This is a genomic window from Nostoc sp. LEGE 12447, from assembly GCF_015206985.1.
In the GTDB taxonomy this organism is placed as follows: domain Bacteria; phylum Cyanobacteriota; class Cyanobacteriia; order Cyanobacteriales; family Nostocaceae; genus Nostoc.
This window is the reverse complement of sequence record NZ_JADEXT010000001.1, coordinates 346,029-403,699: the sequence shown is the minus strand read 5'-3', so window position 1 is coordinate 403,699 and position 57,671 is coordinate 346,029. Positions and strand designations below refer to the sequence as shown.

The window sequence follows — 57,671 nt, the reverse complement described above, 5'->3', positions numbered from 1 at the left end:
AAGAGTATGGGCTGAATCTTCGTTATATTTCTATCGCAACCGTGTCAGATTTAGCGACTGGCAAGCAGTGATAATTTACCCGTCGCGCAGTATCGAACAAAGCGATATTCATCCTCATCGTTCATTACTGAACGGTGAACAAATACATCGGGTATACTTAGATGAGTTAGGTGATATTCGTCAATTACCTATATGGGTAGCGTTGATGGTATTAACTACAGTGGATGAAGAACAAGCGCCAGAAGAAGCAAGGTATTTGTTAACAAGAACCAATCAAGAAGCGCTATTACCATCGAGTCGCGCCATAATTGAATTAATTACGACGATCATGGTGTACAGATTTGAACAATTAACCCAAGCGGAGGTAGAGTCTATGCTAGGAATCACGCTTAAGGAAACGCGAGTTTACCGAGAAATTAAGGAAGAAGGACGTGAGGAAGGACGTGAAGAAGGACGTGAGGAAGCAACAGCTAATCTCATTCTCCGACAATTAACTAAGCGATTTGGGGAACTTTCTGAGGAAATACGCTCCTCCATTTCTGGTTTACCTTTGCCTGTTCTGGAAGATTTGAGTGAAGCACTGTTAGATTTTACTAGTTTGGCCGATTTACAGGTTTGGCTAGAAGCGCGATGAAAAAATGGCCCTAAGCCAAGCCCAACGGTAAACGCAATTACCCTCTAGATACATCTGCAATCAAATTATTACTAGCACTGCAATTGGTGAATAGATTTAAGTTCTATATTTTGTGTAAGGTTTTTTTAGATATCATTCAGTCTAAATACGAGCCAAAGTCACAATTTCTTGCTGATCCTGATATTTTCCCTGGCGTGCTTCGTAACTAATAGCGCAGGGTTCACCTTCTAAAAATAGTAATTGCACCACGCCTTCATTAGCGTAAATGCGACAGTCAGCACTAGAAGAATTAGAAAATTCTAAAGTTAAATGACCTCGCCATGCAGCTTCAGCAGGCGTTAAATTTGCAATTATGCCACATCTTGCATAAGTTGATTTACCTATGCAAATTACTGTAATATTCTCAGGAACCTCCAGCTTTTCTAGAGCAACCCCAAGTCCATAGGAATGAGCAGGTAAAATAAAGTAACTGCCACTAGTATCAGTATGCAATGCTGTTGGCTCTAAATTATCGGGATTAAAGTTTTTGGGATCAACTACAGTTCCGGGAATGTGTCGAAAAATGCGGAACTCTGCCGGGGAAAGGCGTATATCGTAACCATAAGAAGACAAACCGTAGCTAATTACAGGCTGAACCGCTACAGACTCATCTTTTTGCACTTTTCGGATTAGGCTTGGCTCAAAGGGCGAAATCAAGCCCTGTTGAGCCATTTCAGTAATCCAGATATCGTTCTTAATCACAAGTTCGTTGCTAACGTTAATTCAAACAGACTCGATATATTAGCACGAACTGAGTACTTTGTTTAGGGTCGATAACTTCGACGGATTTCTGTAATTTGATCTGCTACATCCAAGAGAGATTTGGGCATTTCTGGCCCTGTGAGAATAATATCCACGTGGGGAGGGCGTTTTGCCAGAAACGCTAAAACTTCGGTTTCAGGAATTAAACCAAAGTTAATCGCCAAACTTAACTCATCTAAGACCACGAGAGAATACTTGCTCTCACATACTACTTGTTGTGTATATTGCCACAGCTTTTGTAAGGCTTGATTTTCCGTATCGTCTAAATGTGGTGTATCGATACAACGAGGCAAATCGCAGCGAATCCAATCTAAATTTTGCCCTAATTGTATGGGTCGATCGTGTCCTTGACGAATGCCTCCTTTGAGGAACTGCACGATTAATACTGACGTTCCTTGTCCAGCTATTCTAAGTGATTGAGCTATAACGCTCGTGAAAAAATTACGATGTGAGCTAGTGAAAACTTGCACTAGTCCTTCAACTGGATATGGCAAGGTAAGGGTTGAATTGATGCTTTGAGTTTCTAGCTGGGCAACCATAGGGTTAAGTTCAAAAAGATACAATAATTAAGTTTCTTTGCTGTCAGTAATTAGTACAAATCTGCCTGTATAATCAATCTGTTTTCACAGGTGTGGTGGATTTGACAAATTGCATTATTAGTCAAACACTACGTTTGTGTGTAAGTCAAGAGTTGTTTTTATTTAAATTTACGTCTTTTCACTGTAAATATTTGTAGAAATTAGAACATAAAAGTTACAGTTACAATTATTTAAAAAGGCTGAGAATAACGTCTGAAAATCCCTAGATGTTAGATTTTTCGGTTGTTTGGGCAAAACAGACTTAGCAAGTAGTAAATTTGACAGCATGAGGAGTGAATTGTTGTGAGATTGGTGATTCTGGGAGGTTCAGGATCGGGGAAAAGCACTCAAGCACAAAGGCTTGGCAGATACTTTGATATTCCTCTGATTTCTACAGGTGAGATTTTACGGGAAGCAATATCTGGCAATCAGCCCCTGCCGGAATTGCGATGGTCAGAAGCCGATCCCCGGACTTCTCTTTCGGTTTACGCTAGTCTAAATGAACTAGGTTATCATGCACTGCCCTACATACAAAAAGGGGAGTTAGTTCCAGACGAAATGATCGTTGATTTGATCAGACTTCGCCTCAGACAACCAGATATAAACTGCGATTGGGTCTTAGAGGGTTATCCTCGTACTGCCTTCCAAGCTGAGGAATTAGATTTTTTATTGGACGATTTAGGGCAAAAGCTAGATTGGGCAATTTATCTCCAAGTTCCAGAAGCAGTAATGGTTAGTCGATCCTTGGGGCGATCGCTACCAGATGACCAACCCGAAATCGTGCAGCGCCGTGTAGAATTATTCTACGATCGCACCATTCCAATCCTAGAATATTACGACCGTCGCCGCTGCCTATTGACCATCAACGGCGACCAATCACCAGAGATGGTGCAGCAAAATATTTTGACTCTACTTTCAGTTCCTTGATGAGTACTTCGTGCTGAGTACTGAGCCCTGAGTGCTGAGTCCTGAGTGGGGAATCTCACTTCTTTACTCAGCACGGGCTAAACCTTAGCTATCCGCTAACGGAACTGTTTTGCCCAATGCCCAAAAAGATGATTTACAACACTAAGGTAATCTTAAGGCAGTATTGTAAAACTTGAGGCAATTCTAATGGCTTGGCAGCGTCCTGATGGTCGGATTCCCTACGAACTACGTCCGATTAGCTTTCACCCCAGTTTCACCCGCTTTGCCCCCGGTTCTGTTCTTGCAAGATGCGGTGATACGCAAGTACTTTGTACCGTTAGCGTTAATAAGGGAGTCCCGAAGTTTCTCGAAGGAAGTGGTAAAGGCTGGTTAACTGCTGAGTACCGAATGTTACCATCTGCCACTCAAAAACGCCAAGAAAGGGAATTATTGAAATTATCTGGACGGACGCAAGAAATTCAACGTTTAATTGGGCGCAGCTTACGTGCAGCAGTGGATTTTGAGGCACTGGGAGAACGCACGCTAACTGTGGATGCTGATGTCTTGCAAGCAGATGCTGGAACTAGAACAACAGCGATTACAGGCTCCTTTGTGGCGTTGGCTCATGCGATTTCTAAATTGTTGCAGGAAGGCGTGTTAGAGCGATCGCCTCTGTGTGGACAGGTAGCAGCAGTTTCCGTAGGATTACTGGAGGGAGAGCCATTTTTGGATCTTAATTACATCGAAGATGTGGCTGCAACAGTAGACTTTAACGTGGTGATGAATCAACACCTGGGAATCATTGAAGTCCAAGGAACAGCCGAAGAAGGCAGCTTTAGCCGCACTCAGTTGGATCATCTGCTAGATGTTGCCCAAAAAGGAATTCAGGAATTGTTAATTGCCCAGCGTGAAGCGATCGCTGATTGGGAAGCATTGTTTGTGATTAATTAGTTTTATTAATTTTTAATAAGAATTAATAAATGTATCCTCTGTGGTGTAAATCAACAAAGTATCAAGTAACTGGGTGTAAATAAAAATAATTATGAGAGTAGTTAGTAGTTAGTACGACTGACTACTGACAACTTACCATTGAAGGTGATAAGGTGGTCAACGTTTTTCAAGCCTACTTAATCCATGATGTTAAATGTTTCAAAAGTTAAAAAGGAGGATTGTAATAAGTTCGGTATGGTATTGCTGGAAGCCAGCAATATGATGATGAAGCCATGAGCAAAACCGTTGAAGTTCTACCGGATCAGCCGGCGCTGGTTGCACGAGCGCTAGAATTAATTCTGTCTAAGTTAGAAACTGCTATTGAGAAGCGAGGGCGGTTTACCATCGCCTTATCTGGCGGCAGTACACCTAAACCGTTATACGAAGCGATCGCTACTCAAAAACTGCCTTGGGATAAAATTCATGTATTCTGGGGAGATGAACGTTACGTACCACCAGATCACCCCGATAGCAATGAACTGATGACGCGTCGTGCATGGCTAGATCGTGTTGATATCCCAGCAGCTAACATTCACCCCGTACCAACTTTAGAAGCCAATCCAGAACTCGCGGCTGCAAAGTATGAACAACATCTCAAAGAATTTTTCAATTCTTCTGGGGTAGAGTTTCCCGCCTTGGATGTAGTATTACTAGGAATGGGTGATGATGCACATACTGCATCTTTGTTTCCCCACACAGAGGCTCTCAAAGTACGCGATCGCCTGGTGACTGTAGGTAACAAAGACGGAAACCCCAGAATAAGTTTCACATACCCCTTCATCAACTCTGCTCTCAATGTGATTTTTCTGGTTGCTGGTGCTAATAAACGCCCAGCTTTGGCACAAGTCTTTGCACCTGTCGCCGATGACTTCGCTTACCCATCCCGCTTAATTCGGCCCCAAGGTGAACTTTGGTGGCTGCTGGATGCGGCAGCAGGTTCGGAACTTCAACATTAAACTTGGGGATTGGGGAATGGGGAATGGGGAATGGGGAATAGGAAATGGGGACAAGGGGAAAGACTTGTTGTAAGTTCTAAACTTTTGTCACCTTGTCCTTTTGTCCTCTTGTCCCTCTGCCCCCTTCCCCCTTCCCTGTGTCCACTCCTCCCTTCCCCGTATCAAATCGGCAGTAATTGCTAGAATCTAAAGCTAGGGCCGCCCTCTGCTTGCCAGTCCTACCTATATTTATGATGATCTTGAACAAAGGCTAAATATCGATGATCGTCTGCCCTAATTGCAATCATCCCAACCCTGATGGTGCTGTCCAATGCGAAGCTTGCTATACACCGTTGCCCGCGACTACTAACTGTCCTAGTTGTGGGGCAAGTGTGCAGGCAGATGCTGCATTCTGTGGACAGTGTGGCTGTAACCTTCACTCCGCAGGAGTTCCACATGTTCATAGTTCGGTAGCTACAACAGTTACTCCCGATGTTCCTGTGGAAGTACCACCGTTAGTTCCACCCGATCCTCTGTTAGAACTTTTACAACCAGATGCTTTGGGAATGAGCGGTTCTACTAACTCTCATCCTCCCAGTTCATCTTTACCAGCAACAGAGGTAGCAGCTCCCCCAGTAGCTCCCCCAGAGGCAGCTGTTATAGAAAACAGCCCCCCAGAAGCAGAGCCAAGCGTCGCAGTACCCATAGTTTCTGGACAAAGTATTCCTACTCCACCACCGTTGGAACCATCGCCACCCTCTGAAGCGGAACTACCTCCTCCAGCTGCACCAGCACCAACTGCAACCGTTGCCAGAACGCAATTGCAGCAGGTTATAGCGCGGTTAATCCACGTTCAAACCGATCGACTAATTGAATTGCCGCAAAATCTCTCTGTGATTCATATCGGCAAGCCCAATGACCGGATTCCTCCAGATATAGACGTTTCAGGATTTCCAAATTCAGAAGTTGTCTCGCGGATTCATGCAGATATTCGTGTTGAGGGAGACGCTCACTATGTAGAAGATGTGGGAAGTTCTAATGGCACTTACATTAATAACTTGCCCCTTTTACCAGGGAATCGTCATCGATTGCGACCAGGCGATCGCATCAGTTTGGGTAAAGGAGATTTAATGACATTTCTGTTTCAACTTGCTTAACTGATTTTCCATCAACTGTGACATCAGTCTAAGCATTTTCGGCCATCCTCCGGCCTGCTTTTTGGAGGAGAAACAAATGCACCGCATTAGACGAGCGACGGATAACTATGTTGTTTTTAGTAGCGCCATAGTTTATAGCCGTCGCTTCGATGTGCGAATTGTTGCATTGTCCAGCAACTCCACTACCTCAATAATTACACTAGGATAGATAAAATACACTGCCAATTTTAAATTTTGAATTTTCCAGAAAATCTAAAATCCAAAATAGAGTGACCTATGAGGGAACCAAGTAAAAATTCTGAACCCTTGCTCACCCAAGAAGCCCCGTCAGTTGTTGAGCGTATGGGGCTAACCTGGCTAATTGCAGCAGCGATCGCAACTGCTTTACTGTGGCAAGTACCAGGAGGTGATTATATCTTATACCCATTTACAATTCTGGCAACCTGGTTCCATGAAATGGGTCACGGCTTAATGGCACTCCTATTAGGGGGACAGTTTCAAAAATTACAGATTTTTAGCAATGGTTCCGGTGTTGCAACTTATGGCATCCGGTCGTCATTGGGGCCAATTGGCCCGGCAATGGTCGCCGCCGCCGGCCCAATGGGGCCGCCTCTTGCGGGTGCAGCTTTGATTCTGGCTTCCCGTAGTTTTAAAGCAGCTTCCCTAAGTTTAAAAATATTAGGGAGTTTTTTGCTACTTTCCACATTAATTTGGATACGTTCCTGGTTTGGATTGGTGGCAATTCCCTTATTGGGTTTAATAATCTTGGGTATCGCCCTGAAAGCACCTCGCTGGGCACAGGGGTTTGCCATTCAATTTCTGGGTGTACAAGCTTGTGTAAGTACGTACCATCAACTTGATTATTTATTTAGTAGTTCTGCTGGCCCCCTTGGACTCTCTGATACAGCGCAAATGCAGCGATATTTGTTTTTACCTTACTGGTTTTGGGGCGGGTTGATGGCGATCGCATCTCTGGTGATTTTAGTCCAAAGTCTCCGCGTTGCCTATCGTTCGGAGTAATGAGTAAGAAGCACCATCAAAAGGCAATTAAATCTTTAACTCAAAGAATTACTGAACATCAAGAAAAGATTAGACTGGAATCAGAGAAGAGTTTTCCTGACGAAGGTTTAATTAAGCATTGGGAAAAAGAGATTCGTGCTTTTGACAAGGCAATGCAACAAGCGCGTAAAAGATTGGGACAATAAATATGCAGATTAGCGATCGCCCTCTTGCAGTCACGAATTCAACCCTTAGTAACTTGATTGCTGAATTAGGTACAGAGTGCCTGAAAGTACAAGCATTAGTTAACCAGTTACAGTTAACTAGTTTAACTGCTAACCAACAAGCTGAAATTCTCGCAGAACTCTTAGCTGCTGCGGTTCATCTACATAGTCATTGTGACGAAGATTTTCAAACGCTAATTGCTGAAGAAATGGAGAATTTACCAGATCATGAGGATCTCAAAGATGATTAAGGACTGTAAGTGAGACTGAAGTGCAAGCCATCGTCCTGAAGACTACCGCTTGGCTTTTCTATATCTACAAAGGGAATGCCATAATCAATTCGGATGTTAAAATTCCGCATTGGCTGCCATAGCAATCCTAAACCTGCACTAGCCAAAAATAGATTGTTAACATTACCCGTTTTATTCCAGACTTGGCCTAAATCAACAAAAGGGGCAAGTTGCAAAATAGGGACTCTTTCACCATTACGTAATATAGGAATTCGACCTTCTACTGATAGCCGATATCCATTGTCTCCAGAACGAGCATTTTGACGGTAGCCTCGAAGCGATTGACCACCACCAATAAAAAATTCATAGAATGGCGGTACATCATCTGGTGTCAGTTGTACATCTGCTTGGACTATCAATAAATTGTCATTACCCAATTGTTGAACCCGTTGCACCTGACCTAACCAACTGAAAAAGCTTCCATTCTGATTTGGTTCAGAACTAACTGTAGCATCGAAGATATCTAAGCCAAAGCTAAATTGAGATTGTATCGCCCAAGCTCCTTGAGTGTCACGACGAGTATAATCTTGACCAAACTTCAGAACACGGGTGCGGCTAGGTTCAGTATTCACGCCAATGCCATCAAAGGTAAAAGATCCATTGCTCCCCTGAAAGGCAAAGGCTGTAGACAAAGCAAACTCTTCTTTTAGCGATCGCACTAACGGCTGACGATAACTGATTTCATAGAAATCCAAGCTACCTTTTATATCAGAAAATGGCTGTATGGGAGCAGGATTGACCAACTTGTTGTTGTTTGGTGCTGCACGAAATTGTACAGTCCCATTCATTGGATTGAGCGGTACGCGATAGGTGAAATCATATACGTTAGATGCAGCCCGATCAAAATCGTCAAAGTTCAGTCCAAAGTTGTAAGAGGCAGTAATTTCATCGCCAATTCCGGTTAAGTTGCGGTAACGCAGAAAAACCCCAGCCCTTTCTGGAGCAATGCTAGGTGGCGAGTAATTATCTACACTAAAAACACTTTCAAAGGACTTTGCCTCATCTACTCGGATGGTGAGAATACTCTCACCTAAGTTAGAACCAGCGCTTAAGCTAGCATCTATATTGTCAAATAGAGGATCGATGCGGAGTAGTCTTAGTTGTTCTTCTAACTTATTTGAATTCAGGGGTTTTCCGATTCCTAAACGCACGCGGCTACTTACATAGTCACGATTCAATCGCCTGGTTCCCTCAATCCGAATTTTCTCTAAACGACCTTCAATAACTCGGATTTGAACTACTCCATCAGTAATCACCTGATTGACTAAGACTGCTCTTGAGGTAATGTAGCCTTTGTTCAAATACAGTTGAGTAATTGCATCGGCTGCCTTCTGTAGTTCTTCTAGATTGACAGAGCGTCCTTCTAAAGGTTGCACAATCGATTTGATTTCTTGTGGAGTAAAGATAGTGCTACCAACAACGTTGACTTTACGAACCAAAATAAGCACATTTGGTTGAGACGGTTGTGTTTCTAGAGTTGGAGGAGTCAGAATTGGCTCTTTTTGTTCTGGTAGTGGCGTTGGTTCTGGTAGGGGTTGCGGAAAGCGATCACGGTTGGGATCAGGTCTTGGATTGACTGTTGGTGCAGGCTGGTTTTGAGCTATCTCTACCGTATCTGCGGTTGGCGTAATACTTGGTATGGCAGTTGAACTGCTGGAAGCTGCGTAACTTGGCAACAACCAAGCAAGTGCCATTGCACTTGGAAATGTCAACTTCCACCAAGACAACACATTTACCACACTCCAACACACAGAGTCTTTGTTCATATCAATGTTTTTCCTAAAAAATTAAGTTATACGTTGTATTTTTGTAGCAACAACTATATAAGTGCTAACACTTAATAGATACGTTTTAAAATTTACTTATACCAGATAGAGTTTACTCTCATTTGCTTTTATTTACATTTTGTAATCAATGAAGTATAGTAAATACACTATCATATTTAATAACTTTTAATTAACTAAACTCAGTGGTTCCCGAAATTCATTGCAATTATGATTAGGTTACAGATTTTCACAAAATATTGAAATATCGGCTGAATTACCTGTTATGTCCATTGATAACCAGATATTTGCTATCAAACAACAGTGTTCTAAAAACTACATTAGTATTTGGCAGGTGTTGAGCTAAGGCGACTGTATTTTTTCAAGCATACTAGTAAGACAAATGTTTACTTATATAAGACTAAACTTAGTGATACATAAAATTTTGTTTCTAGGTTTAAATATATATCTTATGACAGATGAAATTACAGAAAAATTAACTTTTTTTCTTAAAGATTGTGTAAGAGTCAGTATAATAACTTAAGTATCCCTTAGCAATAAAGTGAACACTGAGTATATTCTGTCTATAGAGCTTTAGTGCAAACACAGACTCTTACAGATTTACTAAAGTTATTTGAAAAAACCAAATTATAGATTAAGGAAGTTTGCAGTGAGCAGAATTGGTATATGGTTAACAACACTCCCTCTGCTGGGAGTTATTGGAGTCGGACAAGTACAGGCACAATCAATTACTCCAGCAGCAGACGGCACAAATACTGTTGTGACTCCTGATGGTAAGCAATTCAATATCACTGGCGGACAGACTTCTCAAGATGGAGCAAATCTGTTCCATAGTTTGACCAAATTTGGTCTGAGCCAAGATCAGATTGCCAACTTTATTTCTAAACCGGAAATCCTTAACATCCTGACTCGGATAAATGGTGGCGATCCTTCTGTAATTAATGGTCTAATTCAGGTTACAGGTGGAAAATCGAACTTATTCTTAATGAATCCCGCAGGGATTATTTTTGGGCCGAACGCCAGCCTGAATTTGCCTGCTGCTCTGACGGTAACAACAGCTAACGGCATTGGATTTGGTTCTAATTGGTTTAGTGCGACTGGTAACAACAACTATGCCCAACTAGTAGGCAATCCTAGTGCTTTTGCCTTCACTACGGAAAATCCAGGGGCAATTATTAATTCTGGCGACTTAAGTGTTGGGGAAGGACAAAACTTAACATTGTTGGGTGGGACAGTGGCGAGTACCGGCAAACTCTCAGCACCGGGAGGTCAGATTACTATCGCGGCGGTTCCAGGTAAGAGTGTCGTGCGAATTACTCAAGCGGGAAATCTGCTTTCTTTAGACGTACAACCAATAGCAGCAAATGACAGTCAGCCAAACAACTGGACGTTGCCAGTTTTATCATTACCGCAACTATTGACTGGTGGCGGTGGTGGCAATGCGACAGGAATTACAGTATACGAGGATGGACGTGTTGTACTGACTGGTTCTGATATGTACATCGAAGCAAGCACAGGCACTGTTATTGCTTCTGGTACTCTTGAGGCATCGACTGGTGACTTTTCTGGGCAAGATGTTGCAATTTCTGCGAATGCCCTTGAAGGTATAACTGGTAATGTTACCTTACAAGCAACAAAAAATATTTCAGTCTTCAACGATGTTATCTCTCAAGCAGGTGATGCAGGACAAGCAGGTGATGCAGGACAAGTAATCCGGTTTTCGGCAGGAAAAAGCTTTGAGGCATCCTATACCATTCGTACTCAAGGGCGATCAATTGAAATCTCATCACCTAACATTAACCTTTATGATTATAATGCCATTATCTCAAATGGCGGAAATATTGCACTGAACAGTCAAGAAAGCTTAAACTTAACCAATAGTAAACTCAACTCCGGTGGCGGAAACATTGCACTGGACAGTCAGGGAGATTTAACTTTAGGAAGTAGTGAATTAAACTCTGGTGGCGGAAATATTACACTGGATAGTCAGGAAAACTTGAATTTAACTAGTAGTAAGCTCAAATCTTTTGCAGATATTAGGCTACTGGCACAAAACAAAGTGCAACTAAGTGATAGTTCTGACGATGGTGGACAATTTACCGCAATAGCGGTTGGCAATCTTTCTATTCAAGGCAATACAGGAATTAATATTCAGCTCTCTAAGAACCCTCTATCCATTTTGAAAAGTGATGGCAATATTACTTTGGTGAGTGATGGAGTGATTACAGGTAATGCTCTTTTTAAAAGTGGCGGTACTTTCTTTAATCAAAACCTGGCTGGGGGAGTTGGAAACTTCAAATCTGACCCAAACCTAAATTTAACTGACGCTCCTTATCAAACCCTGATTAGTTCAATAGGCAATGTCAATTTTGGCAATTATGAAGGTTTAGCGCTGAAGGTAGAATCCCAAGGGAGCATTACTGGCGGTAATGTGAAAATCACTGGACAAAATCCCACACTTACTGGGTCTGATCCTGACGTTGCAATTTTAACGAGCGGTCCAGCATTAATTTTGCGAGCAGGAGTTTCTACACTAGCAAATTCTCCACAGCTACCATCAGGAGAAGTAGGAGAGACAACTTTCACATCAATAGTCAACTCCTCAAAACTGGCAAATATTACATTAGGAAACATTAATAATCCTGTGGACGGAGAAGGTAATCCTGGTGCTGTAATCTTATCTGCTCCAGGGAGTATTACAGTACAAAATATATTTAGCAGTTCTGATGTTAATTTAACTTCTGGTAGCGGCAATATTAAAACAAATGCTATTGATGCCGATGGAAAAGTAGTTTTATCTGCTGTAGCAGGCAATATAGAAGTTGATACCATTAGTTCAGGATCTTTTGATAGCCAAGTTTTTGTACCTGGTGATATTTCGATCACATCTGGTGGGCTTTTCAGAGCAATTGGTCAAAGGGGAATCTATGGTAGAATCCTTGGATCAAATTTGGATGAGATTGAATCTAATAATGTGGTTTACGGTAGTATATTTGTTGCTAATCCAAATAACAATACGAGTATACTCACTATTAAGACTAAAAATGAAACTTACTCTGTAGGTACAAATGAGGACAAAGGAAGCCGACTCAATATTCAGGTTGGAAGTGAAACTTTTTTAGTAGGAACTGGGGAAGAAAATGGTTCTTTGAGAGAAAGCGTTAGCGGTACTACTGGAGTTATCAACACACAAATTTATTCCGATACTACTTCAGTGCTAGCTGTTACATCTAGGACATTTGGCAATATAACTACTCCGATAACTACAACTACTCCGGTAACTACAACTACTCCGGTAACTACAACTACTCCGGTAACTACAACTACTCCGGTAACTACAACTACTCCGGTAACTACAACTACTCCGGTAACTACAGTCATCAACGACACTGGCACTAGTAAAAACCAAGCGCAATCGGAAACGCCAACTTTTGGAATTTTGTCTCTAGACAAATCGCTGCTTGCTCGTCTCAAATACAGTGGTCATGCTACGAAGTTAACACTTAATAGTGACGGTAAAGGAGAATTAACAGGCTCAAATTTAAATACTGGAGAAAAAGAAGACGAAAGCAGTTTGAATGAAGTCTTCAATCCTGATAGTAATTTACTGCTTAGTAACTATGTTTTTAATCATAAATAGCATGGTAAAAATAAACTATCAGTTGACCCTTAAACTCATTCCTATCTTCGCTAGCGTCTTAATGCCTGTTTTAGCAACAGTACCATTTGTGACTTCGCAAGCGATCGCACAATCCCAAGTAAGTGGTAAAGCTAAAGCGGATGAATTTTTACAACAAGGACTTAAACACTATCAAGCTAGTCAATTTGTACCCGCAATCCAATCTTGGCAACAAGCACTGATAGTTTATCGAGAGTTTAAAGACCGTCGAGGAGAGGGACAGACGTTAGGCAATCTGGGGCTTGCTTATAGAAATATAGGCGAATATAGCAAAGCTATTACTTACCAACAGCAGGCTTTGACCATTTTTCAAGAACTTAAAGACCGCCAAGCTGAAGGGCAGCTTTTAAGCAACTTAGGTAATGCTTATTTAGCAATAGGTCAGTATGACAAAGCGATTAAGTCTCAGCAGCAGAGCTTAACGATCGCACGAGAAACCAAAGATCGAGTAGGAGAAGGTGCGGCTTTAAGCAGTTTAGGAATGGTCTATGCTGAATTAGGCAAATATCCCCAGGCTGTTGAGTCATATCTGCAAAGTTTAGCGATCGCACGAGAAACCAAAGACCGAGAAGGTGAAGCAAGTACGCTCAACAATCTTGGAACTGCTTACCAAGCTGAAAATAACAATAGTAAAGCAGTTGAATCTTACCAGCAAAGTTTAACCCTGGCACGGGAAATCAAAAATCGCAGCATCGAGCAAGTAGCTTTGAGCAGCCTGGGACTGGCATACGAAAGCTTAGGCGACTATCCTAAAGCAATTGAACACCAACAGCAGAGCTTAAAGATTGCCCAAGAAATAGGCGATCGCCGAGCAGAGGCGTTAACTCTCAATAACTTTGGACACGCTTTATTTGTATCTGGTAATTTGGTTGAGGCCGAAAATAAACTCCGCCTTGCAGTCAAGCTTTTAGACTCACTCAGACAAGGATTAGACGATCAAGGCAAAGTATCAATTTTTGATACACAGCTTGCAACATACAACTTACTACAACAAATCTTAGTAGCGCAGAACAAACCAGAAGCTTCATTAGAGGCTTCTGAGCAAGGACGCGCCCGGGCTTTTGTCGAGTTAATGGAGACAAAGCTTAAATCTAATTCAGCCTCCCAAACTGCGATCGCGCCACTAACAATTGCTCAAATCAAACAAATTGCCAAACAGCAAAAAGCCACACTAGTTGAATATTCCATTGTTCCCGATGATTTTTTGCACCAAGGTAAGCTAAAAGCCCCAGAATTAGAACTTTTAATCTGGGTGGTTAAACCTACGGGTGAGGTAGCCTTACGGCGAGTTAATCTCAAGTCACTACGGCAGCAAAAAACTTCACTCCAACAAATAGCAACTAACACTCGTAATGCCATTGATCCAGCAACAAGTAGTTCTGCAAATTCAGCAGCAGTTTCTAAAGGCTTAAAGCAATTACATCAACTCCTGATCCAACCCATTGCTGACGAGCTACCCAAAGACCCTAATGCTCGCGTTATCTTCATTCCTCAAGATTTTCTTTTGTTAGTTCCTTTCACAGCCTTACAAGATACCAATGGTAAGTACTTAATTGAACAACACACGATCGTTTCTGCTCCTGCCATCCAAGTATTGAATTTGGCTAATCAGCAAAGACAACGCAGCCAAGGATTAGCAAAAGATATCTTAGTCGTAGGTAATCCCACAATGCCCAAAATTCAAGTGGGAGATCCGCCTCATAATTTGTCACAGCTACCTGGTGCAGAAGAAGAAGCCAACAAAATTGCTAGTCTTTTGCAAACTAAAGCGATTACTGGCGATCGCGCCACTAAGCTAGATATCATCAAGCAGATGCCCAAGGCTAAGATCATTCATTTAGCGACTCATGGTCTACTCGATGAAGTGAAACAATTGGGTGTTCCTGGTGCGATCGCGCTAGCTCCATCTGGTAATGATAATGGCTTTCTTACCCCTGGCGAAATCTTAAATTTAAAACTCAATGCTGAACTGGTAGTATTAAGTGCTTGTCAAACAGGCAGAGGTGAAATCACAGGAGATGGGGTAATTGGGTTATCCCGGTCTTTGATTTCTGCCGGGGCTGCTAGTGCGATCGTCTCTTTGTGGGAAGTACCAGATGATACGACAGCAACACTAATGTTAGAGTTTTATAGTAATTTTCAAACTCATGCTGATAAAGCACAAGCACTACGGCAAGCAATGCTCAAAACAATGCAACAATCTCCAGATCCTACAGATTGGGCTGGCTTTACTTTGATTGGTGAAGCTAATTAATAATTTATAAGAGTTTTTCATCGAACAAATACATCCCATAAAATAAAATGAACAGTTAAAACTTTCCTTTTTCCTATCTCTTGAAGCCACAGAGTATTGTACCTAAGTGATAACCGCTATAGATGATGTTAAGAGTATTTTTTTATATAAGTTAAACGTATGTTAGATCAGCTACTAGCCGGGCATTACCAAGTACTAAAAATCCTGGGAGCAGGGGGATTTGGACAAACTTATGTAGCTCAAGATATTCACAGACCAGGTAATCCTACTTGTGTTGTTAAGCATCTGAAGCCAGCTAATACCGAGCCTGCCTTTTTAGAAGCAGCTAGACATCTATTTGCAAAAGAAGCAGAAGCGTTAGAACAACTTGGTCATCACTCCCATATTCCACGACTTCTAGCTTACTTTGAGGAAAACGAGGAATTCTATTTAGTTCAAGAACTAATTGATGGAAACTTGCTCAGTACAGAGTTATTACCTGGTTATCATTGGAGTGAAAGCCAAGTAGTACAACTACTGCGAGAAATCTTAGACATTCTAGACTTTGTTCACAGCAATGGTGTTATCCATCGGGATGTTAAACCTAATAACATCATTCGCCGCCAACAGGATAATAAACTAGTCCTAGTTGATTTTGGTGTAGTTAAGCAAATAAATATGCAACTGACTACAGCACAAAGCCAGATGAGTACCTCTGTTGTTGTAGGAACTTTAGGCTATATGCCACCTGAGCAACTCAGAGGTAAACCTCGTTTCAGCAGTGATATTTACGCTTTAGGGATTATAGCTATCCAAGCGCTAACAGGACTAAACCATCAACTATTGAGAGAGGATGCTAGCGGTGAAATTGACTGGTACAGCTACGCTCAGGTTAGCCCTGAGTTGGCTGCTATTGTCAGTAAGATGGTACGCTACCACTTTCAAGAGCGTTATGAGTCTGCTAAAGAAGTACTGGCTGCACTCGAATCATTAATGGTTAAATTTGGATATGCAACAACACAGCCAGGCTTTTACCCTCAATATCCTCATACAGAGCCAGGCAGTTGCCCCCCTACTATACCATTATCTCAGTTTCGGGAAGACCCATTAAACACAACAGAAAGTAATCCCCGACTATCAACAGCGCCAACTTTAAATCTACCTGTTTCTCCCAACAGTCCTCAATCGGCAGGTTTTGCTAAAGCGATCGCTGTGATTAAGTCTCCAATAGGAGTTATATTAAGTCTTGCTACTTTTGTCAGTATACTTGGTGTTTTCGCTTTTGATTGGCATAAAAATCAAAATTTATTAGCAAGCGTGCAAGATATTAAAACTTTAAAGCAAGCAAAAAAATATGAAGAATGTATACAAAAAGCAAGTAATATTGGTTTTCCTGATAAAAATTCATCACGGAATTTACAAGTTAAAAATGAGCTTATAAATACCTTAAATGAATGCCGAATCTCTCAAGCTAAAACCCTAGCAGCCCAGTCTAATTTTCCTGAAGCAATTAAGCAGGCTGATAAAATTCCGGGCAATCAACCTTTTTCTGAAGAGGCTCAAAATCTAATTAATGAATGGTCTCAGAAGCTGCTCACCCTAGCAACACAAAAATACGAGCAGTCAGGAGATGTAGATAATGCAATTCTTATAGCTAAAGATATTCCATCCAAAAGCTCTAATTTTAAAGAAGCTCAAGAGTTTATTGCTAAGTGGAAACAGGAATTTAATTCTAGTAAAGAGAATTTAAATTTAGCGCAAATTGCATTAACTCAAAATAAATTTAATGATGCGATAACTTCAGCAAGTAAAATTGCTGGTACTCAATATTGGCGACAGCAGAAAGAGGCAATTATTCAAGAAGCCAAATCTAAGCTTGAACCCGACAACATCAAACCATCTTATTCTGCTAATACTACGGTTGTCAGAAACCAACCAATAACACCTAGAGTTGCACCCACAATCCGCAAACGAAACAACTCAAATTTAAATGCCTCATCCAATAATTCTCAACCAGTAATTAGAACAAGAAAGTTAAAATCTCAACATTCACCTACTCAAAAATCCCCAACTATTGATAATTGTCAAGCTTCTAGCTCTATTTTTGGGCAGGGTTCCAACTGTCAGTAGCAATTAAATCTAACAAGCATAAATAAAAACTGTTTCTTTATCTAAATTCTTTTTCGATGTTATGAAATCTAATTTTTTTATTCCAATTGTGATTACATTTGCTACCACAATCGTTGTACCTATTGTGAGTCTAGCTAGACCTACAGTCAAAGTGCAATACATCTGTGAGATGAAGCAAGACATCCCTATTACTTATGCACGTACTCCAACAGAAACTGTTGAGTTTATTGGCTGGCAATCTCAAGCTTTTAGTAATTCCGGTTATACACCTGAACGGCGTTGCCAAGAAGTAACAGCAAGGTTCCAAAAACATTCAGATGCAGGTAATCTCCGGTTCATTACAACTGGCAGAATGAATAATCAAAACGTGATGTGCGTTGCCAAAAGTAAAGGCAGTAATTGTATATCAGATGGCTTGCTACTCACCTTTGAGCCTAAAGACAATCCCCAAAAAGTTCTTGTAGAACTATTTAATGTTTCAACTAGAGTCCGAAAGATCAGGCTTACCAGAGGTAGTCCAGTTTACATTGATGTAGATGAATATTTGAGCAACTCCTCAAAAAATAGACAGAGCCAACCAACTCAGTCAGAAAAACCTGCATCTCCAGTTAACTGTAATGGGTCGTTTTTTTGCTCTAACTGATTCTGGATATGACAGATATTTAATTAATAATTGAATAGACTTTTTTATAAACTGAAAGCAAGCCATTTGGAGATTAAAATCAGGCATGAATTTACGTTCAATAATCCTATTTGCCTGTATGAATGGCTTGCTAGCCATCTTAACAAAAGCAGTTAATCCAAATCCAAGTATCTCAACTCAAATAACATCTTCCAGAAAACCCCAACAGGAGTTATCTATAGAGCAGTTACAGCAACAGTCTAAGTTAATTACAGTCAAAGTGCTTTCAAATGATTCTTGGGGTTCAGGATTTATTATCCAACAGCAAGGACAGGTCTATATAGTACTGACTAACGAACACGTCCTTTCTCCAGGAAAACAGTATCGTATTCAGACTGCCGATGGTCGTATTTATTCAAGTAGTTTACTACAATCAATTCGCTTTAATGATGATTTAGCACTGATCCAATTTCGTAGCGCTGGTATTGTTTATCCAGTGGCAATTGTAAAAGAGACATCAAGTTTAGAAGTAGGTAATAGAGTTTTTGCCGCAGGGTTGCCGTTTGACATTAACCCATCCAAGTCAGGTAAATTCGAGTTGACTACCGGAAAAATTTCTGATCTACTCAACCAACCTTTGGTTGGAGGTTATCAAATTGGCTATACCAACAACGTTAAGCGGGGTATGAGTGGTGGCCCATTGCTAAATATTCAGGGGGAAGTTGTAGGTGTCAACGGGATGTCTAAATATCCACTACTAGGGAATCCTTATGTTTTTAAGGATGGCTCCACTGTTTCTGAAGCAAGATGGCAGGAAATGAGCCACCTAAGTTGGGCGATACCAACTTCAAAATTTCTTCATCTGTACATACAAAAATAATAGGTGAGCTAATAGATAAACACAAAGGCTCATTAAGAGAAGCCCGGACACGGGGCTTCTCTTGATGAAGATTTTCAGATGCTAATTAATCAGGAAATGGAGAATTTGACAGATAATGAGGATTGACTGGTGACTTTAGTTCAAAGTCACTAGCCAATCATTACCTAAGCTGACGGTTGAGCGCGAATTTCATTGGCGCAAGGACGACCATTTTCAACATCAGCAATATTAGCAAAAGTTGTTTCTGCAATATTGTGGAGAGCCTCTGCTGTAAAAAAGGCTTGATGTCCGGTAATTAGTACATTGGGGAACATTGTCAGACGTTGGAAAATATCATCTTGAATAATTTCGCCAGATAAATCCTCAAAAAACAATTCCGATTCTTGTTCGTAGACATCCACACCGAGATAGCCGATCTTACCAGACTTCAATCCCTCAATCACTGCTTGGGTATCAATCAGCGCTCCCCGGCTAGTGTTAATTAGCATCACGCCTGGCTTAATCTGTTCTATAGCCTCAGCGTTAATTAAGTGATGCGTTTCGGGTGTCAGAGGGCAATGTAAGGAAATAATATCAGAGTTGGCAAATAGCTCAGGTAGTTCTACATACTTTCCACCTAGCGCCTCCAATTCTGGATTGCGATAAACGTCATAGGCGAGTAGGTTACAGCCAAATCCCTTCATAATCTGTCCTAAAATCAGACCGATTTTGCCTGTGCCGACAATCCCCACTGTACGCTTATGTAAGTTAAATCCCAACAGTCCATCTAGGGAAAAATTGCTTTCTCGGACACGGTTATAAGCCCGATGAATTTTGCGATTCAGGCTTAAAATCAATCCTACGGCATGTTCTGCTACTCCATAAGGTGAGTAAGCGGGAACACGCACAACAGTAATTCCTAAATCTGCTGCGGCTTGTAAGTCTACATTGTTAAACCCAGCACACCGAAGGACAACCAGCTTAGTACCCCGTGAGGCGAGAAGTTTTAAAGTTGGGGCATCAACCTGATCGTGTACAAATACGCAAACCGCCGGAAATCCGGCGGCGAGGATAGCAGTATCCCGATTTAAACGGGGTTCAAAAAATGCTAATTCGTGTTGTGTGGGAGAATTTACAGTTGACAAAAACTGTCGATCGTAGACTTTTGTACTGAAGACTGCTACTTTCATACAAAACCTCAAGCTTTATGCTGCACGGTATCCGACTACATAATACCTTGGCAGTTAGAAAAGCGATGTCTAAGACGGGCTATTCGCTATCGTATTTTTGAATATTGCCAGCTTTCAGAATTACAGTTAGCTAAAAACCCCCTTAAGGGGGTTGGGATATCTCTTCGTGTAAGTCTGAAACTAAAGTAAAAATTTAGAATTCAGATTGAAAAAGAATTCAGAAGTCAGAATTCAGGAGTCAGAATCAAGACGCTCGCAAACTCGCTAACGCTGCGCTATCCGCTTTTTCGTTCAGAATTCATTCTGAATTCTGACTCCTGAATTCTGTTCGATAAATAATTAAGGTAGATTACTGACTTTTGGCTGCTCGAAGTAGCCATACATCACTCGCGAAACTTGACGAATAAAATCTCTAGCTCTAAGGTCATTATTTGGTCTACGCACAAAAATTCCTGCTAAATAACGCTTACCTGATGGTGTTTCAATAATACCTGCATCACCCAATACAAATCGCAGAGTACCTGTTTTATGAGCAATATTTGCACCAGAACCTAAGCCAAATGGGAGCAATGCTCTATTATGACAACGAATCATAATACCTAAAACTTGGGATTGACTTCTATCAGAAATTAACTGATTATTTGTAACCAAAGCTGACAGTCTTACCAAGTCTTTAGCACTAGTTTTATTAGTTCCTTTAAAGTCTCCTAACATATTGTGAATCACAGTACTTTGCAATCCCCAACGGCGAAACTTTTGATTTAATTTAGATACACCACCTAAACGATCGATAATCATATTTGTAGCAGTGTTATCGCTGATAGTCATCATCTTGGTTGCAGTTTGCAAGAGACTCAGCTTAGTTCCCACTCGTTGATACTGCAAATCTCCAGAACCGCCAGTGACATGTTTCCGTCGCATCACCAAAGTTTCACCAAGTTTGATTCTCCCTGCATCTACTTCTTGAAACAATGCAATCAAAATCGGATACTTAATTGTGCTAGCAGCAGAAAATGCTTTACCACCATTAAAACTAAAATAATCACCTGTTTTTAAGTCCATAAAAAAGATTCCGGGAGTGAGGAATCTATAGCGAGCCATTAATGCTTTAATAGGAGTTTTTAGTTCTGATATCTCGCGTCCTAAAGGAACTACACCAGTAAATTTAGAACTATTTATTGGGTTGCCAGGATCGCCTAGAGGAACCGGAGGAATAAATTTAAGTTTTGGTAATTGTAAATCAGATTGATTTACACTCCAGTCATTTACGTTGCCAACTTGATTGCTGTTGGGATTCGCTTTTACTGGAGACGAAAATAAAAAAATACTTGTAAGGCTGAGTAATAACCAGCGTAGTTTCATGTAGTGCTGTAAGGATAGTGTTGGATTTATTTACAGAGATTTTCTCAAGAAGTTAATGAAATCCGGATTGATTGACATAGTAATCACTAAGGTATCCCATGTCAATAGATATGAAAAACAGATTTATTGGCAAATTGAAAATAAAATGTATGGTAAAAAAGCACAAGTTAGAATATGGAGAATATACTTTTATCACATCAATTGATTATATTTTTATACAAATAGTAAGAGATTATGATTGCAGTTTTTATTGTGCTAGCAATGATTTATACATACATAGTGATCGGGATAAAAAAGCAATTGCTTCTATATAATTCATAATCATTAATTCATGATATTAAGGTCGGATAATTAGTTATGGTTTTTACACTTAGTAACTAGGGTATTAAAGGTTATTTAGAAAGTGTAAAAATAAAATTACTTTAGTGGCGTGGCACAGCTAAAATAGTGCAGTCGAAAAAGAAATGGTATGACTATACTGGGTCGGTAAAATAGTCTATGTAGTTTCACTAATGCCAATCGACTCACGTATCTGCTAGAGATTTGAAAGGTTTACTGTTATATAAGAAATGCTTGCCAGAGTCTGGAGTGCATCAATTGTGGGCATCGATGCCGTCAAAGTAGGGGTAGAAGTCGATGTCTCAGGGGGATTACCGGGAATTGTTGTCTTGGGACTGCCAGATTCAGCGATTCAAGAATCGAGAGAAAGAGTCAAAGCAACGCTGAAAAATGCAGGTTTCGCCTTTCCTATGCGGAAAATTGTGATCAATTTAACTCCGGCAGATTTACGCAAAGAAGGCCCCTGTTTTGATTTGCCTATTAGCGTGGGAATTTTGGCGGCTTCTGAGCAAGTTAGCGCTGATTTGTTGGGGGACTATCTATTCTTAGGTGAAGTGTCTCTAGATGGCAGCTTGCGTCCGGTGGCTGGTGTTTTACCGATCGCAGCAGCAGCCCAAAAAATGGGGATTGCAGGTTTAGTTATCCCTGCTGATAATGCTCAAGAAGCCGCAGTGGTTCAAGGCTTGGCTGTTTACGGCTGCAAACATCTGTCTGATGTGGTAGCTCTTTTAAATAATCCAGGGCGTTACAAACCTGTGCAAATGGATAGTACAGTAAACACAGCAACAGTATCTTACCCTAGTGCAGATTTACATGATGTGAAAGGACAAGCTCATGCGCGTCGAGCTTTAGAAATTGCTGCTGCTGGTGGACATAATTTAATCTTTGTCGGGCCGCCTGGTAGTGGGAAAACCATGTTAGCACGGCGCTTACCAGGAATTTTACCGCCCCTGAGTTTTGCTGAATCTTTGGAAGTAACTCGCATTCATTCAGTGGCTGGTTTATTGAAAAATCGCGGTTCGTTGGTACGCGATCGCCCTTTTCGCAGTCCCCACCACTCAGCATCCGGGCCTTCTCTTGTTGGTGGCGGTAGCTTCCCTCGTCCTGGCGAAATCTCATTATCTCACAGAGGTGTACTTTTTCTGGATGAGTTGACAGAATTTAAGCGTGATGTATTAGAATTTCTCCGTCAGCCTTTAGAAGATGGCTACGTTACAATTTCTCGTACCAGACTATCAGTAACGTTTCCCGCACAGTTTACTTTGGTGGCGAGTACCAATCCCTGTCCTTGCGGTTACTATGGCGATACCATCCAACAATGTACTTGTTCTCCCCGCCAACGCGAGCAATATTGGGCAAAACTTTCTGGCCCGTTGATGGATCGAATTGATTTACAAGTTGCAGTAAATCGCTTGAAACCAGAAGAAATTACCCAACAACCTACGGGAGAAACATCAACATCAGTGCTACAACGAGTGCAACAAGCAAGCGATCGCGCCATTACCCGCTTCCAAGAAGAAGCAAATCTGCGTTGCAATGCTCAGATGCAAAGTCGTCATCTCCAGAAATGGTGCAAGCTAGATGATGCTAGCCGCAATTTATTAGAAGTAGCTATTAGAAAATTAGGTTTATCGGCAAGAGCTAGCGATCGCATTCTCAAAGTAGCACGAACTATTGCAGATTTAGCGGGAGACGATGAGCTAAAAACTAATCATGTGGCGGAAGCGATTCAATATCGCACAATCGACAGAATGCAATAAAACTATTAAATTCCTCCTCAAGAACGCTTTACAAACTCCCTTGGGAGGATGTCGCCACCCAGAGAATAAGTATCAAATATATCAGGAAGTAAGCGATATCCTCTTAGAAGGAGACTGATTGGATGAATTTGCAGGCGATTTGGAAGTTATTCCAAGAGACATTCAAAGAATGGAGTGAGGATAAAGCCTCACGGTTAGCGGCAGCTTTAGCTTATTACACGATTTTTTCGATTGCACCGTTATTAATTATTGTAATTGCGATCGCAGGGGCAGTATTTGGAGAAGAGGCGGCAAGAGGTCAAATTGTCGGACAAATTCAAGGTTTAGTCGGCCCAGATGGGGCAGAATTTATCCAAACAGCGATTCAAAATGCGAACAAACCACAGACAGGAGCGATCGCTTCTATTATTAGTGTTGTAGTTCTGCTGTTGGGTGCTACTGGTTTATTTACTGAGTTGCAAGATTCACTCAACACGATTTGGGAAGTCAAACCGAAACCCGGACGCGGCGTAACTAACATCATTCGCCTACGCATTTTATCCTTTGCAATGGTCATAGGTATTGGCTTTTTACTGTTAGTTTCTCTGGTAATTAGTACGGCTTTAGCAGCATTAGTAACATATTTTAGCAACTTGCTACCCGGTGTAGATTTCCTTTGGCAGATTCTCAATTTCCTTCTATCTTTTGCCATCACTACGTTTCTGTTTGGACTCATTTTTAAAGTCCTACCAGATGTCAAAATTGGTTGGAGTGATGTTTTAATTGGAGCTATGCTTACCTCCTTTTTGTTCTCGATTGGGAGATTTTTATTAGGACAGTATTTAGGTAATGGCAGTTTTGGTTCAGCTTATGGTGCTGCTGGTTCATTGGTAGTGATTTTAGCTTGGGTTAACTATGCCGCACAGATTCTTTTCTTCGGTGCTGAATTTACCCAAGTTTATGCTAGAAGGTATGGAAGCGGCATAACCCCAACAAAACATGCCATTCCTTTATCTGATAACACTGAATATAATGGCAAGGCTAAAACGAGTCAATCGTCGACTAATAAAAAGTCATCTTCTAACCTGATTAATCGTTTATTCAATTCTTTCAAGAAGCCCAAACGATTAAAACAAAAGAGGAAAAATCCGCGATTTTAATCCCTCAGCCGTGAGATTTTATGTTTGTAAATCTGATAAATATTCAAGAATTTAACCTCTAATAAAAATCAGTTTTATGAAATTAGATCCCAGATAAATAAAGTGATACTGGATTTTTTCCAGAAATCTATATGAAAAAGGAAGAAAATCAGTGGTAATGGAAAAATGGTTTTTTATCGATTGGCAGGCAATCTTTGTTCCTAGCATCAGCGTCTTTGAGTTGATTATCCGTGGCTCACTAGTCTACTTAGCGCTGTTCACGGTATTACGTTTCCTTCCTAGCCGACAGCTAGGAACACTAGGAATTACTGATTTACTCGTAGTTGTACTATTTGCTGAAGCTGCCCAAAATGCGATGGCAAGTAATTATACATCGATTACTGAAGGCGCTATCCTGGTAGGAACTGTAATTTTTTGGAGTTATTTATTGAACTGGTTAGGCTACAAAATACCTCAATTCCAACGTTTTATGAATCAGCCACCGCTACTACTGGTAAAAAATGGTCGGATGATTCAGCGTCATTTGCAACAAGAGTTAATTACAGACGATGAGTTGATGAGCAAGTTACGTCAGCAAGGTGTAGAGTTTTTAGCCGATGTAAAGTTTGCATATATGGAGGCTGACGGTAGGATTAGCATCATCACCTTTGACTCAAAAACTAATCCCGTCCCTGAGCCAAAAGCAGCATTAAAAATTGATCTACATTAATTAAACTGTAAAATATGACGGTTGTATTCTGTGCCGAACTGTGATTGAGCGTTATACTTTGCCCGAAATGGCTAATCTGTGGAGTGAAGCCTACAAACTAAAAACTTGGCTGCAAGTCGAGATTGCTGTTTGTGAGGCTCAAGCTGAACTAGGTTACATTCCATCTCAGGCGGTTGAGGAAATTAAGGCCAAGGCAGATTTTGACCCCAAGCGGGTGTTGGAAATTGAGGCTGTAGTCCGCCACGATGTCATCGCTTTCTTGACAAATGTCAACGAGTATGTTGGTGATGCCGGACGCTACATTCACCTGGGTTTAACCAGTTCGGATGTTTTGGATACAGCTTTAGCGCTGCAATTGGTTGCCAGCCTGGATCTATTATTGCAACGTCTAGAAAATTTGATTCAGGTCATTCGTGAAAAAGCACGGGAACATCGTCATACAGTGATGGCTGGCCGATCGCACGGTATTCACGCTGAACCGATTACTTTTGGTTTCAAACTAGCTGGTTGGTTAGCAGAGGTGTTGCGACACCAAGAACGCTTGAGGATTCTCCGTGAAACTATTGCTGTGGGTAAGATTTCTGGTGCGGTGGGAACTTATGCCAATGTTGAACCCCGTGTAGAAGCGATCGCTTGCCAGAAACTCGGACTCAAACCCGATACGGCCTCAACACAAGTTATTTCCCGCGATCGCCACGCCGACTACGTGCAGCAATTAGCTTTGGTAGCGGCATCCATCGAACGTTTTGCTGTAGAAATTCGCAATCTGCAAAAAACAGACGTTTTGGAAGTTGAAGAATTCTTCGCCAAAGGTCAAAAAGGCTCCTCAGCCATGCCACACAAACGTAACCCCATCCGTTCGGAACGGCTAACGGGAATGGCGCGACTGGTGAGAAGTCATGCTGGTGCAGCCTTGGAAAACATTGCTCTCTGGCATGAGAGGGATATTTCCCACAGTTCTGTAGAACGGGTGATTTTGCCAGATGCTTGTACTTTGACGCATTTTATGTTGTCCGAAATAACCGATTTGGTGAAAAACCTATTGGTCTATCCTGAAAACATGGAACGAAATCTCAACTGCTATGGTGGCGTTGTGTTCAGCCAAAAAGTGCTACTTGCCTTGATAGACAAGGGAAGCAGCCGCGAAGAAGCTTATGCGATCGTTCAAGAAAGCGCTCACGCCGCTTGGAACAAGCCAGGAGGCAATTTTCAGGACTTAATTAGCAAAGACCCTCGCGTTACTCAAAAGTTGTCCCCAGCAGAACTAGAAGTCTGTTTCGATCCTCAACAGCATCTCCAGCATTTAGAAGAAGTTTACCAACGATTAGGAATTTAGAATTAATTAGTTTGTAGTGAGCGTTTAAGCGCTTACTACAAACTTTTGATTCAAAAAATAAACAATAGCCGAAACCCTTATTTTTAGGTCTTCATTTACCTGAAATACGCTGTATGAAACATTAAACCCGCGTTAAAAAAGAATATAAAAATACCAAAAATATTTAGTATTGCATTGCTGAAGGCTGCATGTTTGATGCTGGAATTATTCCTATAACTGGGTAGTATACATAACAAATAAGTAAGTATTTGTTAGTCTTACGAGCGCCTTAATGATTGAAATCCTAGCCACACTTTCTGCCTCTGCCGCAGCAGGAATGAGAATAGGCATACCTTTGCTAATTATTGGACTATTGCAAGGTAGTAACTTATGGTCACAAGTTCCAATTTTATCTCACATTTCTCCACCACTATTGTTAGGCTGCCTCAGTTGTTGGTCTTTAGTTGAATTATTAGCCTCAAAAAAGCTATGGGGACAAAGATTATTACAACTGGTTCAATTATTCATGTCTCCCATCGTGGGGGCAATTATGGGTTTAGCAGTAGCTAATGCCACAGCAACACCACACTGGTTGATTGCCTGTATTGGAGGTTTATTAGCTTTAGTGCTTCAGCTAGTTCAAGTTGGTTGGTTCTATCGATTACGTGGCTTACCCTTGTGGGCAGTCTTTCTTCAAGATACCTTGTGCATTGCTCTAGTACTTTTTGCTTTTGATGCTCCCTGGCAAGGAGGATTAATTGCTTTAATACTGCTCTGGTTTGCAGTTCGTAGCGCGAAGCAGTGGTATGACTGGAGAAAAGGGCATGAGGCATAGGGAATAGGGAATGGGGAATGGGGGAACATAGAAGGTAGGGGATACACAGACAAAGACGTAACTGCGCTAAGTTATTCGGCTCTTGCCAATGCCCAATGCCCAATTCCCAATTCCCAATTCCTCAATACTTTTATTGCAAAAGCCCAATCATGTGCAAGAAGCCGTGACCGGTAATTAGCTCAATGATTAAGGCAATAAAGCCCAACATGGCAATTCGACCATTCCAGACTTCAGCACTAGTTGTTAGACCCCATTCCCAACGCTCTTGGGGGTACATTTTCACCATTTTTTTCATTTGGGCAGCTTGCGAAAGCTTAAAACTGGGGTTTTTCAGCGCATCAATTACTAAGTCTGCAAGTGCATTAATAAATACTGGATGAGTATTAGGAGCAGGAACGCGGCGGAAATTGTGAATTCCTGATTCTTCTGCGACTTCCCGATACTCAATATCAATTTCTTGCAGTGTCTCAATATGCTCTGAGACAAAACTGATTGGCACGACAACCAAATCTTTAACGCCTTGTGCGCCCAGTTCTTTGAGCGCATCTTCAGTATAGGGTTGGAGCCATTCTACTGGGCCGACGCGACTTTGGTAAGCTAAAGTATGGGCATTGGGACGATTGAGAGTCTGCATAATCAGAGCAGTACATTCCTCAATTTCTTGCTGGTAAGGGTCGCCAGCCTCTTCAACGTAGCTTTTCGGAACGCCGTGAGCGCTGAAGAATATATGAACCTCGTCTGGATTAGGAAACTGCTCAAGTTCTTGGGCTATCAGTTCCGCCATTGCTTGGAGATAGCCTGGTTGTTTGTACCAAGAAGGAATAACGGTGTATTCAATGGGCTGAAGTTTTGGGTCTTCTTGCCAAAGTTTATCTAAAAGTCGAAAGCTGGAACCACTAGTACTGATAGAAAACTGGGGATATAGTGGTAATATTACCAGGTGTTCTATATTGTCTTGGGTAATCTGTGCGATCGCTTCTTCTGTATAGGGATGCCAATAACGCATTCCGACGTAGATATTGGCTTCTTGCCCTAAATAACCCAACTGTTCTTTTAAAGCTTCCCCTTGCGCTTCCGTGATCCGCCGTAGTGGAGAACCACCACCGATTTGCTTATAATTTTCTTGAGATGTTCTGGTTCGCCGCGAGGCAATAAACCAGGCTAGGGGCTTTTGCAACCAGCGAAAAGGTAGGCGAATAATTTCTGGATCGGAAAATAGGTTATACAAAAACGGCCCGACATCTTCTAGCTTATCAGGGCCACCGAGATTGAGTAATAAGACGCCTACACGACCCATAGCAGTTACTTTCCCCCAATCTTTTCAGATTTTTTACTAATGTTAACAATATATCTTTATTAAATAATAAAGCTTAATAGCAAGGAAATATGCAATGGCAACAATTTTAAGGGATTGGAGTTACCGCTATCAGTGGCTTTATGATGGCATCTCTCGTTTAGCAGCCTTAAGTGTAGGTGGTGAAGCCCGTTTTCGGCAACTTGCTTTGCAAGCCTTAACAATTCACTCAGATACTCAGGTTTTAGATTTATGTTGCGGTAGTGGTCAAACGACGCAAGTTTTAGTAAAAATTTCACAAAATGTAACAGGATTGGATGCTTCACCTAAGTCTTTGCAACGGGCGCGGCTAAATGTCCCGGAAGCGTCTTATGTCGAAGCTTTTGCCGAGGAGATGCCATTTGTAGATAATCATTTTGATGTGGTGCATACCAGCGTTGCATTACATGAAATGCAGTCTCAACAATTACGAAAAATTATTAATGAAGTTTATCGAGTGCTGAAGCCAGGAGGGGTATTTACGCTGGTGGATTTTCACGCTCCAACAAATCCGATATTTTGGCCTGGGATATCACTGTTTTTGTTGTTGTTTGAGACGGAAACAGCTTGGCAATTGTTAAAAACTGATTTGGCTGGATTGTTAACTGAGACTGGGTTTGATGTTAGTAAGCCAATTTTATATGCAGGTGGTAGTTTACAAGTTATACAGGCAAAGAAGTGAGATATAACTAAGGCGAACGCTGTAGCTTTTTTTTAGAAGAAAGCTTCGCTCCCTAATAGGGATTTTGTTTTATTGCGAGAATACTGCTGCAATTTAATTTGTCTGTATTGCTCGTTTCAATCCCTAATAGTTTGGATTGCACAAGACCCTTGGGAATATGCGCCACAGACAAAAAATGTAATTGGCGACTTTTTATTCAAAGGTGGTAACTTGATCCGTGCTAATGCTCCCTCAATTGTTCTGAATTTAGATGCACTGAAATAATTGAGCTTATGGAAATAATGTAGTGCGTCAACGCAGTGTAACGCACTATACAAATAAATCAACCCTTAAACTTCAACATTCAAAGTCCGCACCAAAAAAGCCCATTTATCTGCGGCTTCCTCGATAATTTTAGCAGTGGGTTTACCTGCACCATGTCCTGCCTTAGTCTCAATTCTAATTAAGACTGGCGCATCACCTGCGTGAGCTTCTTGCAAAGCGGCGGCAAATTTGAAACTATGAGCAGGGACAACGCGATCGTCATGATCGGCTGTGGTAATTAAGGTTGCTGGGTAAGCTGTATCTGGTTTGATGTTGTGGAGTGGCGAATAAGCATACAGCGCTGGAAACTCTTCGGAATTATCTGCTGAACCATATTCGGAAGTCCAAGCCCAACCGATGGTAAATTTGTGGAACCGCAACATATCCATCACGCCGACGGCGGGTATTGCTGCACCAAACAAATCGGGGCGCTGCGTCATGCAAGCACCTACCAATAAGCCACCATTACTACCACCTGCGATCGCTAGCTTCTGTGTCTTAGTATATTTATTAGCAATCAACCACTCAGCTGCACCAATAAAGTCATCAAAGACATTCTGCTTTTTCTCCTTCATTCCTGCTTGATGCCATTCTTCGCCGTATTCTCCACCGCCGCGGATATTGGGCATAGCATAGACACCACCCATCTCCATCCACACCAAGAGATTCACAGAAAAGCCAGGTGTCATTGAGTTATTAAAACCACCATAAGCATATAGATAAGTGGGGTTATTTCCATCTAATTTAATGTCCTTTTTGTGCGTAATAAACATGGGTACTCTAGTACCATCTTTGCTCTGATAAAAAACCTGTTTTGTCTCATAATCATTAGGATTAAAATCTACCTCTGGCTGGCGAAAAACAGTACTTTTACCAGTTATCATATCGTAGCGATAGATGGTTCCTGGTGTGGTAAAGCTGGTGTAACTATAAAAAGTTTCGGTATCATGACGCTTTCCTCCAAAACCTCCGGCTGAACCTAGTCCAGGTAATTCTACATCACGAATAAATCCGCCTTTGAGGTCAAAGATTTTAATTTGGCTATGAGCATCTTTGAGGTAATCAGCAACAAATTGGTTATTGAGTATGCCTACACTTTCTAATGTTTCTGCTGATTGAGGAATAATTTCTCGCCAGTTTGCTGGTGCAGGGTTTTGAGTGTCAATTGCAATAACTCTTCCGCGTGGTGCATTTAAATCTGTGCGGAAATAAAAGATGCTATTATCATTGTCGATAAAGCTGTAATCTGCCTCAAATTGGTTAATTAATTCTACGACTTCAGAAATAGGGTTAGTTAAATCTTTGAAGAAAACCAAATTTTTGGAGTCAGTACCCAGCCAAATAGAAATTATTAGATAATGTCCATCTTCAGTCACACCACCACCAAAACCCCATTCTTTTTGGTCAGGGCGATGATAAATTAGTACATCTTCTGATTGAAGGTTGCCTAGTTGATGATAGTAGAGCTTTTGATAATAGTTAACATCTTCTAATTGAGTTTTTTCATTCGGCTCGTCGTAGCGGCTGTAGAAGAAACCTTGATTATTATGTGTCCACGATGCACCAGAAAATTTAATCCATTTCAGATGGTCTTGTAGGTCTTCACCAGTTTCAACATCGCGTACTTTCCACTCTTGCCAATCAGAACCAGAGATGGATAGACCATAAGCTAAAAGTTTCCCATCCTCGCTAATAGACAATCCTGAAAGAGCAACAGTGCCATCTTCTGAGAGTTGATTGGGATCAAGTAAAACTTTGGGTTCATCTTCGAGGTTTTTGAGAGTGTAGAGGACACTTTGGTTTTGCAGTCCATCATTTTTAAAATAAAAGTAGCGATCGCTGGAACCGTCTCCTAGAGATTCACCTTCTTTAAAAGGGATACCATATTTTTCATAATCCCAAAGTTTGGTGAGGCGCTGTTTAATTTTTTCCCTGGCAGGAATTTCACTCAAATAGCCAAAGGTAATTTGATTTTGTGCCTCAATCCAAGCCCTTGTTTCTTCAGAGTCAGGATCTTCTAACCAACGATAATAATCTGTGACTAAAGTACCGTGGTAGTTATCGACTTGATTGCTTTTCTGGCTGGATGGGTAGGTGATAGATTTTTTAGATGAAGACATAATCTTAGGTTGAAGTGCTTCTTTACATACTACAAAGATAGACCTAAGACGTGGGACATACATTGACCAAACCTGCGGAAAATTCTCATCGGAAAGGTTAACAATCAGGTTACTACTCAGCAGCAAGCAGCCCTGTTAGGATTTGAATCAGCAAGAAAAAACTATAATTTGCTTAAAGTGTGATTTATCTTACTCCTTAGACCAAAAATGCCAGAGGTATCGTTACTCTCACAAAGACAAAACTCTACGGAATGAATTATTAAGCAATACTCCCACGCTTTCTAGCTTCTTTATAGGAAGTTCCGACATTTTTTAAACCAGCTTTAATCATTTGTTGTTCTAGGAGGGCAAAGAAACGCGCTCTATCGCCACCTTTGACCACTGCTTGATTATGCGCTTCAGCGATCGCAACTGGATAGCCATATCCTTTTTGCACTTGTGCTAACATCAGCCCTAGTGCTTGATCTAACATGGTTGCATTCTCCGCTACCCATGCCGGAACTTCAATTCGGGCGATTTCGGTGCCAACGTGAACATAGCAAAAATAAATGGTTTGATCGCCGTAGAGTTCGAGAATCGGGGAATTACTCCGCCAAAGGGTACTGCGTTGTCCTGGTTTGAGTCTGGTTGCCCAAACAGAAGTATCTCGCAACTGTTCAAAGATTTTACAAGGTACTTTTTCTAGCTGATTTGGACAATGACTTTTACAGTCTGGCACTGGATGAGGACAAGCCAACAATCGTAAAAAGTTCATTGTTTCGATGCTGCGAGAGGCGCTAAGATAACCCATCAGGGGAATTTGAGCATCACGCATTTGCTGCCAAGCTTCCAGGATGGGGGGTAAAATGCGATCGCGTGCGTCCATCGGTAATTGTTCTAAAAACCAGTAAATTAACGAACCATCTACCATCGCTAATGCTGGTGCTTCCCCTTTAGCTGCACATGCAAGTTCTGCTAAAACCGTTGTTTCTGATGCAGTGCGGCGGAAACTCATCCATTCCTCGGTTCTAATTCCCCACTGCCGAGACATATATAAGTCTTCTGGGCGGTAAAATACTTCTGGCAAACTATCGAGTAGCGGATGGCGGTTTTGTCCGTAGTGTAAGACGACTCTGCCAATATTGAGTAAATAACAGTAAGCAATTTCGTGATGGTTGGGGGCAATTTGGGAACCATCGGTAGCAATTACAGTATGAATTTTTGGGGGAACTGAGATATCGATGCAGGTTTCTAGCGGCTCAATTGGGGTAGCATTAGCAAAGAGAATGCGATCGCGCCATTTTTCCTGGCGATCAATTAAATCTTGTTGAGACTCATAAGCATTTTTTAGATGTTGTTGTGCCAATTCTAAACGCTGGCGACTGGCAGCAGCTTCTAAGGTAAGATGCTGACTTAAGCCCTGCATTTGTCGCGCCAGTTTTGTTAAATCAAGCATAAAGGTAAGTGATAAATTATAAATTTGGAGTGATAAATTTGGAGTTTTAGTAATTCATTATTATTTATCTATATATTTTAAATATCTCGCTTCGTTGCCAATTTGCTAGAAAATTAAAATAATTCGTAATTGATAATTAGACTTTAATACTTGCTAATGTAATTCGTAATAAAAGTAAGTTGGGTATTTAGACCACTTACAAATTACGAATTACTTTAAAGTAGCAGGCAAAGCCCATTACGAATTAGTTAAAGCCAAGCAGGGAAATCTCTGGCAAACTGAGACAGTGATAACAAATGAATTTGTGAATCATTTTGAGCAGCTTCTCTTTCTGCTTGAGTATTATAGCCCCAGTCTGCAAGGAACAGTCTTACATCTTCAAGGTCTGTTTGCTGTTGGACTAACTGCAATGTCTTGAGTCTATCTTCTACAAACCAGAGACTAACTGGCTTGTTTTCTGCTTGTTGTTTTAATTCTCGCAAAATTTCATATTTGGGGCGCTTGACTTCTTTCCCAAAAATTGCTGCTGCCGATAAATTAACTCCTTCTTGTTCGAGCAACTGCTGTACAAAACGTCCTTCTTTAGTGGTTACAATGTATAGCTTAACTCCACTGTCAAGGGTTAATTTGATTTTTTCTATTACACCCGGATAAAATCTATGCAGACTTAGCCAACCGTCTAAATTCGTGGTAATCCATTCATCACGTTGGTTATCTAGTTTCGCAGCAATTTCTCTTGCTTGTAGCTTGTCATTTAACAAAAGTTGTGGGGCGATGCTTAACCATTCATGAAGAATTTTATCATCAGGAATTCCATCTACTAAGGCTTTGATTAAAATGGGCATTTCCCAACCCGTCTCAATTACGGGACGTAGGCGATAGAATCTCAAAGCTAAATCATCTGCTGGTGTGTCGTTACTTGGCGACCAAATTTCACAGTAGGTACGCCACGCTACCTCAAAATATTCAATTAGTCCGTCGCAAATCACTCCATCAAAGTCCAGGGCTAAAATCGTGGGACTACTTGCGGTCATTGTTTTGAGGATTAAAACTGCTGTTGTCAGCTTACCCGACAAATTTAAATTATGCAGTAATTTTTGTTAGTCTTTTAGAATTTCTAACTTGCTCAAAAAGTATGGTGGTATTGTCTAATCTAATTTGATATTGGTAGCTTAACGAGGATCTACGGCAGGTTTATGATCAACTAAACGAACTTGGTTTTGCTTGACTACTACAGTGATTAGTGGTAAAGAACGCTTTGCTGGGCCATGAACGACTCGACCCTGAGAATCATATTGAGATCCATGACAAGGACAAATAAAGTGATTCTTCTCAAGATCCCACTCAACTGTACATCCTAAATGGGTACAAGTTGGATTGATAGCGTACTCAGCAATCTTTGGCCCGTCTTGAATAATGAGATAATCAACGCTATTGTCTGGCAAGCCTTTTACGAGAATCGGAATTCCAGACTTTGCAGTTGTAAATAGTGCATTAGTCTCAATTTGCTTGCCGTCTTTGTCCAGTGCTACAGATCCGGGAAGATAATTTTCACAACGCGAATTCTTTGGATAAAGGGAGCAAAGGGTTTCTAGGCTGATCTCACGACTTTGGCTGACTTTGGGAAATAGATATGCGATCGCTATTGATGCAACTGTACCACCTAGCGTATAAGTTAAAAAATCCCGGCGCGTTTTTATCCTAGGTGGAATTTTGCCGTTAGTAGAATAATTATCTTTCATGACCTGATATACCAAGAAAGGTCTACTAATATACTACGGCGCGATCGCATGAGAATTATTCTTTGGTTTGAAGTTGTTTACTCGTAAAAATACCGTATTTAGGGCTAAATAATAATGCCAGCAAAAATAACCCCGATACGACTAAAACGATCGCAGGGCCAGAGGGCAAGTTATAAAAGTAGCTGAGGTACATCCCACTAATACTGGAAATTACACCAATTACTGCACCCAAAATCATGACTTGGTTGAGACGCTTAACTAATAAATAAGCGGTGGCTCCTGGTGTGATTAAAAGCGATAATACTAAAATCACACCTACAGCTTTCATGCTGGCGACAATTGTCAAAGCTATTAGTACCATCAATCCAAAGTTCAGCCTATTAACAGGCAAACCCGCAGCTTGAGCGCCTAAAGGATCAAATGTGTAAAATAAAAGCTCTTTATATAATAAAAGAACAACTATTAAAACAATAGTGGCAATGATCGCAGTGTCCCGCACTTCATCAATGGTAACGCCGAGAATGTTACCAAAAAGGAAGTGATTCAAGTCGATTTTATTATCTTTTTGAATAACAGTAATTAGGGTGATACCAAGGGCAAAGAATGCTGAAAAAACTATGCCCATTGCTGCATCTTCTTTGATTGGCGATCGCACCCTAATCCAGGCGATCGCCATTGTACTCAGAACACCCGCAATGAATGCACCAACATATATATTTGCTCCCACCATAAAAGCGATCGCTAGTCCGGGTAAAACTGAGTGACTGATGGCATCACCCAACAAGGCTAGGCGCTGTACCATTAGGTAGCTGCCTACAACTGCACACAACATCCCAACTAAAATGGCAATCACGAGCGATCGCTGCATAAAGCCATATTGCAACGGCTCAATTAATGCTTGTAACATATTTTGTCATTTGTCATTTGTCATTTGTCATTTGTCATTTGTCATTTGTCATTTACTAATGCCCTATATCCAATAACATTTTAGGCAGCGTCTGAAAAGTACATTACTTTACCGCTATAAGCACGATGCAGATTTTCTTCGATAAGTACTTGTTGCCGTGAACCTGTGGCGATTACTTCACGGTTTAGTAATATTAAGTCATCAAAGTGAGCGATTGATTCCCCTAAGTCGTGGTTGACTACTAGCACGATTTTGTTTTCGGCAGCCAGTTCATGGAAGACTTCAAAAATCACTGACTGGGTTTTTTGATCGATGCCTACTAGAGGTTCATCAAAGCAAAATATTTCTGCTTGCTGTGTTAAAGCACGGGCTAAAAATACCCGTTGTTGTTGTCCTCCTGATAATTGTCCAATGGGGCGATCGCAATATTCGCTCATTCCAACTCTTTCTATGGCGTTTTTTGCTACTTGGCGACTAACTGCTGAGAAGCTACGCAACCAGCCTGTTTTCTTTACCCGTCCCATCATGACTACATCCCAGACTGTGGCGGGATAAGTCCAATCAATTTGGCTACGTTGTGGTACATAGGCAACTCTCTCTAATTGTTGCATTAAAGGTTTGCCTTGGCATAGTACCGTACCACTACTGACAGGAACCAAGCCTAACATTGCTTTCATCAACGTACTTTTGCCAGCACCGTTGGGGCCAAAAATACCCGTCAATTTTCCTGGTTTGATGATACAGCTAACATCTCTTAAGGCTTCTTGTGTGCGGTAGTATACCCCCAAATGGGCAATACTAATTGCTGCTGTGGAACTCATATCGAATTTGATAGTTTTTGCAGGGACTTCCTCTGTTTTTGTCTGCGACAGACGAAATTTTGCCGGAAAAGAGACATTTTTCATAATCGGGTTTCAATATTTATTTCTTGAGCTTACTATAAAAATGAGAGAAATATGAAAAAATCTATAATTAGATGTAATATCCAAGATAAATGAAACTAATACCAGAGATAGACGGCACTAATCCTTACGGCGAGGGAATAATTAGCAGGATGAAGGGAAAAATTCTTTTCCGGCTTTGTTTGGGAATGCTTATACCTTTGGCTTTATTAAGTTGTACACAGAAAGACTCTAACCCCAACACTGCCAAGGGAGATAAACCGCGAGTTGTTGCAACTAGCACTGTCATTGCTGATTTAGCACAAGAGGTTGCAGGAGACGAAATTCAACTAAGTGGAATCCTCAAACCGGGTACTGATCCTCATGTCTACGAACCAGTACCAGCAGACAGCAGGGTTTTGGAAGAAGCTAACTTAATTTTGTATAACGGCTACAACCTGGAACCAGGACTGATTAAATTAATGAATGCTTCTGGTGGTAAAGCGCGGAAGATACCAGTGGGGGAAGCTGTCAAATCCTTGCAGTTGGATAAAGGCAAAGGCGAAATAGTGCCAGATCCGCACGTTTGGGGTAGTGCAGAAAATGCGATCGCAATGACGAATGCAATCCGAGATGCGTTGATTGAGTTATCACCTGAAGATAAAGACAAATTTACTCAAAAGGCATCGCAACTTACGAATGAATTAAAACAGTTACATAGCTGGATTAATCAACAAATTCAAACTATCCCCGCAGATAAGCGGAAACTGGTGACAACCCATGATGCCTTCCAATATTATGGACGCGCTTATGGGATTGCGATCGCAGGTACTTTAATTGGCATTAGTACCGAAGAACAACCAAGCGCTCAAACAGTCCAGAGATTAGTTGAGTCCATTAAAAAGATCGGCGTTCCCGCAATTTTTTCTGAGACTACAATTAACCCAGCTTTAATCAAAACTGTTGCTCAAGAAGCAGGAGTGAAATTAGCACCAAATCAACTCTACTCTGATTCAATTGGTGCAAAAGGAAGTAATGGAGATTCTTACATCAAAATGATGGAGGCGAATACCCGTAGCATTGTAGAAGCATTAGGGGGAAAATACACGCCATTTCAACTAAAGAAGTAAATTTATCTGAGTAAATATCTAACCTAAGACGTGTTCTTCTCAAAGTCTCTCCAGAGAAAGAACTTTTTGTATCTTTGATTTTTTAGAGTGTTATTAGCAAAGCTAGATTTTTTAATACCTGAAAAGCCATGACTGATAAAAATCAAGAAAATCAAATTCGTCAACCAGTAAGTGAAGATACACATTTACGCGAAGAACCTAATGTCAAGGAAAGAAACTTAACAGCGAATCCTGGAGATAGAATTGCTGATGAGTCTCAATCTGTAGAAGAAAAGGCTAAACAGGTAGCTGTGGATGATGTACCAGACATTACAGGCGACAAAATTACAGTCCCGACTTACTTCGTTGTGGATGAACCCGATGGCACAAAGAAAGCACTCCACCATGTTAAAGATGCTGAAGAGATTTCTGACATGATTCGGGAAGCACGAGTTGACGAAAATGGAAATCGAATTTGGTGGTAGTCATTCATTAAAGAGACGCGGGGACAAGGAGAGTTATTTCTTTGCGTCCCCGTATTTGTTTTCTTGAATCAAGTTAGTTTATATAATCACACATCTGGAACTTTTCCCAGGATGAACAATAATGGTAGATGCCACAAGTACCAAAGAATTGACATATTGGACTACACCAGAAATTAAAAATCAAATTTTAGAACTTGTTAAAGATCGCAATCTAGAGCCATTAAAAGCCAAAGTAGATTTTTATAAAAATGAATTAGCACCATACTTTGCAGAATTGAGCCGACGTAATCCCTTTGGGAAGGTTGCAGATCAAGTAGCGATCGTGACGGGAGTATGGGTACCAATATGGTCTACTATACCTTTTCAAGATATTTTACCTGGTAGGATACACGAGCAGTCTTACCAAATTTTTCATACTAATGGTTACTATGCAAATATTGCCCGTTATGCACCAGGGCATCAATCTAGTTTTTGGCAAAAAATCGCATCAAAACTACCAGCTTATGACTTAATGTTGTTGCAAAAATATTCAGTTATAGATGAAAAGTGGGATATTAAAAATGTTGGGATATTCCAAGCATTGAAAAATAGAGAAATCCCGTTGACAATTGATGATGCAGATGAGTGGTTTACGACAACAGTCAAATCTAAATTTCAGGAAGCAGTACCAAATATAGATTTACAGCAAGAACTTATAGTAAAAGATATGGACAGAAATACTGTCAAAAAATTTAAAAAAGTTTACCTAGCTACTTCTTTTTTAGAGCATCTATATATAGATAATGATTTTCGGTTAGTTAAGAGTCAACGAGAAGCAACACAACGACCAAGTTATACAATAGCTATTCGTAGACGTTAAACTAACAAAATTTTTTAATTAATTTTATGCAGCCACTACAACAACAAATTACTTCTACCGACAGTTATAACTACCTGCTATTCTTGCCCAGTGGACTGCACCAAGACGGAAGTCCCAACGAAAAACTAGAGCCACTTTTGCCAACAATCTTATGTTTACACGGTTCGGGTGAGCGAGGCTCTTACTTAAATCATGTGAAAAAGCACGGTGTTGCCAAGGTTGTAGAACAACAGCCAGATTTTCCCTTCATTGTCATTTCTCCCCAATGTCCGCGCGGTGAATATTGGAATATAGAACGATTAAACACCCTTTTGGATGAGGTTATTGCATCCTATCCTGTTGATCCAGATCGGGTTTACCTGACCGGTTTAAGCATGGGTGGTTACGGAACCTGGCATTTAGCAGCAGCGCAGCCAGAACGATTTGCTGCGATCGCGCCTATCTGTGGCGGTGGTAATCCAGCCCAAGCACATAAGCTGAAAAGCCTTCCTGTGTGGGCATTTCACGGAGCAAAAGATAATGTCGTTCCCTTAAGCGAGTCCGAAATCATGGTTTCTGCACTCAAAGCCCACGATGGGAATGTGAAATTTACAGTTTATCCAGAAGCCGATCACGACTCATGGACGCAGACATACAATAATCCAGAGTTGTATGAGTGGTTTTTGCAACATCGGAGACAGCCGACTGTAGATTAAAGATATTTTTTTCTGCATTTTAATACATCTCTAAATGACAGTTATTTTCAGGTAAATAGACCACGCGGTAGTGGCGCAAGAGCTTGCGCCACTACTGAAATTTACGCAAGAGCGATTGCCCTAACTTCAACATATTTTCATCAAAAATATTTTTTAGCGCCCAAAGATTAAAACTTCTAACAAGTCGTCACTTGCACCTTTGACATCAGAGTATATAACTTCAATAATGTTCTTACGTAAAAATCCGTAGTCATATAGGATTCTTATTTGATTTTTGCTAAATATACTGAGAACTAAAACCCAATCTGGTTAGCTCTCAGTCAGCCTTGCTTTGACAAATCAAATGAGATTGCTATATAAACCGGCATTAATAGGGTTGCATTATGCTTTTTTCGAATTCAAAAACTACCTTAAAAACTCGCCAAAATAATAAAATAGGCAGAGTTTTTTGGACTCCTACTAACGTTCTGATACTCACTGGATATTTAATAATTTTACCAATTTTTACATTGACAACTTTATCCTTATTATTGCCATTATTCACTGCTAGTTTATTAGCTTCCATCGGAACCTCGCACTACTCTACATCGATTCCTTGGATAGATGATGCCTCTGAATGTGAATATACTGGGAGAAGCTGGCGCGATCGCAAGTGTTGGGATAATCAACACGATCCCACGTTCTGAATGGATATTGCACAAAGAGGTGTGTAAATAATTAGAACAATTGCTTAATTTGACAAAATAGGCTACCAGTCTTGGAATTAGATCAAAATGGATATGTAGCCTGTTGTTTGTCCAATCTTGAATCAACCTAACTTTGTGCGAAATCTGCAAGAAACCCATTTAAATCGTGCCCGCGCTAGTCTCAGACAAGCACTGTCTTGGTATGGATATCTCCGCAAATCAGGACAGTTGTCATCTAACCCGGAATTGGCAGGTTTGTTAAAACCGGAATTGGAAGCTTTGAACTCTACACTCAACAAGCTGGACTCTAACGTGATTAGAATTGCCGCTTTTGGTTTGGTGAGTCGTGGTAAGTCAGCAGTTTTAAATGCTTTACTGGGAGACAAAATTTTGCAAACTGGGCCCCTAAACGGTGTCACTCAATGGCCCCGTTCGGTGCGTTGGCAGCCAGGAGGTAAGGTATTAGTAGAGTTAATTGATACCCCAGGATTAGATGAAATTGAGGGTGAGTCACGGGCGGATATGGCACGAGAAGTTGTGCATCAGGCGGATTTGATTTTGTTTGTTGTGTCTGGTGATATCACGCGCACTGAGTATCAGGCACTGCTAGAATTGCGGCGATCGCAAAAACCCCTGATCTTAGTATTTAACAAAATCGACCTTTACCCAGATACAGACCGGGGAGCGATTTACCAAAATTTGCAACAATTGGGTGCTGGACATTCTGAAGCAAAGCCTCTATTGCCTGATGAAATTGTCATGGTGGCGGCGGAACCAGCAGCAATGGAAGTGCGAGTTGAGTGGCCTGATGGGCGTGTCAGTTATGAATGGGAGACACCACCACCGCAAGTAGATGAACTCAAAGAGACAATTCTGAACATTCTGAACCGGGAAGGGCGATCGCTTCTGGCTTTAAATGCCCTCATCCAAGCACGGGATGCAGAAGCTGCGATCGCTCAAAAAACCATCGATTTACGCGAACAAGAAGCTGAAAATATCATTTGGCAATTTACCAAATACAAAGCTTTGGCAGTAATGCTCAATCCCATCGCTTTCTTAGATATCCTTGGCGGAACTGTTGCCGATTTAGCTTTAATTCGCGCTCTAGCTAGATTATATGGTTTGCCGATGACTAGCTATGAAGCCGGAAAAATTTTAAAAACGATTTTATTTAGTTCTGGTGGCTTGCTACTGGGGGAACTAGGTAGTAGTTTTCTTCTGGGTTTAAGTAAAACTACTGCTGCAATAACCAGTGCTGACAATCCCAGCAATATTACTGCTTTAGCTGGCAGTGCGATCGCTCAAGCTGGTATCGCTGGTTATGGTGCATACTCCGTTGGCAAAGCCGCTCAGGTGTATCTCGAAAAAGGCTGCACTTGGGGACAGTTGGGTGCTAGCAGCGTAATTCAAGAAATTCTCTCTCAAGTCGATCAAAATACAATTCTGTATCGTTTGCGACAAGAGTTAGGCATAAAATATTGAGAATAATTAAATTTTGTTAAGCATTTGTTACTGTTTACAAGTGTTTATGAACTTCTATCAAGCTCTTCTGACAATTGACTGAGATTTCGAATTTGGGATGCAAGATTGAGGGAACAGGTTATAGGGAAAAGGTTATAGAAAAAACTATCCTCTATCCCCTAATATCTATCTGCGTAAATTAAAGGTGAAAGGATCATGACAACTACCCTAAACTCATTTGAAACTGCTGGTGCAGCAAATCTTGAAGAAGCTATTACTGAAGCCATTACTGAAGCTCGCACAACTTGTGAGCTAAATGGCAGCGATTCTGCTAATTGTGCCGTAGCCTGGGACATTGTGGAAGAATTGCAAGCTGAGAAATCCGATCAACAGCAAGCAAAAGCAAAGAAAAACTCTTTAGAAAACTATTGCGATCGCCATCCAGCTTCCGTAGAATGTCTAATCTACGACGTTTAACTTTTCCGTAAATCAGTTGTTGCTGATTGCGTTATTTGCTTAATTGCCTCTAAATCAGGTAATGGTATTTCACTTCTCATTCCCAACCACAAAAGATATTCGATATTCCCAGCCGGGCCAGTGATCGGCGACCAAGTTAAGCCTTTGTATTTCCATCCCAATTCGTGGGCTGCTTGCAACACCTGGAAAATAGCATCAGCTTGGTCGTTTGGATCTCGCACAACACCTTTTTTACCCACACGGGATCTGCCAACTTCAAACTGTGGCTTGACTAACAACACAGCTTCTCGGTTAGCTTGAGTTAGTTGCCACAAAGCAGGCAGAATTTTAGTTAAAGAAATAAACGATACATCAACCACCGCCAAATCAGGAATCGGATCGTTTTCGCTATATAACTCCTCTGGTCGTAGTTGCCTTAAATTGGTACGTTCCCGCAAAATCACCCGCGAATCATTTCGCAACCGCCAGTCAACTTGTCCGTAACCGACATCAATGCCGTAAACTTGTTTTGCTCCAGCTTGCAAGAGACAATCAGTAAAACCACCTGTAGAAATCCCACCATCTAAACAAATACGCTCTGCTACAGGGATGGCAAATACTGACAAAGCCTTGGAGAGTTTTTCACCACCTCTAGAAACAAAAGGCGATCGCTCTTTAATATTTATTTGAGCCGAAATATCAACTTCCGTACCAGGTTTATCAACTAACTGCTGATTAACAGTCACTTCCCCCGCCTGAATTAACCTTTGTGCCAAGGCGCGAGAAGAACATAAATTTAGCTCTACTAATAGTGTGTCGAGTCGCTGTTTAGCCAATTAACTAGACTCTCCTGGTGAGATTAAAACCAAAGCACTTGAAAATACAGCTAGAAACATCTTACTGCAAGGATTGGGTACGGTAGTCAATACCAAAACCTTTACGAAGCTTGAGGATTTGACACTTTCAGCCTTAGACAGACTGAGTTTCCCGCATCCCGTATATTACTATGAAAAACAAAACCCATCTAGAAAGTATCTAAATGGGAAAATTTTTGATGAATTTTTGAATTCGCCAACAGGACGCATTTTTAGCTAAATACATATTTTCAGTGGTAGCCCATCCTGAAAAACTAGTAATTCTCCCGGTTGAATTTTTGTCCAAACTTCGTTGTCAGTCAGGGGAGTAGTAGCAATGACAGCAACGCGATCGCGTTCGGTAGTCACTTCCCGAAAATCTACGGTCATGTCTTGGTCGATCAAATGGGCAGCTGCAAAGGGCGCTTGACGGACAATGTAGCTGAGGTTAGTTGAACAATGAGCAAAAAAGTGTTCTCCATCAGATAATAAGTAATTGAATATACCTATTTCTGCAATTGCATCACTAATTTGTTTGAGTACAGGGTACAGTTTCTTGATGTCAGGTTTACCATCAGGAAAGCGCGATCGCAATGTTTCTAGCATCATACAGAATGCTTTTTCACTATCTGTATCACCTACGGCTTGATAAAAGCCCAAATTTTCTGGATCAAAATTTGGCAAATTACCGTTGTGAGCAAATACCCAATACTGACCCCACAATTCTCTGCGGAAAGGATGGCAGTTGTGTAGGGCAACTTCACCCTGGGTAGCTTTGCGGATATGGGCTATGACATGGGTTGAATGGATAGGATAACTCCGCACCAACTCCGCTACTGGAGAAGCAACAGAAGGTTGGGCATCTAAAAACATCCGACATCCCTTTCCTTCAAAGAAAGCAATGCCCCAACCATCGCTATGATGATCTGTTCTTCCTCCCCGTGCAGAAAACCCTTCAAAAGAAAAGCAAATATCCGTTGGAACATTGCAATTCATTCCGAGCAATTGGCACATGAATGTTGCACTCTAAATTTTCGACTAAGGTCTCAGGATCAAGATACTTCAGAATGCTGCATTGATTCTGGAGCGATCGCTTCAATGTTGGAATTTAATTGGCATTGGGGAATGGGGAATTGGATATGCTTATTTTCTATGTCCTCTGCTGTATTGTTAATATTTCTTAACAAATTACGAATTACGAATTATCTAAAGCATTTGCTTTAAATATTGCTCATAGCCTAATTGTTCTAGCTTTTCTTGCTTTGCAATTACTGATTCACATAGGGTTTGGCGATATTGTTGCACTTTTTCTAGCAATTCTGGTTGTTGAGTTGCCAGTATTTGTACTGCTAAAAGTCCGGCATTTTTGGCATTACCGATCGCCACTGTTGCTACAGGAATACCCGCAGGCATTTGTAAAATAGAATACAAAGAATCTACACCTTGTAAGTTCCTGGTGACTACAGGAACACCAATAACAGGAAGTGGTGTTAAAGACGCTACCATTCCAGGCAGATGTGCAGCACCACCGGCACCGGCAATAATCACCTTAATACCGCGTTGGTGTGCAAGTTGAGCGTATTGCACCATCCGTTCTGGGGTACGGTGAGCAGAAACGATCGCCACTTCGCTCTCAACGCCAAATTCGTCACAAACAGCGATCGCGTCTTTCATGGTGGGCAAATCAGAATCGCTGCCCATGATAATACCAACTAGGGGAGTCATAATAATTAAAAATTCAAAATTTAAAATTCAAAATTATTGGAGCTAGCTTATGGAAGCTAGGTTATGCCGATTTATCATCTCATTGATTGATGTTGGTTGCATCTAAAATCAGATTTATCTTTCTTCTAGTTCAGTGTGATGACCCAAGCGACACAAAATCCTGTAGATATTATCAATGCTAGAGTGCCTGGTTACAAAGATTTGCAAATGCTCTTGGTTGATGAAGAGGGCATAATTGAGCAAATCTTGCCAATGGGTACAGTAGAAGCACGCAGCCGTGCATCTTTAATAAACGTTGCTGGCGACTGGATTTCATTGGGTGGCGTTGATTTACAAATTAACGGTGCTTTGGGATTGGCATTTCCTGATTTAACGGCTGAAAATGCTCATAAGCTCCAGAAAATCTCACAATTTTTATGGGATGTTGGGGTAGATGGATTTTTACCGACACTTGTGACAACTTCAGTAGAAAATATTCAGCGATCGCTTGCTATTATTGCTGAAGTTCTCCCCAGTCAACCAGCAGGTGCCAAGATTCTGGGAGTACATCTAGAAGGGCCATTTTTGAATTTTCAAAAGCGCGGCGCACACCCAGCAGAGTATCTCTTACCCCTGACAATGGATCAGGTAAAGTGGGTTTTGGGTGATTATGCCCATGTTGTGAAAGTCATCACTTTAGCACCGGAGTTAGATTTCACTGGCCAAGTAATTCCATATTTGCGTTCTCTGGCAATTACTGTCAGTTTAGGGCATTCTCAGGCCACATCTGCTCAAGCACAACGTGCCTTTGAACAAGGTGCAACGATGGTAACTCATGCTTTCAATGCCATGCCAGCATTACATCACCGAGAACCAGGATTATTAGGGGCAGCAATTATCGATCCTGATGTAATGTGTGGTTTTATTGCTGATGGTGAACACGTTTCGCCCATGATGCTGCAAATTTTGCTTCGCGCTAGCTATCAAGAACAAGGGCTGTTTCTCGTCAGCGATGCCCTTTCCCCTCTGGGACTACCTGATGGCGTGTATCCTTGGGACAGTCGGCAAATTGAAGTTAAAAACGGTACGGCACGATTGGCCGATGGCACTTTGTCGGGGACGACTTTACCCTTATTGGTGGGAGTGCAGAATTTGGTGAAGTGGGGAATTTGTGACGTAGAAAGTGCGATCGCTTTAGCTACTAATGCACCTAGAAAAGCGATTGGTTTACCAGGAATTGTTAAGAGTCAATCCGCTAACTTATTACGCTGGCATTGGGATGAGACTACAAAAGAATTAACTTGGCAACGTGCCATCACCGCAGAAATGCTCAAGAAGCCAGAAGATGGTAATTTATCTATTGCTCTCAACTCCATATAATTCCCAAATAGCGAAAAAGGGAAAGGTTTTATTATCCCTTTCCCTTTAATCTGAGTGGAGTCTAAGCTTTAATTACGAATTACGAATTAGTAATTATTACGCAGGGTTTGGTTGAGTTCGGCTTTGAAGTAGCTGGATAATTGCAGCTTTTTCTAAAATTCCAACTAGAACGCCGTTCTTACGAATTACAGGAAGCACAGATAGCTTTTGTTCTTCGAGTAACTGTATGACTTCTAGCAGAGGTTGATCTGATTGGACTGTGGTAGATTCGGTAATTGGTCGCATAACTTCTTTTACTTGAGTTTCTGACCACAATGCTGTTGGTACATTTCGTAAATTATCAACTGCGATCGCACCTACTAATTGTCCATCATCATCAGTCACCAAGAACCGATGCCAGTTTTGTCCACTGATGACTCGCTCATCGGCAAACTCTCTCAGGCTAAGATTACCAGATACAATCGGGCTGTCATGAGTTACAGCATCTTCAGCAGTCAAACCTGTGAGTTTTTCTTGCACTCTGGCAAATTGAGCCGCATTACCAGCATTTTGCAACAAGAAGAAGCCAATTAACAAGTTCCAGAAGTTACCGGCGTTGCCAAAGAATAGTAGAGGAACTATACCAGAAAGAATTGCTACCCAACCAAAGATTTGTCCAACTCGACTAGCAAAGGTTACGCCTTTATAAGGATTGCCTGTAACTTTCCAAACTATAGCTTTCAGTATATTTCCGCCATCTAATGGCAAGCCAGGAATCAGGTTAAATAGGGCTAATGCCAAGTTAACAGAAGCTAGAACACCAAGAATTGCTGTTAACGGGCCTGATGCAGTAGTAGTAACACCAATGGCTGTAACGATACCACACAGTAGCAAGCTTACCATTGGGCCAGCGATCGCCACCCAAAAAGCCTCACTTGGGGTTTTCGACTCTTTTTCTAAACTAGCTAAACCGCCAAATATAAACAGAGTGATAGATTTGACATCAATACCCTGACGAATCGCAACGAAACTGTGGCCTAATTCATGGGCGACGACAGAGGCAAATAACATCAGCGCTGTCATCAATCCCAGTAGCAAAGCTAATCCCGCAGATAATTGGGGAAATTGTGCCGCCAGTCCACTGCTATAGCTCCAAGTTACCAAACCCAGAACTAAAAACCATGACGGATGGATATAGAAGGGAATTCCGAAGAGATTACCAACGCGAATTGTGCCATTCATGTCGTTCACCTTTAATTTCAGCTTCGAGAGGTTTGTTTTCGTCCTTCTCGATATCTTAATTGTAACGAAAGGTTAAGAGATCTTAATCTTGATAATGGTAGTGGTGTCCGTCTGTAAAGGTGTGGTTATTGGTATTATTTGCGAATAATAGCTCACTATTTCTCTATAGCTACATCAGGTAGACGACTCCACTCATTCCAAGAGCCATCGTAATTGCGAACGTTCGGATAACCTAATAAATACTTCAACACAAACCAGATATATCCAGAACGCGCACCGATAGTACAGTAGGGAAACACTTCCTTATCAGCCGTAATGCCCTTACTGTCATAAAGATTTTTCAATTCCTTGAATGATTTAAAAGTGCCATCCTCATTGAAAGTTAAGAGATGCTCAAGATGCACTGCACCTGGAATATGTCCAGTGAGTTGACCTTCTTTTGGTGGTTGATCGAAAAACCACTCACCAGAATATTCTTGAAGTGTTCGGACATCTAACAACACGCGCTCGCTTCTACCAATCGAAGCCTGAACTTCATTGTGTAATACTCGCAGATGAGCATCGATACCTCTGGTATGGTAATCAGTAGAAGCAAACGTAGATAACTCAGTTGCTAGTGGACGAGCTTCTGACTTCCATTTCTGGTACCCACCATTGAGAACTTTTACATTTTCATGCCCAAAGACTTGCAAAAGCCAGAAAATCCAGGCTCCAGTTCCAGGATAACTGCCATAAGCAATCACTGTTGTGTTATTTGTGATACCTGAACGTGCCATCAGCCTCTCAAAAGCGATCGCATCCCAATTCATTTTAAAATCGGGCAATAGTAAGTCTGTAAAGATGTTCCAGAAGACAGCACCAGTGATGTGAGCATTTTTGTACGGTTCTGGACTCATATTCACTTCAATAATGCGGACGTTTGGATCGTTAAGATGATTTTCCAGCCATTGGGTATCAACAAGAACGGATGGATGAGCATATTGAGACATTGTTATTTCTCCTGTAATAGCGCTAAAAGAATTGAAAGTTACCTATTTAGTCTTGGTTATGGTTGGGAAATACAATCTGCGATGTCCGATGAACTAGGGTTGTGGAAATAGAAAATAAAGAAAAGCCGATGAGTGGGTGGAAAACGGCTAAAGGAAAAGAAGTTTTCAAGTGAATTGTGAGAAATTGCAGTCCTAGCAACACTGGGATACTTGCTGTCAGGTTCTGGACTCTGGGAGGAAACGGCATCAAAAACACCCATGTCAGCAAAATTACCGAGAGTCCGCTATATCCTCGCACCAGCCAAATATGTAGATTCCACCAATCAGAGTTGTAAAAGTAAGCCAGTCCGACACTGAAAACTTGGGTTGCTAAACAGAGATTAAAAAACACTACTGCGATAAAAAAACTGATTTGAATCCAGCGCCCGGATATCTGTGTATCATCAATGCCAGGATTTAGAGTCATGCTTAAGTAATCCAAAAAAGGCAAACAAGAGAAAAGACTTGGTGTAACTAAAGCTAAGATAGGTCTGGTTGCCATACTGCGCCTAGACCTCGAAAGTGTACAATTTGCCAATCATGATTGCTTTACAAGCTCTATTTCATGAAATTGCTCAAGCTAAAGATGAAGAGGCGTTGCGATCGCACATACGCGCAGAAATGAGTGAATATTTTTCAGCTACACGATGTGGGCTGTTTTTCTTTGCTCAAATTTCTCTACTTGACAGCAAGTTCCAAAAAGCACTGCAAATTGCATTATCACCTCAACACAATCCAGTTGCACGTTACTTGCTAGAACACCATGCCCCTGTTCATGAAGGTTTAGTTGTAGAGCCTAAGACATGGAGATTGATTTGTCCTCGTGCCGATCACTGGCACGTTATGGCAGGGCCAATTGTCAGCAATGGGCAGTTAGTAGGTGTGGTAGGTTTTACCCGTCAGCAAGGAATGCCTACATTCGATTCACAAAATCTCACAGATTTGAGTGCGCTTTGTCTGCACATTTCTACTTGGGTAGCAATAGCGCAATCCCAACATCCACTACTATCACAGACAGAGCGTTTAACACCTCGTGAAAAGCAAATTGCTAACTTGGTGGCTCAAGGACAAACCAATGCAGAAATTAGTACTGAACTTTGGATTACTGAAAACTCTGTCAAGCAAGCTTTAAAAAGGATGTTTCGCAAACTTGAGGTTTCATCTCGGACTCACATGGTTGCAAAGCTTTCCACAATTTCAAAATAGTCATCTTCAAGTATGTTAATTGGACGTTCAACTCAAACAGTTGAAAAATCAATATTTTCGTAAAGTTCTGCAATTTGAATTTGCAACTCAAAGGTACTCAAAGAAAGGGTGACAGTTGGATCGTCGTATTCTGAAAATAGCCACTGATGAGCGGCTGTTTTGACATGATGCTCAACGTGTATGCGATATTGATCGATCAGCAAATATTCTTGGAAGGTAGGAATTTTACGATAGGCAACAAATTTCTCGCCGCGATCGTAGTTTTGGGTGGACTTAGACAATACCTCAGCAATAAAGCAGGGGTTCACCACGGTATCTTTGCGTCCAGTTTGAAGTTCTAAGGGCTTGGGCAGAACCATCACATCAGGGTAAGTATAGAGATTTGCACCGGGAATCCAGAGTCGTTGATCCAGGATAAATACACGGTATGGCTTTCCCCGCAATGTGGCTTTCAGGATAGCCACAAGGTTGCTGGTAATATCATTATGGTCTGGGGTTCCACCTGTCATAGGGACAATTTCTCCATCACGGTATTCGTTGCGGATATCGGAGGCGATTTCAAGTTCCAGGTACTCTTCAACGGTGTAGTGTTTTGTCTCAGGTTGAGCAATCATGTCAGTTTTACCCCCAAGGCTTCAAGTTGCTGGTTTATCCAAATTGTGGCTGTCGCTTCATCAGTCTCTATCGCTCGTTCTACTCCTGTTTTAGCAATTTCCAGCAGTTGTTTATATATCCCTTTCTTCATCATTGATTGTCTGTTGCTCATATTCTGCAATGATGCTCTGAATATCCTTTGCTGCAATATCAACTTGTTCAGATTTGGTATAAACAGTCAGTAGAATGATTCCAGTTGCTGTTTTGACGTAATAAATCAGACGATAGCCGCCACTTTTACCTTTTTGAGCGTCGCTATTTCGGACTCTCAACTTGAAGATTGCATAACCAACACCAGGTATTTGATCTCCTGGCAACTCTCCCTGCTGAAGTTGTTCGATAACAGGTTGTATGTCATTCCGGATACTGCGATATTTTTTAGCAAGAGTGCGTATATTTCGTTTAAACGTTGGCGAAGCTTGAACTTGAATCAAAGGCTGATCAACCATCTTCAAGACCTTCCCAAAGTTGAGCCACCGGGATAGTTTGCCCAGTCATGGCTTCGTGCCAAGCTTGCCGGAAATCTGCTAAAATTTCTGCCTGAGATGCCTCATCTGGGGTTTCTTCATCTAGGATTAAAACAATGACTTCTACACGGCTGTTTTTATCTGTTGTGAGAGGATGATCTAAGGTTAGTTGTCCCTCCTCATTGATCGTTGCCATGACTTTAAGTGCTTTCATTGCTACTCCAGTATGTTAAGTGGTCGTGGTTAGATTAATGCCCAAGGCTTCAAGTTGCTGGTTTATCCAAATTGTGGCTGTCGCTTCATCGGTTTCTATCGCTCGTTCTACTCCTGTTTTAGCAATTTCTAGCAGTTGTTTGGATTTTAGTTCAGCTTGATGAAAATCCTCGACTTTTGATTTAATTAAAATTCCAAGTTCTTGCATTCTACTTTCAGCAAAAATTGGGATGCTCAACTTCCTCAAAGCTCCTAGGCTTAAAAATGGATTAATTTGTCCAGTGGATGCTTTTTCAATCAGTAGTTTTCCTAGCTGAGAATTGAGAAATCCTACTAAATAGTAAGGATTAAACCCAAATTTTAGGCGTAACAATGCTACATCTTGATTAATGTTGACTAATTGATTTAGGTTTTCAACAACTGCTGCATTTCCGACTCTCCCTTTGATCGTTATCAAAATATCTCCATTATTCAGATGTGTTCGTTTTAATTCGGTTTGATGATGAGATATTAAAATACGTTTTTGTGTTTCATAATTTATTTTGAAATCATGAATATGTTCGGCAGTTAAAAATTTTACATCTCCAATACTCAAATCATGTCTTAAAGGAGTATGACCATTGGTGATATCTATTAAAATATCTTCAAGATGAATAATTTTTATAGGATTCAGACTATTGAGTTTTTCTACAGCTTGATCGTACTTCGGGTTATAGTGTTCAGAATCAAGACGACCGGAGGACAGGAATGACTCAGCAAAACTCTTGACGGCAACGGTTTCTTCCGTGTGTTGCCAGTCTTTCAAGCCAAGCTCCGACAACAGCAAATCCTCAGCTTCAGAATAAATTTTCTTAGAGCTTTCAACTAAAGTACGGGATTGAGTAACTAAACCTCTAATCTTTCTCTGAAAATTAAAGTTTATAACAGGCAGTTTTATAGAGCCAACTTCCACAAGGTTCATATTGTATTGCCCTGTAGGTCGAGCAATTCTCCTAACCTGCTGGTTTCCGTAAAAACCACTTAAAAATGAAAACAAATAACAAGGATCAATAAATTTCCTATCTTTAATCCTTAATAAGCTCATTGCTTGAGTGATATTAGCTTTTGGAAAATCGTCAGACACAAAAGCTGCACGTCCAATAACATCAGTCGTAGCACCCACAATATTTATTAATATATCCTCTGCTTGAAGCTGCGTATTTTTCATGCGGGTGTTAATTGTCTCGTCAATAAAAAAATAATTTTCTATATTGTTATTTGTTAGAACATTATTTCTAATGTCATTAGTCTTTAGTAGTACCACTCCTTCTTTTAGATTTTCATCTCTATCTGGTGGAGTCGTACCGCTTCTGATTATACATATTTGACTGAGTTGCCAAGCCTCTTGCTCGGTGACTTCATCCCACAGTTCATAATCCAGGGTGTTCAGGTGCAACACATTTGTTTGCCCATCCCCCGCAATCAGGTTTAACGTCCGTGCTACCCGCACCGCTTTTTCATCAAAGTCGATCGCAAACACCTTGTCTTCCACATACTCTTTGCACCGGGGCGGCTTATCTTCCAGCGAAAACAAATGACTCGCTTGCAATCCCTCATCATTTAAAATTTGCCGCCACACATGAAAAATCGTATGCACCGGAAACCCCGATGATCCCGCAGCCGTATCAATCATGTACTCATCTTCTTGCGGGTTGAGCATTTTCACACACAGATCAATTACATAGCGCGGCGTAAAAAACTGTCCCTTTTCGCCCTTGCTGCTCTGGTTGATCAAATACTCAAAGGCTTCATCGATTACATCCAGGTTAGAGTTAAACAGCTTCACATTTTCCAACGACGACACACAAACTGACAGGTGAGACGGCGTGAGGCTAATTTTGGCATCCTCGCTAAACACCCCTTCCCACTTCTTCTTGGCTTTGTCGAAGAGATCCTGAATCTTAGTTTTCAGTGCGGCTTCTGTCTGTCCCGTATTGCGAAATTCCAGAGAACGGGTCGATCGCCTGTTGCCCTGCCCAGAATACCATTCATCATAGAGCTTGGTGAAAATCAGCTTAAACAGTTCCTCAAATACATCCACCCCAGCATTTGCTAGCACCTCATCTTCCATTTCTTCGATTAAGGTCTTGAGGGATTTATTCTCCTTGACCAACTTGTCATTGGCGATCAAGTCTTCCAGGGTGAACTTGATCTGGAGAATATCCGCCAGGGTTTGATTCGCATTGGGTAGCCCCGGAATATCTTCAAAATGATTAGGGTCTTTGCGCTGGTAGTAAGAAATTTGATCGCCATTCGTCCAGACTGCGATGGGCGCACCTGTGGCATTGCAGTAAGAGCGCAGCTGGTCTTTCCCATCCTTCAGCTTTGGTTTCTTTAGCTCCACGAGCATATAAACCGTGTTGGGACGGTCTTTGTCCATTACCACGATGTCTGCCCGTTTCACTTCTCGCCCAAAGTTCACCCCATACTCAACTTGAATGCGACCGAGGGGATAGTGCAAGCGATCGCTCAAAACCCGTAAATATAATTGCCGGATTGCCTCCTCTGGCGTTAGCTTAATCGCCTTTTGGCGCACCAAACAAACTGTATAAGGAACATCACCGTTTTTGGTCGCCTTGAGGTAATCGTCTGCTCTAACTGCTCAATTTCAGCGATCGCAAACTGCGACAGCTTATAATTTGAGTCCTTGAGGATATCGGCTAATTTCATCAGGGGCTATCAAGTTGACTCTAAGGGCTGCTTCGTCATAAGAGTTTAGCGCCATTGTAGTCACTGCTTGATAATTTTTTTTAATTCTTTAATGGCGATCGCTGTGTATTCCTGGTGAACACATCACCCTTTTTCTATTTTATCTGTGCGATCGCAGTTCCCCAGAGGATTAGCCTCGCCTTTTACTACTGCGAATTTGCCAATGGATTCTAATACGGCTAAACCCGGACAATTTGTGTGGAAGCCCCGCTTCCATACAAAAAGAATCTCAATCTAGGTACATAGCGCTAGATTGAGATTCGGGTGGCTACCGAGAGCAGTGCAAAAGTGTGATTGGTTGTAATAGGCTTAGACATCCACCTATGTTGTAGTAATCTTTATCCGCTGAGAATTTTTATCCAACATCGGGGCAATTATATCAGCAGGAACAGGACGGCTGAAGTAGAAACCCTGACCTTCATCACATCCACGCATTTTTAGATATTTAAGCTGTTCTTCGGTTTCCACACCCTCTGCTGTGATTTTCAACCGGAGGCTCTTTGCTAGGGCAATAATCGCATCGGTGACGGCGGCGCTATCAGGATTAGACATGACATCCTGCACAAATGATCGATCAATTTTGAGCATATTCACAGGAAAGCGTTTCAAATAATTCAGGGAGGAATAACCAGTACCGAAATCGTCTAGAGCCAAGCAGATACCCAGTTCTCGTAATTGTTTTAAGGTTTTAACTGAACGATCAATATCAGCCATCAAAAAGCTTTCCGTCACTTCTAGTTCTAAGGAAGATGCTTGGAGTCCAGTTTCTTCAAGAATTTGGTTAACGATCTCAACCAGATAGGGTTGTTCAAACTGTCGAGATGACAGATTCACAGATATCCGAATTGGGGTAAATCCAGCAAGCTGCCAAGCACGGGTTTGGGCGCAAGCAGTTCGCAAAGCCCATTCACCAATTGGTACGATCGCACCATTAGCTTCTGCAATGGGAATAAATTTTACAGGAGAAACCAAGCCTAATGTAGGATGCTGCCAGCGAAGCAACGCTTCCATCGCTATAACTTGTCCGCTATGTAAATCAATTAGAGGTTGATAATAAACCAGCATTTCACCACGCTCAAGCGCTCCATGTAATTCATTTTCTAAAGTCAGTCGCTCTTGCAACTGAGCATTAATTTCTGGCGAATAGAATTGGTATTGGCTACGCCCTTGCTGTTTAGCCTGGTAAAGCGCTATATGAGCCTGTTGCAAAAGTTGATCTACGCTATTAGGATCGGTTAGGTTATTAAGTGTGATACCGATACTGACGGTAATATGAATCAAGTTACCCTCAAAGGCAAAAGGCTTGCTCAGGTTACTCAACAGCACCTGAGATAGCTTAATTACGCTTTCCAAAGAATGAATATCCATTCGGGCAAGAGCAAATTCATCTCCTTTTAAATAGGCAAGAACATCTATTTGCGCCGTGCAGTCTAATAATCTCTTGGCAACTGCTCTTAACAATAAATTTGTTGTCTGATGATCCAATCCATGACTCATACCAGTGAAATCATCAATACTGAGCAAAAACACAGCTACAAGGCGCTGGTTGTTTTCAGGTTGGGATAAAATCTGATGGAGGCGATCGCGGAATAAATCACGATTGGGCAATCCAGTCAGGTCATCATAATTAGTGATTTGGTGAATTAACTCATCTAATTTGTGAAGAGTTTGTGAGGTATCTGCCATCAACGTACCCGCTTCATCAACAAATTCTGTGGGCAATTTAGGCAGTGTTTTGGTGTTCAGATAATTTTGTAATGCACCAGATGTCAAAATGACCGGTTTGAGGAGATGGTTTAGCGCATAGAGAGTGACAGCTGTACCCGCCAATGTAGCCAATAGAGCAATAATCATAACTCGTGCCGCCATCCCAAAGGAATAGGAATTTGAGATGACGAAACTCAAAAGTAAGGTTAGAAGTGGTACATGAGTACCTAAAAAAGCCACCAACATGATTTTAGCGGTGTAACTTTTTTTGAGCCATCCAAAATTAGCTAGGAACGAGTACAAGTACAAGTTTTGATTAAAATTCATAAATTCTGTTAGATCGTAGGTAAATTAGTTCCGAGCTATTCTTACAAAAGAGTATTTTTTATTCAAATAAAAAATAATTAGCTCTCTTGGAACCCAACCCTGATAAGGTTCTATATTATGCTTCCCAATATTCTTTTATAATTAATATCCATAACGATAAAGTTTCTGTGAAAATTATTGCACAAGCAATTTCATCATCCAAATCAAAATTGTATTGATTCTTACACTGATAGTAATTATTCTTGTGATTAATGTGATATCAACACAAATATAATCAAAGATATTTTTTATATAGTTCGATTTCAAAAATTTCGACTTATATGAAAATGTATTCAGAGAAAGTTAAATCCCCGACTTATCAAATAAGTCGGGGATTTAAAAACCGCTAAGTGTGCTATTATTCAACAAATCATTCCGGTCTATTACCAGAAAAGAGCATATTTGTAACTTGCTCTAACACCTTTAATGCTGTTAATGAACCTCGAATTAGCCGAGTAGCTGCAAGCGGTTGTCTAAGCATTGCCATCGCTAAAGGGAAAGGGTTTAAGGAGCCATCAGAGTTAATTGCTGATGTGAGATCGGGGATATCGTGCTGACAATCGTCACTGACTACTCGCAGCATTGCCACGGCTACCCCACCCACCTTGAAAAACTCTAGGGCAGTAAATCCTTCCATATCAACAACATCAGCCGCCAAAGTCTCACCCAAATGAAGTTTTTCGGCAGCAGACCAAATCATGCGATCGCTAGTTAATGACTTGACTAATGATACTTTTTCTGATCCAAGAGAGTGCAATTGTGCTGTAAAAGTGCGATCGCACTCTAGCCGCTTCCCCTGATAAACACAATCTTGATACAGCACAATATCACCAACTTTGTAGCGATCGCTCAAGCTGCCACAGATACCCATAATCAGCACCCTGGATTTGGGAGCTAAAAATTGTCCTTGGTGCAGATACTTAAGTAAGGGCTTCATCCCAACAGGTATGGCTGCTACATTTGGGATGGAACCAGTAACGCCGCTTAATCCGCGACAAACAGCTTTATATTCTGCTCCTTGAGGTACCAGAATAGTGTTGATGGGCAAAAAATTAGGCACTAGCCCTCTCACTCTCAATATTCTGAAGTTTGCGTTTGGGTATTAACTCAAGGGTGCGGAGAGCAATATTGGCTAATCTGGGTAGTAATTGTGGTTGGAGTAGTCGGGGGTCATACTTGCTCATGCGGCGCTGATTTTCTACCAGACAAATGCTGAGAAATTTTTCTAGTGTCAGGTTTTTGGTAAAGATGTCAGCACCTGTGACAGCGAAGCCAGTTTTACTAGGGTCATCATTGCCAAAGACGGCAATCAAATTACTAAGAGCCTTGCCGTATTGCCAGAGGGTTTTGGCGCTCCGTAATGGGATGAATCCCTGGCCACGATCAATTTGTGTATAGGTAAACCAGTTGACAAAAAAAACAATATGACGTGTTTCTTCATCTATGATGGGATCAAAGATAGTGAAAATAGATTCTGGAAAAACATTAGCTTCACGGGC

General features: G+C 41.2%; 56 protein-coding genes (2 of these 56 cut by a window edge). 29 read left to right on the top strand and 27 right to left on the bottom strand.

The genetic code is table 11. The annotated features are described in order from the left end of the window. Positions 1-634, top strand: the 3' portion of a protein-coding gene (locus IQ274_RS01700; protein WP_193867177.1) for an Rpn family recombination-promoting nuclease/putative transposase. It extends 227 nt beyond the left edge of the window; 634 of the gene's 861 nt are visible here — the last part of the coding sequence; its start codon lies beyond the left edge, outside the window; the stop codon is at positions 632-634. Between the two features lie 141 nt (positions 635-775). On the opposite strand, the gene dcd is transcribed toward IQ274_RS01700, so the two are convergent. Continuing rightward, positions 776-1,345 (bottom strand): dCTP deaminase, encoded by a 570-nt coding sequence (gene dcd / locus IQ274_RS01695; protein WP_175586937.1) that lies wholly within the window; start codon positions 1,343-1,345, stop codon positions 776-778. A 92-nt stretch (positions 1,346-1,437) separates the two neighbouring features. Next, entirely contained in the window at positions 1,438-1,974 is a 537-nt protein-coding gene (locus IQ274_RS01690) for a P-loop NTPase family protein (RefSeq protein WP_012409074.1), read from the bottom strand. A gap of 342 nt (positions 1,975-2,316) precedes the next feature. On the opposite strand from IQ274_RS01690, the gene IQ274_RS01685 reads away from it, so the two are divergent. The 8 genes from IQ274_RS01685 to IQ274_RS01655 all read left to right on the top strand — a co-directional run bounded on the left by IQ274_RS01685 (position 2,317) and on the right by IQ274_RS01655 (position 7,475). Continuing rightward, the gene (locus tag IQ274_RS01685; RefSeq protein WP_193867176.1) at positions 2,317-2,940 is read left to right on the top strand and encodes an adenylate kinase family protein; all 624 of its coding nucleotides are present in this window, start codon (positions 2,317-2,319) and stop codon (positions 2,938-2,940) included. A gap of 186 nt (positions 2,941-3,126) precedes the next feature. Further along, the gene (rph, locus tag IQ274_RS01680; RefSeq protein WP_193867175.1) at positions 3,127-3,870 is read left to right on the top strand and encodes a ribonuclease PH; all 744 of its coding nucleotides are present in this window, start codon (positions 3,127-3,129) and stop codon (positions 3,868-3,870) included. 272 nt (positions 3,871-4,142) lie between these two features. Continuing rightward, a complete protein-coding gene (pgl, locus tag IQ274_RS01675; RefSeq protein WP_163936201.1) occupies positions 4,143-4,865 on the top strand; it encodes a 6-phosphogluconolactonase in 723 nt (240 codons plus the stop codon). Between the two features lie 260 nt (positions 4,866-5,125). Beyond that, a complete protein-coding gene (locus tag IQ274_RS01670; RefSeq protein WP_163932393.1) occupies positions 5,126-6,001 on the top strand; it encodes an FHA domain-containing protein in 876 nt (291 codons plus the stop codon). 76 nt (positions 6,002-6,077) lie between these two features. Next, complete coding sequence (locus tag IQ274_RS37200) at positions 6,078-6,209, top strand: hypothetical protein (RefSeq protein WP_265578505.1); 132 nt, start codon at positions 6,078-6,080, stop codon at positions 6,207-6,209. Positions 6,210-6,277: 68 nt separating this feature from the next. Then, a complete protein-coding gene (locus tag IQ274_RS01665) occupies positions 6,278-7,021 on the top strand; it encodes a M50 family metallopeptidase (RefSeq protein ID WP_193867174.1) in 744 nt (247 codons plus the stop codon). Next, the gene (locus tag IQ274_RS01660; RefSeq protein ID WP_163932404.1) at positions 7,021-7,206 is read left to right on the top strand and encodes a hypothetical protein; all 186 of its coding nucleotides are present in this window, start codon (positions 7,021-7,023) and stop codon (positions 7,204-7,206) included. The genes IQ274_RS01665 and IQ274_RS01660 overlap by 1 nt, the downstream gene beginning before the upstream one ends. Positions 7,207-7,208: 2 nt before the next feature. Then, entirely contained in the window at positions 7,209-7,475 is a 267-nt protein-coding gene (locus tag IQ274_RS01655; RefSeq protein WP_193867173.1) for a hypothetical protein, read from the top strand. Here the strand turns inward: IQ274_RS01655 and IQ274_RS01650 are convergent. Then, positions 7,472-9,280, bottom strand: a complete 1,809-nt coding sequence (locus IQ274_RS01650; RefSeq protein WP_193867172.1) for a ShlB/FhaC/HecB family hemolysin secretion/activation protein — start codon at positions 9,278-9,280, stop codon at positions 7,472-7,474. The two genes, IQ274_RS01655 and IQ274_RS01650, sit on opposite strands and share 4 nt — an antisense overlap. A 667-nt stretch (positions 9,281-9,947) precedes the next feature. On the opposite strand from IQ274_RS01650, the gene IQ274_RS01645 reads away from it, so the two are divergent. The 5 genes from IQ274_RS01645 to IQ274_RS01625 all read left to right on the top strand — a co-directional run bounded on the left by IQ274_RS01645 (position 9,948) and on the right by IQ274_RS01625 (position 18,842). Further along, on the top strand, positions 9,948-12,938 hold the full coding sequence (locus tag IQ274_RS01645; protein WP_322745167.1) for a filamentous hemagglutinin N-terminal domain-containing protein: 2,991 nt from the start codon (positions 9,948-9,950) through the stop codon (positions 12,936-12,938). Position 12,939: 1 nt separating this feature from the next. Then, positions 12,940-15,231, top strand: a complete 2,292-nt coding sequence (locus IQ274_RS01640) for a CHAT domain-containing protein (RefSeq protein ID WP_193867170.1) — start codon at positions 12,940-12,942, stop codon at positions 15,229-15,231. A gap of 159 nt (positions 15,232-15,390) precedes the next feature. Beyond that, entirely contained in the window at positions 15,391-17,340 is a 1,950-nt protein-coding gene (locus IQ274_RS01635; protein ID WP_193867169.1) for a serine/threonine-protein kinase, read from the top strand. Positions 17,341-17,401: 61 nt separating this feature from the next. Beyond that, a complete protein-coding gene (locus IQ274_RS01630) occupies positions 17,402-17,983 on the top strand; it encodes a COP23 domain-containing protein (RefSeq protein WP_193867168.1) in 582 nt (193 codons plus the stop codon). Positions 17,984-18,068: 85 nt separating this feature from the next. Continuing rightward, positions 18,069-18,842 carry a S1 family peptidase gene (locus tag IQ274_RS01625; protein WP_193867167.1) on the top strand — a complete coding sequence of 258 codons (774 nt, stop codon included), beginning with the start codon at positions 18,069-18,071 and terminating at the stop codon, positions 18,840-18,842. 164 nt (positions 18,843-19,006) lie between these two features. On the opposite strand, the gene IQ274_RS01620 is transcribed toward IQ274_RS01625, so the two are convergent. Next, positions 19,007-20,011 carry a 2-hydroxyacid dehydrogenase gene (locus IQ274_RS01620; protein ID WP_193867166.1) on the bottom strand — a complete coding sequence of 335 codons (1,005 nt, stop codon included), beginning with the start codon at positions 20,009-20,011 and terminating at the stop codon, positions 19,007-19,009. A gap of 339 nt (positions 20,012-20,350) precedes the next feature. Next, positions 20,351-21,373 carry a serine hydrolase gene (locus IQ274_RS01615; RefSeq protein ID WP_193867165.1) on the bottom strand — a complete coding sequence of 341 codons (1,023 nt, stop codon included), beginning with the start codon at positions 21,371-21,373 and terminating at the stop codon, positions 20,351-20,353. A gap of 569 nt (positions 21,374-21,942) precedes the next feature. Between IQ274_RS01615 and IQ274_RS01610 the strand changes: the two genes are divergently transcribed. The 5 genes from IQ274_RS01610 to IQ274_RS01590 all read left to right on the top strand — a co-directional run bounded on the left by IQ274_RS01610 (position 21,943) and on the right by IQ274_RS01590 (position 27,470). Then, positions 21,943-23,472 (top strand): YifB family Mg chelatase-like AAA ATPase, encoded by a 1,530-nt coding sequence (locus IQ274_RS01610; RefSeq protein ID WP_193867164.1) that lies wholly within the window; start codon positions 21,943-21,945, stop codon positions 23,470-23,472. A gap of 122 nt (positions 23,473-23,594) precedes the next feature. Beyond that, on the top strand, positions 23,595-24,611 hold the full coding sequence (locus IQ274_RS01605) for a YihY/virulence factor BrkB family protein (RefSeq protein WP_193867163.1): 1,017 nt from the start codon (positions 23,595-23,597) through the stop codon (positions 24,609-24,611). Positions 24,612-24,768: 157 nt separating this feature from the next. Further along, on the top strand, positions 24,769-25,320 hold the full coding sequence (locus IQ274_RS01600) for a DUF421 domain-containing protein (protein WP_163932470.1): 552 nt from the start codon (positions 24,769-24,771) through the stop codon (positions 25,318-25,320). Positions 25,321-25,360: 40 nt separating this feature from the next. Next, a complete protein-coding gene (gene purB, locus IQ274_RS01595) occupies positions 25,361-26,656 on the top strand; it encodes an adenylosuccinate lyase (protein ID WP_193867162.1) in 1,296 nt (431 codons plus the stop codon). 271 nt (positions 26,657-26,927) lie between these two features. Next, on the top strand, positions 26,928-27,470 hold the full coding sequence (locus IQ274_RS01590; protein WP_193867161.1) for a DUF4126 domain-containing protein: 543 nt from the start codon (positions 26,928-26,930) through the stop codon (positions 27,468-27,470). 130 nt (positions 27,471-27,600) lie between these two features. Here the strand turns inward: IQ274_RS01590 and hemH are convergent, their stop codons facing one another. After that, positions 27,601-28,767, bottom strand: a complete 1,167-nt coding sequence (hemH, locus tag IQ274_RS01585; protein ID WP_114083034.1) for a ferrochelatase — start codon at positions 28,765-28,767, stop codon at positions 27,601-27,603. 94 nt (positions 28,768-28,861) lie between these two features. Here hemH and IQ274_RS01580 point away from each other — a divergent pair, with 94 nt between their 5' ends. Then, positions 28,862-29,485, top strand: coding sequence for a class I SAM-dependent methyltransferase (locus IQ274_RS01580; RefSeq protein ID WP_163932428.1), 624 nt, complete (start codon positions 28,862-28,864; stop codon positions 29,483-29,485). Between the two features lie 329 nt (positions 29,486-29,814). Here the strand turns inward: IQ274_RS01580 and IQ274_RS01575 are convergent, their stop codons facing one another. The 6 genes from IQ274_RS01575 to IQ274_RS01550 all read right to left on the bottom strand — a co-directional run bounded on the left by IQ274_RS01575 (position 29,815) and on the right by IQ274_RS01550 (position 36,897). Beyond that, positions 29,815-31,908, bottom strand: coding sequence for a prolyl oligopeptidase family serine peptidase (locus IQ274_RS01575; protein WP_193867160.1), 2,094 nt, complete (start codon positions 31,906-31,908; stop codon positions 29,815-29,817). Positions 31,909-32,167: 259 nt separating this feature from the next. Continuing rightward, positions 32,168-33,343, bottom strand: coding sequence for a DNA double-strand break repair nuclease NurA (locus IQ274_RS01570; protein ID WP_163932431.1), 1,176 nt, complete (start codon positions 33,341-33,343; stop codon positions 32,168-32,170). A gap of 248 nt (positions 33,344-33,591) precedes the next feature. Next, on the bottom strand, positions 33,592-34,377 hold the full coding sequence (locus IQ274_RS01565; protein ID WP_193867159.1) for an HAD family hydrolase: 786 nt from the start codon (positions 34,375-34,377) through the stop codon (positions 33,592-33,594). Positions 34,378-34,515: 138 nt separating this feature from the next. Further along, on the bottom strand, positions 34,516-35,085 hold the full coding sequence (locus IQ274_RS01560) for a Rieske 2Fe-2S domain-containing protein (RefSeq protein WP_193867158.1): 570 nt from the start codon (positions 35,083-35,085) through the stop codon (positions 34,516-34,518). Positions 35,086-35,140: 55 nt separating this feature from the next. Next, a complete protein-coding gene (locus IQ274_RS01555; protein ID WP_163932440.1) occupies positions 35,141-35,992 on the bottom strand; it encodes a metal ABC transporter permease in 852 nt (283 codons plus the stop codon). An 80-nt stretch (positions 35,993-36,072) separates the two neighbouring features. After that, positions 36,073-36,897, bottom strand: coding sequence for a metal ABC transporter ATP-binding protein (locus IQ274_RS01550; protein ID WP_193867157.1), 825 nt, complete (start codon positions 36,895-36,897; stop codon positions 36,073-36,075). Positions 36,898-36,986: 89 nt separating this feature from the next. Here IQ274_RS01550 and IQ274_RS01545 point away from each other — a divergent pair, with 89 nt between their 5' ends. The 7 genes from IQ274_RS01545 (at position 36,987) to IQ274_RS01515 (ending at position 42,645) form a co-directional block, all read left to right on the top strand. Continuing rightward, positions 36,987-38,003: a metal ABC transporter substrate-binding protein gene (locus IQ274_RS01545; protein ID WP_163932446.1), complete on the top strand. Its 1,017-nt coding sequence runs from the start codon at positions 36,987-36,989 to the stop codon at positions 38,001-38,003. A 128-nt stretch (positions 38,004-38,131) separates the two neighbouring features. Next, complete coding sequence (locus IQ274_RS01540) at positions 38,132-38,467, top strand: hypothetical protein (protein ID WP_163932449.1); 336 nt, start codon at positions 38,132-38,134, stop codon at positions 38,465-38,467. 121 nt (positions 38,468-38,588) lie between these two features. Then, positions 38,589-39,326 carry a hypothetical protein gene (locus IQ274_RS01535; RefSeq protein ID WP_163932452.1) on the top strand — a complete coding sequence of 246 codons (738 nt, stop codon included), beginning with the start codon at positions 38,589-38,591 and terminating at the stop codon, positions 39,324-39,326. Positions 39,327-39,352: 26 nt separating this feature from the next. After that, a complete protein-coding gene (locus IQ274_RS01530; protein WP_193867156.1) occupies positions 39,353-40,021 on the top strand; it encodes a prolyl oligopeptidase family serine peptidase in 669 nt (222 codons plus the stop codon). Between the two features lie 383 nt (positions 40,022-40,404). After that, positions 40,405-40,707, top strand: coding sequence for a hypothetical protein (locus tag IQ274_RS01525; protein ID WP_163932459.1), 303 nt, complete (start codon positions 40,405-40,407; stop codon positions 40,705-40,707). Between the two features lie 135 nt (positions 40,708-40,842). Continuing rightward, positions 40,843-42,189: a GTP-binding protein gene (locus IQ274_RS01520; RefSeq protein WP_193867155.1), complete on the top strand. Its 1,347-nt coding sequence runs from the start codon at positions 40,843-40,845 to the stop codon at positions 42,187-42,189. A gap of 195 nt (positions 42,190-42,384) precedes the next feature. Then, entirely contained in the window at positions 42,385-42,645 is a 261-nt protein-coding gene (locus tag IQ274_RS01515) for a Calvin cycle protein CP12 (protein WP_012411541.1), read from the top strand. Here the strand turns inward: IQ274_RS01515 and IQ274_RS01510 are convergent. The 4 genes from IQ274_RS01510 to purE all read right to left on the bottom strand — a co-directional run bounded on the left by IQ274_RS01510 (position 42,642) and on the right by purE (position 45,203). Next, positions 42,642-43,460, bottom strand: a complete 819-nt coding sequence (locus tag IQ274_RS01510; RefSeq protein WP_193867154.1) for a TlyA family RNA methyltransferase — start codon at positions 43,458-43,460, stop codon at positions 42,642-42,644. The two genes, IQ274_RS01515 and IQ274_RS01510, sit on opposite strands and share 4 nt — an antisense overlap. A gap of 255 nt (positions 43,461-43,715) precedes the next feature. Then, positions 43,716-44,492: a class II glutamine amidotransferase gene (locus IQ274_RS01505; protein ID WP_163933395.1), complete on the bottom strand. Its 777-nt coding sequence runs from the start codon at positions 44,490-44,492 to the stop codon at positions 43,716-43,718. Positions 44,493-44,530: 38 nt separating this feature from the next. After that, a complete protein-coding gene (locus tag IQ274_RS37195) occupies positions 44,531-44,665 on the bottom strand; it encodes a hypothetical protein (RefSeq protein WP_265578504.1) in 135 nt (44 codons plus the stop codon). Positions 44,666-44,684: 19 nt separating this feature from the next. Then, on the bottom strand, positions 44,685-45,203 hold the full coding sequence (gene purE / locus IQ274_RS01500; RefSeq protein ID WP_163933398.1) for a 5-(carboxyamino)imidazole ribonucleotide mutase: 519 nt from the start codon (positions 45,201-45,203) through the stop codon (positions 44,685-44,687). A gap of 138 nt (positions 45,204-45,341) precedes the next feature. On the opposite strand from purE, the gene nagA reads away from it, so the two are divergent. Beyond that, on the top strand, positions 45,342-46,562 hold the full coding sequence (gene nagA / locus IQ274_RS01495; protein WP_193867153.1) for an N-acetylglucosamine-6-phosphate deacetylase: 1,221 nt from the start codon (positions 45,342-45,344) through the stop codon (positions 46,560-46,562). Between the two features lie 96 nt (positions 46,563-46,658). Here the strand turns inward: nagA and IQ274_RS01490 are convergent, their stop codons facing one another. The 3 genes from IQ274_RS01490 to IQ274_RS01480 form a co-directional block, all read right to left on the bottom strand. Further along, positions 46,659-47,783: a site-2 protease family protein gene (locus IQ274_RS01490; RefSeq protein ID WP_193867152.1), complete on the bottom strand. Its 1,125-nt coding sequence runs from the start codon at positions 47,781-47,783 to the stop codon at positions 46,659-46,661. 155 nt (positions 47,784-47,938) lie between these two features. Then, positions 47,939-48,772, bottom strand: a complete 834-nt coding sequence (locus IQ274_RS01485) for a sulfurtransferase (protein ID WP_193867151.1) — start codon at positions 48,770-48,772, stop codon at positions 47,939-47,941. A 46-nt stretch (positions 48,773-48,818) separates the two neighbouring features. After that, positions 48,819-49,313 (bottom strand): DUF6220 domain-containing protein, encoded by a 495-nt coding sequence (locus tag IQ274_RS01480; protein WP_228057973.1) that lies wholly within the window; start codon positions 49,311-49,313, stop codon positions 48,819-48,821. Between the two features lie 38 nt (positions 49,314-49,351). Between IQ274_RS01480 and IQ274_RS01475 the strand changes: the two genes are divergently transcribed. Further along, positions 49,352-50,017 carry a LuxR C-terminal-related transcriptional regulator gene (locus tag IQ274_RS01475; RefSeq protein WP_193867149.1) on the top strand — a complete coding sequence of 222 codons (666 nt, stop codon included), beginning with the start codon at positions 49,352-49,354 and terminating at the stop codon, positions 50,015-50,017. Positions 50,018-50,049: 32 nt separating this feature from the next. Here IQ274_RS01475 and IQ274_RS01470 read toward each other — a convergent pair whose 3' ends face one another. The 8 genes from IQ274_RS01470 to IQ274_RS01435 all read right to left on the bottom strand — a co-directional run. Further along, a complete protein-coding gene (locus IQ274_RS01470) occupies positions 50,050-50,631 on the bottom strand; it encodes a Uma2 family endonuclease (RefSeq protein WP_163933451.1) in 582 nt (193 codons plus the stop codon). Beyond that, positions 50,628-50,765, bottom strand: coding sequence for a hypothetical protein (locus IQ274_RS01465; protein ID WP_163933368.1), 138 nt, complete (start codon positions 50,763-50,765; stop codon positions 50,628-50,630). Before IQ274_RS01465 ends, IQ274_RS01470 begins: the two co-directional genes overlap by 4 nt. Then, positions 50,743-51,120, bottom strand: a complete 378-nt coding sequence (locus tag IQ274_RS01460) for a type II toxin-antitoxin system RelE family toxin (RefSeq protein ID WP_193867148.1) — start codon at positions 51,118-51,120, stop codon at positions 50,743-50,745. Before IQ274_RS01460 ends, IQ274_RS01465 begins: the two co-directional genes overlap by 23 nt. Then, complete coding sequence (locus IQ274_RS01455; RefSeq protein ID WP_163933456.1) at positions 51,113-51,352, bottom strand: hypothetical protein; 240 nt, start codon at positions 51,350-51,352, stop codon at positions 51,113-51,115. Before IQ274_RS01455 ends, IQ274_RS01460 begins: the two co-directional genes overlap by 8 nt. Before the next feature lie 15 nt (positions 51,353-51,367). Further along, entirely contained in the window at positions 51,368-53,926 is a 2,559-nt protein-coding gene (locus tag IQ274_RS01450; RefSeq protein WP_322745172.1) for a type I restriction enzyme HsdR N-terminal domain-containing protein, read from the bottom strand. Positions 53,927-54,420: 494 nt separating this feature from the next. Continuing rightward, positions 54,421-56,133: a putative bifunctional diguanylate cyclase/phosphodiesterase gene (locus IQ274_RS01445; protein ID WP_193867147.1), complete on the bottom strand. Its 1,713-nt coding sequence runs from the start codon at positions 56,131-56,133 to the stop codon at positions 54,421-54,423. A gap of 409 nt (positions 56,134-56,542) precedes the next feature. Next, positions 56,543-57,232, bottom strand: coding sequence for a phosphorylase (locus IQ274_RS01440; protein ID WP_193867146.1), 690 nt, complete (start codon positions 57,230-57,232; stop codon positions 56,543-56,545). Beyond that, on the bottom strand, positions 57,225-57,671 hold the 3' end of the coding sequence (locus tag IQ274_RS01435; RefSeq protein ID WP_322745166.1) for a ferritin-like domain-containing protein. Its footprint extends 594 nt past the window's final position; the window shows 447 of its 1,041 coding nt (coding positions 595-1,041); its start codon lies off the right edge, out of view; it ends in the stop codon at positions 57,225-57,227. Before IQ274_RS01435 ends, IQ274_RS01440 begins: the two co-directional genes overlap by 8 nt.

Bases quoted from the DNA above. Each gene is read 5' to 3' on its own strand.
- IQ274_RS01525 (WP_163932459.1), top strand. From the start codon at position 40,405: ATGCTTTTTTCGAATTCAAAAACTACCTTAAAAACTCGCCAAAATAAT.
- IQ274_RS01490 (WP_193867152.1), bottom strand. From the start codon at position 47,783: ATGAATGGCACAATTCGCGTTGGTAATCTCTTCGGAATTCCCTTCTAT.
- IQ274_RS01545 (WP_163932446.1), top strand. From the start codon at position 36,987: ATGAAACTAATACCAGAGATAGACGGCACTAATCCTTACGGCGAGGGA.
- IQ274_RS01460 (WP_193867148.1), bottom strand. From the start codon at position 51,120: ATGGTTGATCAGCCTTTGATTCAAGTTCAAGCTTCGCCAACGTTTAAA.
- IQ274_RS01620 (WP_193867166.1), bottom strand. From the start codon at position 20,011: ATGAAAGTAGCAGTCTTCAGTACAAAAGTCTACGATCGACAGTTTTTG.
- IQ274_RS01530 (WP_193867156.1), top strand. From the start codon at position 39,353: ATGCAGCCACTACAACAACAAATTACTTCTACCGACAGTTATAACTAC.
- IQ274_RS01445 (WP_193867147.1), bottom strand. From the start codon at position 56,133: ATGAATTTTAATCAAAACTTGTACTTGTACTCGTTCCTAGCTAATTTT.
- IQ274_RS01610 (WP_193867164.1), top strand. From the start codon at position 21,943: ATGCTTGCCAGAGTCTGGAGTGCATCAATTGTGGGCATCGATGCCGTC.
- pgl (WP_163936201.1), top strand. From the start codon at position 4,143: ATGAGCAAAACCGTTGAAGTTCTACCGGATCAGCCGGCGCTGGTTGCA.
- purE (WP_163933398.1), bottom strand. From the start codon at position 45,203: ATGACTCCCCTAGTTGGTATTATCATGGGCAGCGATTCTGATTTGCCC.
- IQ274_RS01600 (WP_163932470.1), top strand. From the start codon at position 24,769: ATGGAAAAATGGTTTTTTATCGATTGGCAGGCAATCTTTGTTCCTAGC.
- IQ274_RS01575 (WP_193867160.1), bottom strand. From the start codon at position 31,908: ATGTCTTCATCTAAAAAATCTATCACCTACCCATCCAGCCAGAAAAGC.
- IQ274_RS01640 (WP_193867170.1), top strand. From the start codon at position 12,940: ATGGTAAAAATAAACTATCAGTTGACCCTTAAACTCATTCCTATCTTC.
- dcd (WP_175586937.1), bottom strand. From the start codon at position 1,345: ATGGCTCAACAGGGCTTGATTTCGCCCTTTGAGCCAAGCCTAATCCGA.
- rph (WP_193867175.1), top strand. From the start codon at position 3,127: ATGGCTTGGCAGCGTCCTGATGGTCGGATTCCCTACGAACTACGTCCG.
- IQ274_RS37200 (WP_265578505.1), top strand. From the start codon at position 6,078: ATGCACCGCATTAGACGAGCGACGGATAACTATGTTGTTTTTAGTAGC.
- IQ274_RS01515 (WP_012411541.1), top strand. From the start codon at position 42,385: ATGACAACTACCCTAAACTCATTTGAAACTGCTGGTGCAGCAAATCTT.
- IQ274_RS01535 (WP_163932452.1), top strand. From the start codon at position 38,589: ATGGTAGATGCCACAAGTACCAAAGAATTGACATATTGGACTACACCA.
- hemH (WP_114083034.1), bottom strand. From the start codon at position 28,767: ATGGGTCGTGTAGGCGTCTTATTACTCAATCTCGGTGGCCCTGATAAG.
- IQ274_RS01690 (WP_012409074.1), bottom strand. From the start codon at position 1,974: ATGGTTGCCCAGCTAGAAACTCAAAGCATCAATTCAACCCTTACCTTG.
- IQ274_RS01540 (WP_163932449.1), top strand. From the start codon at position 38,132: ATGACTGATAAAAATCAAGAAAATCAAATTCGTCAACCAGTAAGTGAA.
- IQ274_RS01465 (WP_163933368.1), bottom strand. From the start codon at position 50,765: ATGATGAAGAAAGGGATATATAAACAACTGCTGGAAATTGCTAAAACA.
- IQ274_RS01615 (WP_193867165.1), bottom strand. From the start codon at position 21,373: ATGAAACTACGCTGGTTATTACTCAGCCTTACAAGTATTTTTTTATTT.
- IQ274_RS01630 (WP_193867168.1), top strand. From the start codon at position 17,402: ATGAAATCTAATTTTTTTATTCCAATTGTGATTACATTTGCTACCACA.
- IQ274_RS01485 (WP_193867151.1), bottom strand. From the start codon at position 48,772: ATGTCTCAATATGCTCATCCATCCGTTCTTGTTGATACCCAATGGCTG.
- IQ274_RS01555 (WP_163932440.1), bottom strand. From the start codon at position 35,992: ATGTTACAAGCATTAATTGAGCCGTTGCAATATGGCTTTATGCAGCGA.
- IQ274_RS01470 (WP_163933451.1), bottom strand. From the start codon at position 50,631: ATGATTGCTCAACCTGAGACAAAACACTACACCGTTGAAGAGTACCTG.
- IQ274_RS01605 (WP_193867163.1), top strand. From the start codon at position 23,595: ATGAATTTGCAGGCGATTTGGAAGTTATTCCAAGAGACATTCAAAGAA.
- IQ274_RS01570 (WP_163932431.1), bottom strand. From the start codon at position 33,343: ATGCTTGATTTAACAAAACTGGCGCGACAAATGCAGGGCTTAAGTCAG.
- IQ274_RS01590 (WP_193867161.1), top strand. From the start codon at position 26,928: ATGATTGAAATCCTAGCCACACTTTCTGCCTCTGCCGCAGCAGGAATG.
- IQ274_RS01455 (WP_163933456.1), bottom strand. From the start codon at position 51,352: ATGAAAGCACTTAAAGTCATGGCAACGATCAATGAGGAGGGACAACTA.
- IQ274_RS01635 (WP_193867169.1), top strand. From the start codon at position 15,391: ATGTTAGATCAGCTACTAGCCGGGCATTACCAAGTACTAAAAATCCTG.
- IQ274_RS01625 (WP_193867167.1), top strand. From the start codon at position 18,069: ATGAATTTACGTTCAATAATCCTATTTGCCTGTATGAATGGCTTGCTA.
- nagA (WP_193867153.1), top strand. From the start codon at position 45,342: ATGACCCAAGCGACACAAAATCCTGTAGATATTATCAATGCTAGAGTG.
- IQ274_RS01550 (WP_193867157.1), bottom strand. From the start codon at position 36,897: ATGAAAAATGTCTCTTTTCCGGCAAAATTTCGTCTGTCGCAGACAAAA.
- IQ274_RS01480 (WP_228057973.1), bottom strand. From the start codon at position 49,313: ATGGCAACCAGACCTATCTTAGCTTTAGTTACACCAAGTCTTTTCTCT.
- IQ274_RS01475 (WP_193867149.1), top strand. From the start codon at position 49,352: ATGATTGCTTTACAAGCTCTATTTCATGAAATTGCTCAAGCTAAAGAT.
- IQ274_RS01655 (WP_193867173.1), top strand. From the start codon at position 7,209: ATGCAGATTAGCGATCGCCCTCTTGCAGTCACGAATTCAACCCTTAGT.
- IQ274_RS01650 (WP_193867172.1), bottom strand. From the start codon at position 9,280: ATGAACAAAGACTCTGTGTGTTGGAGTGTGGTAAATGTGTTGTCTTGG.
- IQ274_RS01560 (WP_193867158.1), bottom strand. From the start codon at position 35,085: ATGAAAGATAATTATTCTACTAACGGCAAAATTCCACCTAGGATAAAA.
- IQ274_RS01505 (WP_163933395.1), bottom strand. From the start codon at position 44,492: ATGTGCCAATTGCTCGGAATGAATTGCAATGTTCCAACGGATATTTGC.
- IQ274_RS01670 (WP_163932393.1), top strand. From the start codon at position 5,126: ATGATCGTCTGCCCTAATTGCAATCATCCCAACCCTGATGGTGCTGTC.
- IQ274_RS01580 (WP_163932428.1), top strand. From the start codon at position 28,862: ATGGCAACAATTTTAAGGGATTGGAGTTACCGCTATCAGTGGCTTTAT.
- IQ274_RS01565 (WP_193867159.1), bottom strand. From the start codon at position 34,377: ATGACCGCAAGTAGTCCCACGATTTTAGCCCTGGACTTTGATGGAGTG.
- IQ274_RS01665 (WP_193867174.1), top strand. From the start codon at position 6,278: ATGAGGGAACCAAGTAAAAATTCTGAACCCTTGCTCACCCAAGAAGCC.
- IQ274_RS01660 (WP_163932404.1), top strand. From the start codon at position 7,021: ATGAGTAAGAAGCACCATCAAAAGGCAATTAAATCTTTAACTCAAAGA.